General features: G+C 41.1%; 43 protein-coding genes and 1 pseudogene (1 of these 44 running past the window's edge). 4 read left to right on the top strand and 40 right to left on the bottom strand.

All coding sequences use genetic code 11. The annotated features are described in order from the left end of the window. From CVV21_09515 to CVV21_09475, 9 genes are all read right to left on the bottom strand, one after another. Nucleotides 1-526 carry the 5' portion of a hypothetical protein gene (locus CVV21_09515; GenBank protein PKL91029.1) on the bottom strand. 146 nt of this gene lie to the left of the window's left edge, so 526 of the gene's 672 nt are visible here — the first part of the coding sequence; it begins with the start codon at nt 524-526; its stop codon lies beyond the left edge, outside the window. After that, nucleotides 523-1,818, bottom strand: coding sequence for a 3-phosphoshikimate 1-carboxyvinyltransferase (gene aroA / locus CVV21_09510; protein PKL91028.1), 1,296 nt, complete (start codon nt 1,816-1,818; stop codon nt 523-525). Before aroA ends, CVV21_09515 begins: the two co-directional genes overlap by 4 nt. Then, nucleotides 1,815-2,660: a hypothetical protein gene (locus CVV21_09505; GenBank protein PKL91027.1), complete on the bottom strand. Its 846-nt coding sequence runs from the start codon at nt 2,658-2,660 to the stop codon at nt 1,815-1,817. Before CVV21_09505 ends, aroA begins: the two co-directional genes overlap by 4 nt. A 559-nt stretch (nt 2,661-3,219) precedes the next feature. Next, complete coding sequence (aroF, locus tag CVV21_09500; protein ID PKL91026.1) at nt 3,220-4,236, bottom strand: 3-deoxy-7-phosphoheptulonate synthase; 1,017 nt, start codon at nt 4,234-4,236, stop codon at nt 3,220-3,222. Nucleotides 4,237-4,262: 26 nt separating this feature from the next. Continuing rightward, nucleotides 4,263-5,327 (bottom strand): histidinol-phosphate transaminase, encoded by a 1,065-nt coding sequence (locus CVV21_09495; GenBank protein PKL91154.1) that lies wholly within the window; start codon nt 5,325-5,327, stop codon nt 4,263-4,265. A 362-nt stretch (nt 5,328-5,689) separates the two neighbouring features. Continuing rightward, a complete protein-coding gene (locus CVV21_09490; protein PKL91025.1) occupies nt 5,690-6,349 on the bottom strand; it encodes a hypothetical protein in 660 nt (219 codons plus the stop codon). Between the two features lie 55 nt (nt 6,350-6,404). Then, nucleotides 6,405-15,377, bottom strand: a complete 8,973-nt coding sequence (locus tag CVV21_09485; protein PKL91024.1) for a hypothetical protein — start codon at nt 15,375-15,377, stop codon at nt 6,405-6,407. Further along, the gene (locus tag CVV21_09480) at nt 15,316-16,215 is read right to left on the bottom strand and encodes a hypothetical protein (protein PKL91023.1); all 900 of its coding nucleotides are present in this window, start codon (nt 16,213-16,215) and stop codon (nt 15,316-15,318) included. Before CVV21_09480 ends, CVV21_09485 begins: the two co-directional genes overlap by 62 nt. Continuing rightward, on the bottom strand, nt 16,212-19,028 hold the full coding sequence (locus CVV21_09475; protein PKL91022.1) for a hypothetical protein: 2,817 nt from the start codon (nt 19,026-19,028) through the stop codon (nt 16,212-16,214). The genes CVV21_09480 and CVV21_09475 overlap by 4 nt, the downstream gene beginning before the upstream one ends. 59 nt (nt 19,029-19,087) lie before the next feature. On the opposite strand from CVV21_09475, the gene CVV21_09470 reads away from it, so the two are divergent. Beyond that, complete coding sequence (locus CVV21_09470; protein PKL91021.1) at nt 19,088-19,714, top strand: hypothetical protein; 627 nt, start codon at nt 19,088-19,090, stop codon at nt 19,712-19,714. A 252-nt stretch (nt 19,715-19,966) separates the two neighbouring features. Here CVV21_09470 and CVV21_09465 read toward each other — a convergent pair whose 3' ends face one another. The 7 genes from CVV21_09465 to CVV21_09435 all read right to left on the bottom strand — a co-directional run bounded on the left by CVV21_09465 (nt 19,967) and on the right by CVV21_09435 (nt 27,154). After that, nucleotides 19,967-21,367, bottom strand: coding sequence for an amidophosphoribosyltransferase (locus CVV21_09465; GenBank protein ID PKL91153.1), 1,401 nt, complete (start codon nt 21,365-21,367; stop codon nt 19,967-19,969). A gap of 4 nt (nt 21,368-21,371) precedes the next feature. Next, nucleotides 21,372-23,639 carry a phosphoribosylformylglycinamidine synthase subunit PurL gene (locus CVV21_09460; protein ID PKL91152.1) on the bottom strand — a complete coding sequence of 756 codons (2,268 nt, stop codon included), beginning with the start codon at nt 23,637-23,639 and terminating at the stop codon, nt 21,372-21,374. 55 nt (nt 23,640-23,694) lie between these two features. After that, nucleotides 23,695-24,396: a phosphoribosylformylglycinamidine synthase I gene (locus tag CVV21_09455; protein ID PKL91151.1), complete on the bottom strand. Its 702-nt coding sequence runs from the start codon at nt 24,394-24,396 to the stop codon at nt 23,695-23,697. Nucleotides 24,397-24,426: 30 nt separating this feature from the next. Then, nucleotides 24,427-24,669 (bottom strand): phosphoribosylformylglycinamidine synthase subunit PurS, encoded by a 243-nt coding sequence (locus CVV21_09450; GenBank protein PKL91020.1) that lies wholly within the window; start codon nt 24,667-24,669, stop codon nt 24,427-24,429. 142 nt (nt 24,670-24,811) lie between these two features. After that, entirely contained in the window at nt 24,812-25,072 is a 261-nt protein-coding gene (locus CVV21_09445; protein PKL91019.1) for a hypothetical protein, read from the bottom strand. 45 nt (nt 25,073-25,117) lie between these two features. Further along, a complete protein-coding gene (locus CVV21_09440) occupies nt 25,118-25,867 on the bottom strand; it encodes a hypothetical protein (GenBank protein ID PKL91018.1) in 750 nt (249 codons plus the stop codon). Further along, nucleotides 25,868-27,154, bottom strand: coding sequence for a putative DNA modification/repair radical SAM protein (locus CVV21_09435; GenBank protein ID PKL91017.1), 1,287 nt, complete (start codon nt 27,152-27,154; stop codon nt 25,868-25,870). Between the two features lie 341 nt (nt 27,155-27,495). Here CVV21_09435 and CVV21_09430 point away from each other — a divergent pair, with 341 nt between their 5' ends. Beyond that, nucleotides 27,496-27,999: a hypothetical protein gene (locus CVV21_09430; protein ID PKL91016.1), complete on the top strand. Its 504-nt coding sequence runs from the start codon at nt 27,496-27,498 to the stop codon at nt 27,997-27,999. Here the strand turns inward: CVV21_09430 and CVV21_09425 are convergent. Together CVV21_09425 and CVV21_09420 are read right to left on the bottom strand one after the other, a co-directional pair. Further along, a complete protein-coding gene (locus CVV21_09425) occupies nt 27,992-28,693 on the bottom strand; it encodes a hypothetical protein (protein PKL91015.1) in 702 nt (233 codons plus the stop codon). The genes CVV21_09430 and CVV21_09425 overlap by 8 nt on opposite strands. A 62-nt stretch (nt 28,694-28,755) precedes the next feature. After that, a complete protein-coding gene (locus CVV21_09420; GenBank protein PKL91014.1) occupies nt 28,756-30,339 on the bottom strand; it encodes a hypothetical protein in 1,584 nt (527 codons plus the stop codon). An 87-nt stretch (nt 30,340-30,426) separates the two neighbouring features. On the opposite strand from CVV21_09420, the pseudogene CVV21_09415 reads away from it, so the two are divergent. Beyond that, nucleotides 30,427-30,519, top strand: a pseudogene (locus CVV21_09415) (hypothetical protein). 131 nt (nt 30,520-30,650) lie between these two features. On the opposite strand, the gene CVV21_09410 reads toward CVV21_09415, so the two are convergent. The 18 genes from CVV21_09410 to CVV21_09325 form a co-directional block, all read right to left on the bottom strand. Continuing rightward, nucleotides 30,651-31,217 carry an anthranilate/aminodeoxychorismate synthase component II gene (locus CVV21_09410; protein ID PKL91013.1) on the bottom strand — a complete coding sequence of 189 codons (567 nt, stop codon included), beginning with the start codon at nt 31,215-31,217 and terminating at the stop codon, nt 30,651-30,653. Between the two features lies 1 nt (nt 31,218). Next, nucleotides 31,219-32,709 carry an anthranilate synthase component I gene (gene trpE, locus CVV21_09405; GenBank protein ID PKL91012.1) on the bottom strand — a complete coding sequence of 497 codons (1,491 nt, stop codon included), beginning with the start codon at nt 32,707-32,709 and terminating at the stop codon, nt 31,219-31,221. Nucleotides 32,710-32,712: 3 nt separating this feature from the next. After that, on the bottom strand, nt 32,713-33,111 hold the full coding sequence (locus CVV21_09400) for a phosphoribosyl-AMP cyclohydrolase (GenBank protein ID PKL91011.1): 399 nt from the start codon (nt 33,109-33,111) through the stop codon (nt 32,713-32,715). A 146-nt stretch (nt 33,112-33,257) separates the two neighbouring features. Beyond that, nucleotides 33,258-34,226 carry a mannan endo-1,4-beta-mannosidase gene (locus tag CVV21_09395; protein PKL91010.1) on the bottom strand — a complete coding sequence of 323 codons (969 nt, stop codon included), beginning with the start codon at nt 34,224-34,226 and terminating at the stop codon, nt 33,258-33,260. 172 nt (nt 34,227-34,398) lie between these two features. Further along, entirely contained in the window at nt 34,399-35,157 is a 759-nt protein-coding gene (locus tag CVV21_09390; protein PKL91009.1) for an imidazole glycerol phosphate synthase subunit HisF, read from the bottom strand. 3 nt (nt 35,158-35,160) lie between these two features. Next, nucleotides 35,161-35,892 carry a 1-(5-phosphoribosyl)-5-[(5-phosphoribosylamino)methylideneamino]imidazole-4-carboxamide isomerase gene (gene hisA / locus CVV21_09385; protein ID PKL91008.1) on the bottom strand — a complete coding sequence of 244 codons (732 nt, stop codon included), beginning with the start codon at nt 35,890-35,892 and terminating at the stop codon, nt 35,161-35,163. Between the two features lie 4 nt (nt 35,893-35,896). Next, nucleotides 35,897-36,526, bottom strand: a complete 630-nt coding sequence (locus CVV21_09380; GenBank protein ID PKL91007.1) for an imidazole glycerol phosphate synthase subunit HisH — start codon at nt 36,524-36,526, stop codon at nt 35,897-35,899. Nucleotides 36,527-36,532: 6 nt separating this feature from the next. Continuing rightward, a complete protein-coding gene (locus tag CVV21_09375; protein PKL91006.1) occupies nt 36,533-37,114 on the bottom strand; it encodes an imidazoleglycerol-phosphate dehydratase HisB in 582 nt (193 codons plus the stop codon). Beyond that, entirely contained in the window at nt 37,114-38,160 is a 1,047-nt protein-coding gene (hisC, locus tag CVV21_09370; protein PKL91005.1) for a histidinol-phosphate transaminase, read from the bottom strand. The genes CVV21_09375 and hisC overlap by 1 nt, the downstream gene beginning before the upstream one ends. 9 nt (nt 38,161-38,169) lie before the next feature. Then, entirely contained in the window at nt 38,170-39,423 is a 1,254-nt protein-coding gene (hisD, locus tag CVV21_09365) for a histidinol dehydrogenase (GenBank protein PKL91004.1), read from the bottom strand. Nucleotides 39,424-39,453: 30 nt separating this feature from the next. Next, a complete protein-coding gene (locus CVV21_09360) occupies nt 39,454-41,775 on the bottom strand; it encodes a hypothetical protein (protein PKL91003.1) in 2,322 nt (773 codons plus the stop codon). A gap of 9 nt (nt 41,776-41,784) precedes the next feature. After that, entirely contained in the window at nt 41,785-43,179 is a 1,395-nt protein-coding gene (locus tag CVV21_09355; protein PKL91002.1) for a hypothetical protein, read from the bottom strand. Continuing rightward, nucleotides 43,160-45,343 carry a hypothetical protein gene (locus CVV21_09350; protein ID PKL91001.1) on the bottom strand — a complete coding sequence of 728 codons (2,184 nt, stop codon included), beginning with the start codon at nt 45,341-45,343 and terminating at the stop codon, nt 43,160-43,162. Before CVV21_09350 ends, CVV21_09355 begins: the two co-directional genes overlap by 20 nt. Next, entirely contained in the window at nt 45,291-46,208 is a 918-nt protein-coding gene (locus CVV21_09345; protein PKL91000.1) for a hypothetical protein, read from the bottom strand. The genes CVV21_09350 and CVV21_09345 overlap by 53 nt, the downstream gene beginning before the upstream one ends. Further along, nucleotides 46,205-47,230: an endolytic transglycosylase MltG gene (locus CVV21_09340; protein PKL90999.1), complete on the bottom strand. Its 1,026-nt coding sequence runs from the start codon at nt 47,228-47,230 to the stop codon at nt 46,205-46,207. Before CVV21_09340 ends, CVV21_09345 begins: the two co-directional genes overlap by 4 nt. Beyond that, nucleotides 47,223-47,648, bottom strand: coding sequence for a Holliday junction resolvase RuvX (locus CVV21_09335; GenBank protein ID PKL90998.1), 426 nt, complete (start codon nt 47,646-47,648; stop codon nt 47,223-47,225). The genes CVV21_09340 and CVV21_09335 overlap by 8 nt, the downstream gene beginning before the upstream one ends. A 10-nt stretch (nt 47,649-47,658) precedes the next feature. Then, nucleotides 47,659-50,289, bottom strand: a complete 2,631-nt coding sequence (locus CVV21_09330; protein PKL90997.1) for an alanine--tRNA ligase — start codon at nt 50,287-50,289, stop codon at nt 47,659-47,661. Beyond that, nucleotides 50,290-50,751 carry a hypothetical protein gene (locus CVV21_09325; protein ID PKL90996.1) on the bottom strand — a complete coding sequence of 154 codons (462 nt, stop codon included), beginning with the start codon at nt 50,749-50,751 and terminating at the stop codon, nt 50,290-50,292. 151 nt (nt 50,752-50,902) lie between these two features. Here CVV21_09325 and CVV21_09320 point away from each other — a divergent pair, with 151 nt between their 5' ends. Next, entirely contained in the window at nt 50,903-51,322 is a 420-nt protein-coding gene (locus CVV21_09320; protein PKL90995.1) for a hypothetical protein, read from the top strand. 51 nt (nt 51,323-51,373) lie between these two features. Here CVV21_09320 and CVV21_09315 read toward each other — a convergent pair whose 3' ends face one another. The 4 genes from CVV21_09315 to CVV21_09300 form a co-directional block, all read right to left on the bottom strand. Further along, complete coding sequence (locus CVV21_09315; protein ID PKL90994.1) at nt 51,374-52,249, bottom strand: hypothetical protein; 876 nt, start codon at nt 52,247-52,249, stop codon at nt 51,374-51,376. Then, complete coding sequence (locus CVV21_09310; protein PKL90993.1) at nt 52,246-53,037, bottom strand: hypothetical protein; 792 nt, start codon at nt 53,035-53,037, stop codon at nt 52,246-52,248. The genes CVV21_09315 and CVV21_09310 overlap by 4 nt, the downstream gene beginning before the upstream one ends. A gap of 7 nt (nt 53,038-53,044) precedes the next feature. Further along, nucleotides 53,045-54,181, bottom strand: coding sequence for a hypothetical protein (locus CVV21_09305; GenBank protein ID PKL90992.1), 1,137 nt, complete (start codon nt 54,179-54,181; stop codon nt 53,045-53,047). Nucleotides 54,182-54,261: 80 nt separating this feature from the next. After that, nucleotides 54,262-57,671, bottom strand: a 3,410-nt coding sequence (locus CVV21_09300; GenBank protein PKL90991.1) for a hypothetical protein, incomplete at its 5' end; no start/stop codon positions are given.

Here is a 57,671-nt window from a genome sequence, read left to right as displayed (position 1 = left end):
CGATGGTGATAGGCGTAAATAATTTCGGTTTGCCGCCTTTTGGCCACGCTTCAAACGCCCCGTGAATATATACAGGAAGCACCTTTCCTTTGGTCTGATAAACCAGCATACCCGTACCCGGTTTGCCGTCCTGAATTTCCCCGGTTAGCGTCCTTGTGCCTTCCGGAAAAAACATTACAGCCCACCCTGCCTTTACAAGTTCTATAAATTTATCCCACGCTCCCCGGTCTACCCTTCCCCTTTTTACGGGAAAAGCCCCAAGGTTTCCTATTATACAGCCAAAAATCTTATTTTTAAAAAGCGTATCACGCGCCATAAACCTGCAATTCCTTTTAAAACCAAGCGCGCCGGCGGTCGGCGGGTCAAAATAACTTGAATGGTTTGGCATTACAATTAATCCGCCTTTTTTGGGAACCTTATTTGTATTAACAAATTTTATTTTATGAAAAATAACAAAATAAACCCACATCAGCCGCCTTAAAAAACGGAACACTATAAAGTATGTTATCTTCCATGGTTCTTTCATTTCTTTTTCCCCTTAAGGCTTTTTATCAGCGTAAAGAATTCCGGAAAAGAAGTATTGATGCAGTCAATGTCTTTTATAAGCAGCCCGTTTTCGCTTACAAGGGCTGCCACTGTAAACGCCATGGCTATCCTGTGGTCTCCGTATGAATCAATTGAAGCGTAAGTAAAAGGTTTGCCTTCGTTTCCGTAAACCGCAAAGCCGTCTTCGTATTCTTCTGTTTTTATGCCAAGCCTGTCCAGGTTGGTAAGGACAGTTTTTATCCTGTCTGTTTCTTTAACCCTAAGTTCCTTTGCCCCGCGGATTATTGTCTTTCCTTTGGCTGCCGCCGCAAGGACCGCAATTACGGGAATTTCATCGATAAGGCGCGGAATAATTGCGCCTTTTATAACAGTACCTTTTAAAGCCGACGTGGAAACGGTTATATCCCCGGTTTCTTCGCCGTTCTGATTTTTTAAATTGGTAAGTTTTATTTTCGCGCCCATTTTTTTCATAATATCAATAATGCCGGTCCTTGATTTATTAAGACCGACATTGACAATTGTAATTGAACTTTTTTTCATAAGGGCGCCCGCCGCCATAAAATACGCGGCCGAACTTATGTCTGCCGGAACAACAACTTTTTTTCCTTTAAGCCTTGCCCCGGATTTTAATACAACTGTATTTCCTTTAACCGATATGTCCGCGCCAAAATACTTAAGCATGCGTTCCGTATGGTCACGCGAACGTTCCGGTTCTGTTATTACCGTATCGCCCGACGCGTAAAGGCCGGCCAGTAAAACCGATGATTTTACCTGCGCGCTTGCCATGGGCATTTTATATTTTATCGCCCTTAAAGCGCCGCCCTGAACCGTAACCGGCGCAAAACCATGATTGCTTGAAAGCGAAGCACCCATAAGCTGAAGCGGTTCAATTACACGTTTCATGGGCCTTTTTACTATCTGCGCGTCGCCCGTTATTCTGCTTACAAAGGGCTGTGCCGCTAAAACGCCAAGTATAAGCCTCATTCCCGTTCCGGAATTTCCCACATAAAGCACGTCAGAAGTCTGACGCAGGGAAGCAAGCCCCCTGCCGTGAATATAGACAGTGCCGTTTTCTTTTTTTATCTGCACACCTAATTTCTTAAAAATTCTGACAGTGTTTATTGTGTCTTCAGCTTCAAGAAAACTTGTCACCGTTGTAAGGCCTTCAGCAAGAGCGCCTATTATTACAGCCCTGTGTGAAATTGATTTATCACCCTGCACTGAAAGTTTTTTCTTTACGCCGGATACCGGCACAATCTGTATTTTTTTCATTTGTCCAGAGACTCCCTTAAAAGCCTTGCGGTTTTTATATAGCCCGCCAGCTTGCCGGCTTTTAACATTTTTTCTGCCTGTTCCAGTTCTTTTCTGAATCTTTCCGTCTGTTTTAATACCTGCGCCTTATTCGCGTAAAGGATTCCCGCCCAGACGTCTTCATCAGACGCGCCTATCCTTGTCATGCTTTTAAAACCCGAACCTATTATATTGCTGCTGTTTTTTATGCAGCCCTTCTGTGATATCAACAGCGCGAACGCCGCAAGGTGCGGCATATGGCTTATTCCCGCCACTGCATCATCGTGCTGCTGCGGCGTCATAAAGACCGTGTGCATACCGACGGACTTCCACAGTGCTGTTACTTTTTTCACGCCCTTGCTGTCCTTATTGCCTGTTACGATACAATTGCCCGCGTTAAACAGGTTAAAGATACTGTTTTTTACCCCTGTTTTTTCGGAACCCACCATAGGATGTGAACCGATAAAGTTATCCCGGTACCCTTTTAACGCGCAGATATCATCCGTTATTTCTTTTTTAACGCTTCCCATATCAGTTACTATAGTTTCTTTTGTAAGCCCTGCTTCAAGCAGCTTCTTATACATCTGCGCTATTTTGTCCGCCACCACGCTTATAACAATTAAATCAGCGCCTTTAACGGCTTCTTCTAAATTATCAGTAACCATTGTAGCGGCGTTAAGTTTCTTGGCTTCATTAAGTTTGGTAATATTTCTGCCCGCCCCGCATACTTCTTTTGCAATACGGTTTTTAAGCAAAGCCATGCCCAGGCTTCCGCCCATCATTCCCATCCCGACTATGGTAACTTTTTTAAACATTGTTTTCATATTAACTCCTGTAAATTCAGATGCTTGGACGCTTGGAGGGTTAGATGCTTAGTAAAACCCGCCAAACATTAAACACATATCTTTACCGCTTCTGCTATATCCTCTTGTTGCTTAATTAATATCCAAGTCGTTATTCTTTTCGGTTTGGTAGCCGCACCCTTTAGGGTGCGTTGTTTATATTTTTCATTTCAACTACCGCGGGCTAAAGACCCGCGTCTACCAGAACCGTTCTTATAATTCGCTCTTGCTATCTCTTTATTAGATTTAGCCTTGGTAGCCGCACCCTTTAGGGTGCGTTGTTTATATTTTTTTAAAATCAAAATCAACACCAACTGTCCCGCCTACTTTCGCTCATACATTCGCTTCATTGCCGGGATTTCCGCTCACAGGCTCGCTACAACCGCACCTTAAAAGGTGCGCCTACCAGTACCAGACCTATCCGCCTATCCGCCTATCCGCCTATCCGCCTATCCGCCTATCCGCCTATCCGCCTATCCGCCTAGCTGCCTAGCTGCCTAGCTGCCTAGCTGCCTAGCTGCCTAGCTGCCTAGCTGCGCCTTTAAAGCGTCCTTCCAATCGCCTTTGCCACTTTTCTTGCGTCGTCAACAAGCTTCTTGTATTCTAAAGGCAATAATGACTGGTCGCCGTCTGATAGTGCTGTTTCCGGCTTGGGATGAACTTCAATTAAAACACCGTCCGCGCCTGCCGCAACTGATGCCAATGCCATCGGATAAATAAGCGGCTTTTTGCCTGTGCCGTGTGAAGGGTCAGATACCACGGGAAGATGGCTTAACGACTTAACAAGCGGTATTGCGGATAAGTCAAGGGTGTTTCTTGTTTCGGTTTCAAAAGTCCTTATCCCGCGTTCGCATAAAATTACGTTCATGTTGCCGTTGGCAAGGATGTATTCCGCGGACATAAGCCACTCTTTAACCGTGGACATAAGCCCTCTTTTTAAAAGCACCGGTTTGTTCATTTTGCCCACTTCTTTTAAAAGTTCAAAGTTCTGCATATTACGCGCGCCTATCTGAAAACAGTCCGCGTATTTATTTACAAGTTCCACATGCCTTGTATCAAGCACTTCTGTTACAACCGGCATTTTGTATAGTTCCCTTGCTTCCGCAAGTATCTTTAAACCCTCTTCAGCCATTCCCTGAAAAGCGTAAGGAGATGTCCTTGGTTTAAAAGCGCCGCCCCTTAACACGTTGGCGCCCGCTGCTTTCACGGCTTTGGCTGTGGCTAAAAGCTGCTCCCTGCTTTCAACGGAACACGGCCCTGCTATCATGGCAATATGATTTCCGCCTATTTTCACTCCCAATCCAAGGTCTATAATTGAAGGCTCTTTTCTGAAATCCTTGCTGGCAAGCTTATACGGTTTTAATACTGTCATTACTTTTTCCACGCCCGGGAAAGCTTCCACAGGAACAGTTGACAGCACCCTTTCATCGCCTATCACGGCAATTATTGTGCGTTCTTTTCCCTTTGATACCTGCGCGCGCAGTTTAAAACCCGCAATCTTTTTAACAATGTGGTTTATCTGCGCCTTAGTTGTTTTTGGTTTTAATACAATAATCATATTTCTGTTCCTCCTGGTTTTGTTTTTTACTTTATATCGTTTAAGGCTTTAATAAGCCTTTTATTCTCTTTCATTGTACCTATGGTAATCCTTCCAAAATTATCAAACACCGTCCTGATAATTACGCCTTTTTTCTGAAGTTCTTCAAAATATATCCTGGCATTTTTATCAAACATTACAAAAATAAAGTTTGCCTGCGTGGGGACAAATTTTATCCCCAGTTTTTTAAGCTCCGCGTAAAGATAAGCGCGCCCTTCTTTATTTGTTTTAAGCGTGGCGGACAGATGTGCTTTATCACCTAAGGCCGCAAGCGCGCCTGCCTGCGCAAGGGAGTTGATGTTAAAAGGCGGCCTTATCCTTTCTATTATAGAAACAATATCCGCATCCGCAATACCGTAACCGGCGCGGACTCCCGCAAGCCCGTAAATCTTTGAAAAAGTCCTTAACACGATAAGGTTGGGATACTTTGAAAGGTACTTAATGCCGTCCGGAAAATCTTTGGCGTCCACATATTCAAAATACGCCTCGTCAAGGACAACTATAACGTTCTTGGGGACTGCCTGCATTAACTTTTCAAATTCCGCTTTTGATATTATTGTCCCCGTAGGATTGTTAGGATTGCATATAAAAATAAGTTTTGTCTTAGGCGACAGCCTTGAAATAAAACCGTCTATATTGTGGCTGAAATTATCCTGCGGTATCTGTATTATAGTGCCGCCGGCTATGTTCGCGGCTATAGAATACACCACAAAAGAAACAGCCGAAAACATTACTTCATCGCCCGGCGAGACAAATGCTTCCGCAATAATCTGAAGCAGTTCATTGCTGCCATTGCCGAAAAACAAGGTTTCGGGCTTTACCCTAAGGCGTTTTGCCAGCGCTTTTCTTAATTCAAAGGCGCCGCTTTCCGGATATATATTAAGCGTGTTCAATGCCTTTGCCATTGCTTTAACCGCCGCTTTGGAAGGCCCAAGCGGATTTTCATTGGATGCAAGTTTAATTACATCCTTTAAGCCAAGCTCCCTTTGTACAACCGCCGCGGGTTTCCCCGGAACATACGGTTTAATCTGCATTACGCTTTTCTTTGCCACTTCATCAAATCTGCCCATAATAATCACCCTTTTAAGAATAATGTAATAACAGCCATCAAAAATAATATATATGCTTGTGAAATGATTTCACAAGCAAAACTGCTTGTATAATAAGGCAAAAAGCCTTGTGAAACGATTTCACAAGGCTCTTTATTATACAATTTGGGATTTTTTATTACAAGGATAAAAACTTGATTTTAAGCATGAAAAACCTTAACGAAAACTTGCCCTAACATGTATCAGTGGGCGGAATTTACAGTTAAACACACTCTATTAATCAAAACACAAACCCGTATTTTAAGTCCATTACTTTATCCTGAATGCTTTCAATAAGGTCTTTTGCGCTTCCAAGGTATGATAATTTAAAAATTTATATTTTCATATTTTAGCACATTAATCATTGTCCCGTTGTTGGTATAAAACTTTTCTGTCATTTCAACAGGAACATTTATGGCTTTTATTTTTTCTGTCTTATCCACAATAAGTTCATAATATTTCTTTCCGTCCATGGCAAAGAATTTCATCATTTCAACATCATTTCCATTTACTGTTATTCTTATCTGCGGATATTCCGTTTCCTGCCCTTTCTTTATCGCAATAACTTCTTCTTTGCCCTGTTTAATCCTTTCGTCTTTGTCAAAAAGCGCAAAATCAAAGTTTTCAAAGTATTCCTGCATCCCAAAAAGACATTTGGGATACAGATACTTTTGTTCCTGCGCGGCAGGTATTAAGTCTGCTCCGGCTGTATCCTGCCCGGGCAGTTCTGTTTTAGTCGTATAATCCAGTTTTTTTATTATCTTTTGGTATGGTTTTATTACAGTCACTTTTTTAGCTTCCAACGCTTCCACTTTCACACTGCCGTTTTTTTCATTCTTAATTTCAGTAACCGCTATGGCTTCAACATTCTGTATCTGCGTCATGCTTTCAAATGCTTTCGCCATGACGTTTTCTGCTTTCTTATCTGCATAAACAGAAACAGAAAAGATTATTACCCCAATAATTATCATGCTGATTTTTTTCATTTATTACCTCTGTTTTTATAGTATTCACAAACTTTTTTTATAACAAACATCTTCACTACAGCGGGCTGTCCTCTGGTTCCTGTCCCCAAACAAGCTGCCCATCATAATAAACAGTTAAATGGTAATTTGCCGTATATGCCGAGGAATTTAAGAAACTATAGTCATTAATTTGGTTATACGAGCTCCATGTATCTGTATGAAACTGCGCATTGATTTCAAGATAATCCTGTGCGCCATTTCCCAGACTGCCCGCCTGCGTCCCAAACGATACCAACAGATATCTGTCCTGCTGTAAAGGATAACTGCCGCTTATTATTGTACACGTTGTATCACCTTCAATGTGAGTTCCGCTTCTTAATACAGAATTGACATAAGACGTTTCTGTTCCCGTCCCTTCAAACCTATACCAGTACTTTACCTGTATCTTATTGATATCTATTGCATTAGGGCTGTTATTTATTATCATAAACTGCGGCAGCGGAGAATTTGTATTGTCATTAATATCCGCAGCCCTGTAAGTGACATTCAGGTTCAGGCATACCGTTGCCGTGACTGTCGGGCTTGCCGTGTGGGTCTGCGTTATTGAAGGTGTTGCCGTCTCTGTGGGAGTCTGTGTATAAGTAACTGTAATAGTGCACGTTCCTGTCATAGAAGGCGTTGCAGTCTCTGTAGCCGTACCGGTGGGCGTACCTGTCATTGTACACGTTCCTGTAGGCGTTCCGGTATTTGTGCCGGTAATGGTTATTGTAGGCGTTGCTGTCGGCACCGCAGAAGCATTCAACTTAAGATAATATTCATATATATCTTCATCATTGCCGTATTTTTCCACTTTTATGTAATATGTTCCGGGCTCAAGCACTGTGGCAATCATTGAATATCTTCCGGTCCCGTTATCATCATCAAAAGCTATCAGGTTTATTTCTTCCCCCGAAATTTCCTGATACAGCCACATTGCGGTATCTGAACTTAAATTGCCGCTTGTTTCAATTACAACATTGGAATCAGCTGTAAGCGTAAACTTTGCAATATCCGAATCGCCGGCAGGCGCGATACTTCTTACCTGCGTTTCCTGCGGCTGTATCGTTTTAGCGCTGCTATAGCTGTTATCCGGTTCATAACTGTCAAGCACCGCCGTTGAAGTCACAGTTGCCGTACCTGTTACTGTAGGCGTCTGTGTAATGCTTGGAGTTGCACTTTCAGTATTTGTGTTTGTTACAGTTGCTGTCGGCGTTTCAGTACAGAACGGAGTATCCACAGCGGTTTCTGTTATGGTAGCCGTGTTTGTTTCAGTAGAAGTCTCTGTTACGGTTTCCGTCATTGTCTGCGTGGCTGTCAATGTGGATGTCGGTGTTTCTGTGACTATTGGAGTTTCTGTACGCGTCTCTGTTATTGTATATGTTGCCGTCGGTGTTGTTTGTATTATTTGCACCCTGTCAACCCATCCGCAATCTTCTCCGTAATTTACGCTTCCGTCTTTTATGTATTCCCACTTAAGCGTGTGCGGGCCTGCGGAAATTTCGCAGACTTCCTCTTTCCAATTTACATTTCCGCTTATACTGTGAATTACCGTATCATCAACACTGAATACCAAATAATCATAAGCGGATTCAGAAGAAACTTTCCACATGAAGGTAACTTTAGCATAACCCGTAACTTCTGTCTGCATGACAGATCTCTGCTGATGAGTTATTATGCCGCTTTTCGCGCTGTCACCGTCATAATTATATTCCTGTGTATCTTTAAACCAGCCGGCATGGCCGCCTGTAAATATTTCCAGATTTGAATTATCAACCGCTTCTGACAGTCCTTCATACGGCGTTGCCGTCTCTGTTACAGTAGCAGTAGGGGTTGCAGTCACAAAAGGCGTATCAGTTACCGTTTCAGTTACTGTCTGCGTATTTGTTTCGGTCGCGGTTTCAGTTGTAGTTTCTGTAACCGTTGCCGTGGACGTTTCAGTATCTGTTTCTGTTACGCTTGGCGTAATAGTTTCTGTTGGGGTATCGGTACCTGTAGGTGAAACAGTAAATGTCGGAGTCTCTGTTAAAACAGGGGTATCGGTGGATGTCGGTGATATTGTATTTGTAAGCGTTGAGCTTGCGTAAATTGTTTCTGTCACTGTAGGCGTTGCGCTGAATGTTGCGGTTATTGTCGCCGTAGGCGGCAAGCACGGTTCTTTTCCCGTGTTGATGTCATATCCAGATGAGTTGGACCATTCTGTCACCAGAATATCATTTTCGTACAACGCAAAATGCGTGTCATCGGCATATATATTTGATGTACCAAGCCTGGAATAATCGTCACAACCGGAATCAAAAGGATCATGCCATGTATTTAAATATAGTTTACCGTCAAGGCTGTTGGCGTACCCGCCGTTTGCCGGAAGATTATAATCCGTGGTAAATATTAAAACGGCGGTTTTGGATGCATATCTGCCTGATTCTATTGAACATTCAGGCGACGGAGATGAGTTATTAACGCTTACATAACCGCTTACATTGGCTATCCAGTTGCCCGAAGCATCCTTTAATTCACCGCCATAAAAGCCATTTTGTTCGACATTTCTGGTATCTTTAAACCACATTTTCACCTTAAGCGTATTAATGTTAACAGCCACACTGTCATTATTGACTATCTTAAAATCAAAATGCGCTTCTTTGCTTGTGCTTCCATTCGCGCTGCAGTCATTATCAGCCTGCGCGTTTGCCACTTTTAAGTCCAGTTTATGTGTACCGGTTGTGGGATACGGCGTAGGCGTAATTGTGGGTGTCACTGTAGGAGTTATAGTCGCGGTACCGTATATAACTTGCATTTCATTTGAAATATTGCTTTCGCGTTCATATTCATCAACCGATGTGATAAGGAAGTAATACAATGCGCCGGATTCAAGATCTGAAACTTCGTAAGAAGTTGAGGTTACAGGTTCTGCGTTTATCTGCTGATATGGGCTGGCAGCCTTATAAATATTATAACTTACAGCGCCCGGCACTTCGTTCCATGTTAAAACCAGCTGACTTCCAACAATAGAAACCCACGCAGTTATAGGCGCGTTAACTGCCGTAGGAAGCGGAGAAATACCCGTTCCATTGCCTAATCCTATTATCTGCCGGTTATTGTCAAAATAAACTCTGCTGTTTCCCGTTATTATTGCGGCCTTTTTGTTGCCTACACAATCCATCTTCATTTTAACCGCACCCAAAGATGTAAACTTATACATGTTTGTTTCATTTCCGATATATATGTCATTGTTCTTATCAAGTATCATATCGGAATAATAAATATCATCAGTACCAAGGTATGTCCCTGTTGTTCCTATTGCCACAGGGTTTGACGTTCCCGCCGAATAGAACATAACGGTATTTTTTGCATTATACTTTGCAAGATAATACAATCCACGGGCGCTTGCTTTATTCCCTATAGCACCCAGCGGATATCTGCTGCTGCCCGAATATATTAAGCCCGTATCAATAAATTTGCTGATTGCGCTTAAAGCCGTATTTATAACCACATAATATATTTTATTGCTGTTATCAATTACACGCACATAAAGGGAATTGCCGGATAAATTCTGGTCATCAATAAGAATTTCTGAATTTTCATATTCAAAAGTTTTTCCCGTCTGCTCTATTGAAACTTCGCTAATTTTATCGCCCGCGGAATTATATTTCACAACCTTTATTCCGCTCTGACTTAAACATCCTGATACACTGACAGGTTCCGTAAAATATACATTTCCTTCGCCATCTATTGCCGCATTATTACCGGTCATCCGCTGGCACAATGCCCTTCCCGCGCTCCATATAGGCGTTGCCGATGTAACATTGTCACTTATTTTTCTTATTCCGTTGCTTCTTGAATACGCATACAGCACACCATCCCCCGGCTGCATATGGTCAGAGAACCAGTCATTGCTTATGTTCCATCTGTTTTCGCCGGAAATAGCATCCATTGCGTGTAAACCGGCATAGGATGTAAGCCCTGTTGTGGGTGACGGATACGGGTCAAAAACTGAATAATACAGGTTTCCATTCTCTGAAAGGCCTATTCCGGAATTCGTGCCGTTTCTTGTAATAACATAATCCATTTCCCCGGCTGCGCTTATTCTGAATATATAATTCTGCTGTTCATCCGTTGTATGAAAATATATATTTCCTGATTTATCCGCAACAATGTCGCCGATATTGTCAGGAGCATAGAAATTAAGCGCAACATTAACTCCGGTAACCGCAGTGGGCGCGGCCGGCGCATAACCCGCATAATTACTTTTAAACGTATGTTTTGTGTCATGCCCGTATTGAGCCCATGCAACATTTGCCGGTGTTGCTGTATATGTTGGTGTAAACGTCTGCGTGAATATGACAGAAGGCGTAGAAGTCGGGGTATATAAATAACCTATATTCACGGGTAGTGCCTGTGACGCTTCGCTTTCATTACCAAATCTGTCAAAAGCGGTAATTTTGTAAGTATAGTCGCCTTTTACCGTCATAAAACGATAATCTGAAAATTCTGTTGTGTTCTTATCAGTTGTGCCCACATAAATAAAATCTTCATTGTCATATTTTCTGTATATGTTGTATCCGTTTATTTCGCTGCCTGTATTTAACACAGCTTGCCAGACTAAATGAACATATCCGGTGGGCTGAGGAGTGCTATAAACAGTAACACCGGGCGTTAATGGCGGTGTAACAGTCACCATTACCCTGTCCCTTTCCAGTATCTGCCCGTATTCTGCAGCTATAAAATCTTTTGCGTTATTACCTTCTATATTTGTGCTGTATACATCAAGGTCTCCGGGAAGTTCTGACCTGCTCCAGCCTGTACCGTTATACTGCAAAACAGCCGATGATTCAGCCTCTGTAACACCTGAATTCATACGCCTTATCAGGGCATATCCATCCGTGGATGAACGGAACGCAAAATCAGCAATTCTGCTGTAGCCAGAACTTAAATTTTCATATGAACTAAGATGAGGCTCTATATACTGAAAATTCCATTTTTCCCCGTTCCATTTTGAAATACCATAACCTAATTTTTGTGGAGTTCCACTTCTTAAAAAATCAGTAGAACAGAATAAATTATAAACTGAACCGTTTTTTTCAGGATAAACCCTGCTGTATAAATCAAAATTCGAAGAATAAGAACCGGCATAAGGGGCAATATAATAAACTATATTAGTAGAAGGCCGGGCCGGAAACGCGTTAAAAGAACCATTATCAAGCACTCCCTTTGTTGTCCAGCCATATGTGTCACTTTTCATTTTTAAAATACCGCTTGCTGTCGCGGAATCAACACCGTCAAATATCGCAAAACCCAACGCCCCAAGATTTTTTGCGGCAGCTTTGCCATTCATGGAATTTAGCGATAACCACAAAGATTCACCCGGCGTACGGATATCTTTTATTATGTTTTTTGAAGTTCCGGGCATTATAATTCTGCTTGAAGGTGATATTAGCCTCCATACACTTCCATCATATTCCCAAACATTATCCCTTAAATTAATATCAGCAGCGTAAGCCTTACCATTTGACGCCACATCAAACATATACGGCATGCCGGTTGCGCTTGCAGATAAACTGTCAAATACGACATCTGTTATATCCGTGGTATATGGATGCGGGATATTGGCATTTTCCCACATTCCTGAATACTCGCTATACTTCATGAAATAAATATTACCCGCAAAAAATTTATCGTGTATGGATTTTGTTCCGTTAAAAGTTTCCGCTATTTGATTTGTTCCCCTGTAAGTAAAGTTCCACATCGGATATAAGTCCGTGCCCGCGCTTTTCCACGAAGAGCCCTTGGGAGTTCCAAAACCTTCATTGGAATAATACGTTTCACCTTTTATTACTCCATCATTACCATAGACTGCGCTTACCGCATAAAAATATTGTTTATTTGGGTCTAACGGTTTATCTGCGCCGGTATCTGTATAGTTTAACGAGTTGCCGGGTAAATATTTTAATTTTTCATAACCGGCATTTTTAAGCCCTGCATTATTGTCATATTCTCCCCTGTAAACATTGTAACCAATAATTTGATAATCTTCGCCATTTTCCCCCGGCTTCCATGAAAGCATTATGCTATTTGGTCTTGAAACAACTTCCAATCCAACCGGCCTTTTGACAGGTATATATTCTTTACCAATTGTGCTCTTTAACAGTATTGCCGGCTCAAAAATTTTACTAATTTCCATGTTAAATTCTGCCGCTACAGCGCCGCCAATCCAAAGGGTATTTTTGTCAGCAACAACAAAAGTATAATTTCCGGTAAAATCAGGCCACGGAATTGTTTCATCCCAGATTTTTGTATTATGATTCCACTGAAAAAGCCTTCCTCCCCCTGCGGCTATCCATCCTGTATCTTTATCCTTCATATAAATACAATTCATCGTAACATTGCTTGGCCATACCTTGGAATAAGAAAAATCCCAGACAGCACCGTCATAAAATCCAATAATACCGCTCTGACCCAGAACCCATCCCGAACCGTCAGAAAAAAAATGACAATCAGTAAGTATGGAATTATAGGCTGTATCCGGATTTATTTGCGTCCAATTAACCAAATCATTTACAGCGTTATTTCTATATATTTTTTTATCTGTTGATAAAACATAATACAATCCGTTTTCACCGATTTTAATTTTGGTTAACTGCGTACCAAACGAATGTAGCGGGGAACTTACATTATAGTTTTCATCAACGCCATATATGTTACCGTCAGTACCTACAATAAAAGCTTTATATGGATACACGGCGTCGTAAATATTAAGAGCCGCATCCATTGAGAATTGGTCATCATGAAGATGCCCATTATTAGTTTTCATTATTTCCGTATACTTAGAATAGTTTTTTACCGTCCCCCTTTTATCCCAATAACTCAAAGGACCAAAAACATACTTGTCCAAACCAACTACAAAACGGGATTTAGGAACACAAATATCATAATCAAAGAATCCATCATCGCCCGGATCAACGCCTGACCTGTAACCAATAATATTTTCGGGTAGAATCTTAGCCTCATCAAGTGCTATAAATTCAAATTCTTTTCCATTATATCTCATTACATCGTCATACAAATTATAGGGATAAACATCCTTTAATTTTACGTTTTTATTTTCCCTATTATCTTTAAATTTATTAATATTCCCGCCACGAAACCAAATTTCCGTATCACTTACCTTATAAACCCCATCCGCCCAGAAATTATTAATTTTTTCCCATCCGATATGAATCGGTTTTTCATATTGATATTCCACGCCAATATTGTCAACATTATCTATCGCACGACATTTCAAATACACTATATTATTTATCCCATAACTTCCATCCGTATCCCGCAAACTAAATTTAGCTTCTTTTTTCGAAACGTTTCTCCATTCACTCCAATTTGTACCACTTCCCACACAATACTGATACTGTTTAATTCCAGAACCATTATTCGTTATGTACCCTCTCGTATTAGAAAAATTGTCCTCGTCAATAGCTTGTATTCCAAATCTGGCGTCCGAACGAATAAAAATATAGCCGTTTCTTTCATCTACCGCTTCCCTATCAAATATATATATGTTTTTAACAACAGGCGGAATATCATCATAAATAATTTTAAAACTTAATATTTCATTATTAGACATGTTAGGAAAAATACTATCTTCTATATTCACACTGCAAGAATATAAACCCTCAGGATACTTTACCCCCTCTTGGTCAAAAGGTAAAACACTCATCGTATAATTATTAGAAGTTACGAAACCAAAACTTTCACTTTTCTTTATTTGAGGTGGTTGAATAAATAACGAAGAAAAAAAATTAACAACTCCTGACGTTAAATCTCCTAATCGATACGTTTTTATTGTTAAAACACCACCCGGAGTTGTAACATCAAAATTAATTTTCGAATCATTGCTATAATACTCACTACCGTTTGTTTTTGACCAAATAGTATTAAAAGAAAGAAATGCGTTTTTTATTGTAGCACCAATCTTATATATGTGCCCTTGCATTTCGCCCGCAATAATTATTCTATTTGTTTTTTTACAGACAGCTACCGATTTCGCAGTCGTATATTGAAACGATTCGGAAATACCAGTAAGATTATTTCCCAAAACATATACCATTCCCTTCGAAGACACTATCGCATATACGTTACCATAATTATCGACATCCAATTTGTTATATCCTTTATTTAAAACATTACCTGCCCCGTCAACACCTTGAGTTTCACCAAGATAGTTAAAATTAGCATCATACTTTACAATCCTGTTATTACCATTATCACAAACAAAAATATTACCATTCCTATCGACAGCAACATCGCTAATAAATTTAAATTTAAAATTTCCTTTTCCTTTTCCCTCACCAAAAGAATACCACGTAGAATTATCTTTATTATATTTCTGAATTCTAAAATTATTTACATCTGTTACATAAATATTTCCATCGTAATCATAACAAACACCCCACGGTCTATCAAAAGCACCTAAATTTATTCCAGTACTGCCATAAATTGCAGTTTGTTCCAATTTTATTCCAACTTTATTGTCACTCTCATCTCTCTTAATCGATATTGTAAATTCTAATAGTCTATCATTATACGTATCTGTAACAATAAGTTTATCCGTGGCATCACACGCCATACCTTGCGGAAATACCATTTTAACATTAGTTACATCAAATTTAAATTTATCATCTTTATCATTGAATGAACTCCAAATAACATAACCCGTTCTATCCAAAGCAAAAGCGGTGGGTATTGATGACGTTTCATTACCTGTAGCGTCATCCAAAGGATCTCCATTTACTTTAACCACAGCAACATCTTGTATACCATTAAAAAGAATATTTTTAAATTCTTTTATGCATTTTAAATTATCTATATATAATTCTTTACCGTCATATTTCATTCTTTGCATTTCCGCGAATGCAAATGAATTCATTAAAAAAATACCAATAATAAGTAAAAATACTATTTTAATAAACTTTTTCATACTTTTCCTCTGAAATTTCATTAATCTTTTTTTGAATTTTGTCATATTTAATTTTTTTCATCCTGTATTCAAGTCCTTTTTTAACACGCACCATGATTTCATCATTTGTATCATAACCCATAAAAGTACTTATAGGTTCTTCTGATTCTATTGTAAAATAGTCTACAATTGTATTTGTCTTTGACGACCAAATCTTAATTTTATTCATCCCAAATTTCTTTATAATAAGTTTAATCTCATCATCTTTTTTTATATAAACAAACGAATCTATTTCATCAGTGTTTTTTTGCAGTTTAATAGTTTTAATTAAACCACCTTCATCAAAAACATATGCATTTACATCACCTTGAACAAGTAGATACATTTTTTTTTGATCTACTAATACAAATTTAATTGAATCCTTTTCCGTTAACCCGCCTTTTGAACTCTTCTGTACCCTCTTCAGCTTGCTAACATCAATACTATAATCTACATTCGCTTCATATACACGACGAAAATCCGTTCCATTAAACTTGTAAATAGTCACAAAAAAACCAGCCAAATAATCACGTTCTTCGTGGACCCTGTACAAGTTACCACAATAAATAACACTTTTTTTATCACTTGGTCCTATCACATTTATATATTCAACAACACCATCAGTTTCTTGTCCATTTAGTTCAGCAATATCCCTTTCAATAATCTTTTCTACATTGTTTTTATCTAAATATTTTATTTGAGCTTTATCATGAACAGAAACAGGTTGAACTATTGATTCTATTACACTATCTTGATTTAAATCTTCCCTGATGATTACCTGATTATCTTGACTCGAAATAGTTTTATTTGCAATCAGATTACAAGTTAACACAAACATAAATAACAACATATATATTTTCTTCAATTTGCAATCCTCCCAAAATATGTATTTTTAAAAGTCGTATCATCAGAATTTGAAAGATAATAACCATAATAACCATTATAACTTATGCTTGTATCGCCCAAATATCTGGTCTCATTAATAAAAATCGCATTTAAGTAACTCCTCAACTCTTGCAATTTACTTAGCTTTATCGTATATGTCCTTGTACCTACCACTTTTGAAACAGTCGTTTTATTGGCATTTGTCATTTTAGTAATTGCCGCTTCAACCACCTTTTCCACATCGTTACTATATTTCGATGACGCGAATTCCGCAGGAGTATCAATACCTAAATACTTGAAAATACTGAATCCATTCGTTACAACATAACCCATTCCAGTATTATAAAAAGCTGCTGCTAATTTAATTCTTTTAAAACTATCTAGATTATATGTACTACTTGGAAAAGAATAATACGTGTCATCAATCATCTGTGCTAAAAACCTTGCCGTAAAACCAAGATTAATTTGTGATTGATATACTTTCTCTCCAACTGGTTCTTCTAAATAATCTTTCGTTTTCCCTCTGTCATCCGTAATAGCCACATCAGTAAGCTGCCCATACCCTCTTGCTTTAGTAGCCGAAAATGTGATTTCCCCACAACTTCTCATATGAATAAAATACGATTCTTTTTGAATAATCGCTTTTAAAAAAGCAGCAAACATATTAACTTCAATACTTTCAGGCCTAATCGAAAAATCTGCACTTAATGAATCAATTAAATCAAATAAACTATCTCGAAAAGCCATTCCATCATATTCGGGATCAAACGGAGTTATGTTATCATAAATCTTAGCTTCTTCCATTAACACTTCCAGAAATGCAGAATTAACAACATACTTTCTATAATAATCAGTAACCAATTGAGGAGAAAGCGGACCTAAATTATGATACATATGTAAAATATCATCCGTTACATTTGAATATTCCCCAAACGCAAGATCACGCTTAATAATTCTACGATACTGTATGTACTTTTCAACAGCAGAATTCAAATCATTTCCCCATAATCCATCTTGTTTAATTCTAGTATAATCAAAAACACCTTCACCAATATAATTTCTATAACTAGTCAAAACAATATTAAGCATTCTTTGCAGCTGTTGAACCGCAATTGAATATGATGTCGTAGTATATCCCAAATACATAAATGAATTAACCGTCACTTCCTCAGCATTTTCCGAATTAAATAGCACTAGAGAATTATCATCTTTGTAATATATTTTTTTTATTCTTGAAGGATAGTAAAGATCAGTTCCTAGAAAATTACTTTTAAAACCACCCATATATTTCGACTGATGTTGTGGACCCGGATAAGGATTTCTAAATACGTCCGAATTATCTACAGGAGTACACTCAACCGCAAAAGAACTTTTCTCCGTTTTGAATTCAACATTAAACTCATTATTATTGAAAACACCTATGCGGCAGGGGGTATCTTCAATACTTTGAATCGGCAAACCATTAACAAATACTACTAATTCATATTCCCATGGTTTTACTATAACGCCTTCATTATTTTTAAAATCCCATGTCCAAATATTTTCACCAATGGCTTTGCTTAAATCAGTTTTTTCAAGAACTACCGTTTCCCCGCTCTTTATTTGTACCTTCACCTCGCTTGCAGCATTGTACAACATATAATGAACTTTAACAAAATCATTCGCGTTTTCTGGAAAATATTCAACATAAAAATAATCACTATCTGTAATAGTTACTGTCATTGTAGCATTCGCTAATGCAGTTTCTGTCGCCTGTACAACCTCTGTTTGAGTTGCTCTCATAGATTCAAAAACTTCTTGAATCATCGTTTCTGTTGCATTTAAATATGTTTGCTCCGATTGCTCTGCAATTGCAGTTTTTGTGGCATTTATTTCACCTTGTATATATTCATCAGAATCAAAAGTCGGGGTAGGTGTATAAGATAATCGGGCGGTCGCAGTTTGGGTATCACGAACTGAAACCATTGTGTTATATGCAGATACGGTCATAACATAAACAGCTGTAAGTGTAGGATTTGGTGTTGAATATATCAAAGGAGAACAATAAGGTAATTTCGCCGGTTCAATACAATCACTTACATTCTTCTTTAAAGTAATCATTTGCTCAATGTATTTATAATCTCTTTTATGCGCTTTCCAAGATATGCATTGCCAATTTAACAGACCCAAATATTGACACTTATAGATTTGAGACAATCTATCTTGTCGTTCTATAGCAAATCGAATATAAACTGTCAGCTCATCTTTATCATCAAATTTCCAGGCTGGATCAATTGGTATTTTTAACGCACGACTCCAAGCGAAATTATTCGATTCCGGTGGATCGCTCATTTTAAACGGCATTGCAATATCAAAATCTTTATAAACAGTAGTTGTGGGATTCCAACCACCAGGTTCGTTGACTGGTTTAATAAATATCCTTAATTTACCAATCCTATCAGGAAACGTTGAATTCATGTTTTCTTCTCTATAAGAATCCGAAAAATAATTTGTCTCTCTATTGCATTCAATACAACTCTGATTTTCCGTATTCCCTGGTAGATCAACCTGAATACCACAATCTAATTTAATATCAGTATCATTCTCCAATAATAATTTTTCACCACAAAAGCCTGATCCAGTGAAGATATTATAAGAAACAGAAATATACCCATCAGACCTACATATACCATTATCTTCAAAGTTCCATAATTCTTGACCAAAAGGATAATCTGGAGGCACACCCTGAGTATCAAAACACCCACCTAAAATCAAAGGAATAAAAATAATATATAGAAATAATTTTAGTTTCATCACCCTAAACCCTTCATTTTTTAGTTTCAAAAAACATTAAATTATGATAACATATTTAAATGAAAAATATAATCTTTATTTTATTATTATTTACAGCATTTACACGGGTATATGCTAATAACAGTTTTTCAATAGAATCCGGCTTAATACTGCCGGATAGTAATGAGATATCAACAAACATATTGGGTGTTTTTAATGGCATTTCTTACAGACACTACTTCCAAGAAAATAAAAATTTGTTTATAGATTTTTCATTAAGTTATAATTTTATCAAAAAACACAAGTCCTGGAACGCATCACTACCAAGGCCTTACCTGGAATATTCACCCCCGAATTTTACAATAAAAACCGAAACACAAAACAGTTTTTTCAGTATTATTCCTTCTGTGGGATATACTTTTGTGTTTTTTGACTTTCTTAAAGTAAGCCCGTCTTATGGACCAAATTATATCTTCTTCGAAAGTAAAACAGATATAGATAAATACTATGATGACGCAGACAATACAATGTTCTATTCTGATACTATTAAGTATGACAAACCTTATATAGCTATAAGACTTTTTGTACTGGGTTTATATACAAGCATGGATTTTGATTGGGGAGGAATATTTATTAACTACCGCATTTCTTATCTCCCTGACAACACCGTTAATATACTTACACTGGGATATAGTCACAGTTTTTAACAACTTAACTTTAAATCTAAAACTCTTAACCAACTTTTTTCAAAAAATACGATTATTATTTTAATCTTTATATAAAACTCGCAATTTTTGGGCATGTCCCGTTCCGATACGTAATATATTATGCCTCTACAATAAAGGACAAGATTAGATAAAAGTTATATGTGCTGGCATTATTATTTATTTTAAAAACACGGACAGCGCGGGAGCGCTGTCCCTACAAAATCTATAAAACACTACAAATACTGATACTATTTAACACTTTTCAAATCTAATCTTATTCACATCCCCTGATACGTCCAAGCTTACGGGATAGTCGCCGTCGAAGCATGCCATGCAGAACTTGTCTTTTCTTCCGGATACTGATTTTATAAGCCCGTCAATTGTAAGATACGCAAAAGAGTCAACGCGCAGATATTTTTTTATTTCTTCAGATGTGTGGCTGTTGGCTATAAGTTCTGTCTTAGTGGGGAAATCCATTCCGTAAAAACACGGGTTATAAATGGGCGGCGAAGATATTCTGTAATGAATCTCTTTCGCGCCGGCGTTCCTTATCATCTTTATTATCTTTCTGCTTGTCGTGCCGCGGACTATGGAATCATCCACAACCACAACCCTTTTATCTTTTAACAGCGGTTTAACCGCGTTTAATTTTATCCTTACGCCAAAATCCCTGATATTCTGAGAAGGTTCAATGAACGTCCTGCCCACATAATGGTTTCTTATAAGCCCCATGTCAAACTTAACACCCGTGCCTTCAGAATAACCTATTGCGGCTGATACGCCTGAATCCGGAACCGGTATTACAATATCCGCGTCCACATGAGATTCGCGCCCAAGCTGCCTTCCAAGTTCCCTACGGATATCAGAAACGTTTCTGCCGAAAATATATGAATCCGGCCTTGCAAAGTATATGAATTCAAAGATGCACATTGCGCTTCTTCCGCGCTCCGCGAACTTTTCCGACCTCATTCCATTTTTATCAAAAATTACAACTTCTCCCGGTTCCACTGTGCCTATATGTTCCGCGTTCATAAGGTCAAACGCGCAGGTCTCTGACGCCACTATGTACGCGCCGTCAAGTTTTCCTATTTCAAGCGGGCGAAACCCGTTTGGGTCGCGGGCGGCTATCAGGCAGTCTTTGTTTAAGACCACAAAAGAAAAAGCGCCTTTTAATTCCGCAAGTGATTTTTTTACAGATTCCACGAATTCCAGTTTATTATTTTTTGCAATTAAATGGACAAGGGTTTCGCTGTCCGCGGTGGATTCAAATATGGACCCGTCTTCTTCCAGCTTGCTTTTTATTACATCCGCGTTAACAAGGTTGCCGTTGTGCGCAACAGCCAGAGGCCCTTTTACATAGTCAACCTTTATAGGCTGCGCATTTTCAATAACGGATGAACCGGTTGTTGAATAACGGACGTGGCCTATGGACATGCTTCCGGTTAAAAACGACAGTTTTTTCTCGTCAAATATATCAGCAACAATGCCCATGCTTTTTATTTCGCGCGCCCTGCTGTTTTCATCAACAGTCACTATGCCGGCGCTTTCCTGCCCCCTGTGCTGCAGCGCGTAAAGCCCAAGATAAGTTAAAGTAGATGCTTCCGGGTGGCCGTATACACCCACGATGCCACAGGCTTCTTTAGGATGATCCATGCAATCACACATATTGGTTTACTCCGTTTGACCATATTTTTTCAAGCTCCTGCACTGACACGGAAATTTTCTTTGAATTTGATTTGGCCGCCCAGTCAATATTTATTATCAATTTTTCACCGCCGGTTTTGCCAATCTCGCTTATTATCACGTTATTTTTGGCGCCAAGTTTTTTTAATTTATGAACGTCCGCTTTCGCGCACGTTACAATTATTCTGGACTGTGTCTCGCCGAATAATAACGAATCCGGCCTCATGTCGCTCTGCAGGTCCACATACGCGCCTATCATCGGGTCGCCGTGTATTTTTCCGGTTATGCAGCATTCAGCAATGGTTACCGCAAGTCCGCCCTTGGAAATATCGTGGGCCGATTTTACAAGGCCGGCTTTTATGCCGTCGCGCACTGTTTTCTGCACCTTTACTTCAAGGGCAAGGTCAATATCAGGCACAGGCCCTTTTATAAGGCCGTGCACCACTTTTAAATATTCAGAAGCGCCTATTTCGTCTTTGGTGTGGCCTATCATAAGTATGGCGTCGTCATTACTTTTAAAATACTGTTTCACATACTTTTTTTCTTTTCCTTTTATATATCCCACCATACCCACTGTAGGTGTGGGGTAAATAGCCCCGCTTGGGCTTTCGTTATAGAAGCTTACATTGCCCGAAATAACAGGCGTCTTTAATGCTGTTGCGGCATCAGACATGCCTTCCACCGCTTTTTCAAACTGCCAGAAAATTTCCGGATTCTCGGGATTGCCAAAATTAAGGCAGTTGGTAAATGCAGCTGGCTCCGCGCCGGAACAACTTACGTTTCTTGCGGATTCCGCAATTGCAATTGCGCCGCCTTTGTACGGGTCAAGATATGTATATCTGCCGTTGCAGTCAACTGACGTGGCTATCATAAAATCCCTGTCCTTTACATCTATGACCGCGGCATCGGAACCCGGCAGTGTCACCGTGTTTGTCTGCACCATGTGGTCATATTCTTCCCAGATTGCCGCTTTTGAAGCTATGTTGGGCGACCCGATAAGTTTTTTAAGCGTGCCTGTAAGGTCTTCCGGCGAATGTATTTTATCAGGGTTAATATTGCTGGTTTCAAGGTATTTTGGTTTTACGCCTTTCTGATGTTTAAGCGGAAAAAGCGGGTGCTTGCTGTCTGTAAGCGGAAAATTAGGCATGTCCGCAACCATTTTGCCTTTTTCAATAATTACAAGATGAGGCTTTTTTATTACCTTTCCAATTACCACCGCGTGAAGACCCCATTTATTTAAAACCTTTTCAACCGCTTTTTCTTTGCCTTTCTTGGCAACCAAAAGCATGCGCTCCTGCGATTCAGAAAGCATTATTTCATAAGCGTTCATGTTTTTCTCGCGCTGGGGTATTTTATCCATCCACAGCTCTATTCCCACGCCGCCCCTGTAAGCCATCTCTGTTCCGCTGGAAGTTAAGCCCGCCGCGCCCATATCCTGGATGCCTTCCATTATATTGAGGTCAATCAATTCTAAGGTCGCTTCAAGCAGAAGTTTTTCCATGAACGGGTCCGCTACCTGAACATTGCTGCGTTTTTCCGCGGTTTCTGCCGTAAGTTCAGCTGACGCAAAAGTGGCGCCGTGTATGCCGTCGCGGCCGGTGGCCGCCCCTATGTACATTACGGAATTGCCTATTCCCCTGGCAGTTGCTTTTATTATTTTTTTCTTTTCCACCACGCCGATTGTCATGGCGTTTACAAGGCAGTTGTCTTCATAGCAGTCTTCAAATACTGTTTCACCGGCGACAGTGGGCACGCCCACGCAGTTGCCGTAAAACGCGATGCCTTTAACCACACCCGGCAGAAGGCGCTGGGTGTTTTTTGACTGCGGGCTGCCGAACCTTAACGAATTTAAATTCGCCACAGGCCTTGCGCCCATCGTGAATACATCCCTTAATATTCCGCCCACGCCGGTAGCCGCGCCCTGAAAAGGTTCTACAGCAGACGGATGGTTGTGCGATTCTATTTTAAATGCCACTGCAAGGTCAGTGCCGCTGTCTATGATGCCGGCGTTTTCTCCGGGCCCCTGAATTACGTATTTTCCCTTATGCGGAAATTTTCTTAAAGTGGTCTTGCTGTGCTTGTAGCTGCAGTGTTCTGACCACATCGCGGAAAAGATTCCAAGTTCAACATAAGTGGGGGTGCGCCCCATTATCTTAAGAATATTTTCGTATTCGCCTTCTTTGAACCCGTGTTCTTTTATTATTGCCGGCGTGATTTCAAAGCCGTTATATTCTATCTGCATGGCTTTTTCTTTCACTGTTTTTTTCTTTGCTTTTTTCCGCGCCATCTTGGTCTCCTTAGGCTTTCTTGATGTAATTTACGATGGATTCAAAAACCAGCCTGCCGTCCGTGGAACCAAGCTGAACCGTCATTGCCCGTTCCGGATGAGGCATCATTCCAAGCACGTTTCCGCGCTTATTGGTTATTCCCGCAATCCCGTAAACCGAACCATTGGGATTTGTATTATCGTTAATATTACCTTTTGCGTCACAATAACGGAAAGCAATCTGGTCATTTTTAATAAGCCCGTTTAAATCTTTATCATCAGTAAAATAATTGCCTTCCTGATGCGCTATCGGAACCTTTATTACCTGCCCTTTGGCAAACTTACTTGTAAAAGGGGTGTCGGTATTTTCAACCGAAAGGTTGATGTATTTGCATATGAATTTAAGGTTTTTGTTTACAAGCATGGCGCCGGGCAAAATTCCCGCTTCCAGCAGTATCTGAAAGCCGTTGCAGATGCCAATTACATACTTGCCTTTTTTTTCCGAAAAATCCTTCATACCGTCCATAACGCGCGCGAACCTTGCAATGGCGCCGGACCTTAAATAATCGCCGTAAGAAAAACCGCCCGGCACTATTATTACATCATACTTATTTAACGCGGATTTATTTGAATCATGCCAGATGTATTCAACGCTCTGGTTAAGTTCTTCTGCCGCCCATTTACAGTCGGCATCGCAGTTAGAACCCGGAAATACTATTACACCAAACTTCACTTTTGCCGGCATCATAGGCTCCTTAGGGTATTATTCTACCTTGAATGTGTATTTTTCAATGTTGGGATTGGCAAGCAGTTTGTCGCAGATTTCATCCACTTCTTTTTCAAGCTTTGCCGACTTGGCGTCCTTTGTCTCTATTTCAATAAACTTTCCCACTTTTACTTCTTCGATGTTTTTGTACCCCATTTTTTCAAGGGCATTGCCGATCGTTTTTCCCTGTGGGTCCAGGATTCCTTCTTTAAGAGTGACATAAATTTTAACTTTTGCCATGTTCCGGATTCTCCTTGCAGTAAAATGTGGAAAAAAATGACAGGATTATTATATAGCAACGGGCGGAATTTTCAAGCGGATTTTATTTGCGGCAGGGTAACGTTTTTCAGGATAAACAAAAACCTATGTAAATATGTCCGTTTCAGGAACGGAGTTTTTCCGAACCGGCCGCCCTTACCTTACGCACAGCCTTATTTATTTTTCCCAAAGTATCAATACCCGCCTTTTTGCCGGCAGCGGAAAAGTCCAGACGGTAAAAATCCATCCGTTTTTTTATATAGTACATCCTTACCGCCTCGCTTACTATGGCACTGCAGGATTTCACTTCCTGCTTTTGCATCTCATTAATTGCCCCAACCAATTTTACGGGCAGCGTTACGCTTATTTTTATTGCATCTCTCATTTGCCTTACCCCCTGTTACTTTATGATACTGTTATATAGGAACATTTATTGTTTGTCAAACTCCGTAATGTTTTTTCTGTATTTCATCGGGATAAGCTGACGCTGAAGCTTTGAATTATGCCTGGACTTTATTTCCATTGCCTGAAAATACGCCTTCCACATATCCGCGTACTTTACCTCGTCATCGGCGGCGCCGTTTAATTCCAGAGATTCCACCGGCTTTATGGCGCATCTTTTCCCGTCATAAAACGCAGCCAGATTTCTTACCACGTCGTGTATTATCCACTTCTGCGAACCAAAACGCGCCTTAAAATGCGGGATAATCACGGGCAATACATTACAATCAGGGTTTATCTTCGCGTAATAGATTCCCCCCGCGTCGGCAAACCGAACAAAACCCAGCATTCTGTGGCCTTCGCGCGTGACCCGCTGCGCCGCGCGCAGGACAGGTATAACGTTATCATCCGCAAGCAGTTTATTTACCTCGCTGCCTTTTTCCCTGCCGGTATTTACATACCTGTAAATGTGCATTTCAATGTCCGGCATTTCAGAGAGAAAAGCGTGGACCGTATTTTCAAAAGTCTCGCTGCTTATTTTTTCAATAATTGCTTTTTTCATAAGCAGGTACTTTTTCTCTTCGGCAGCAGTGTGTTTTTCATCAAAGAAAAGGTTTAATGTGGCGTTTCCTGTGTTTGCCCTGCAGATACAGGCGGGTTCATCGCCTGATTTGAAAATATCATACAACACCGTTAAATAGCCTTCAAAGGTACCGTCATATACATAACTTTTCTGCATCTAAAGCTCCCCTGTTATACTTTTTAGGTTATCTTCCGGGGCGGGCAGCAAAATTGTTTCCGGCTTAAAAAGCGACAGCTGTTCATATGACTGCTTTGGAGCGTCAAGCAGGCGCATGGAAATTACCCTGCCTGAAAACTTTCCTTCAAACGCGCTTTTGCCTTTTGCCGTTACAAAAAACCTTGCCCGTTTCATCACTATCCCAAGTTTTTTCAGGTCATCCACGCCTATCGCGCATGCCCTTCTTGCTTTAACAATCCGCTGTGCGGAACGCACGCCGATGCCCGGCACCCGTAAAAGCGTTTCGTATGGCGCTGTGTTTACTTCCACCGGGAACTGTTCCATATGCCTTAAAGCCCACGCCGCCTTCGGGTCAAAACGGGTGTCAAAATTGGGGTGTTCTTCATCAAGCAGTTCATCTGCTTTGAATTTATAAAACCTTAACAGCCAGTCTGCCTGATAAAGCCGGTGTTCCCGCAGAAGCGGCGAATTGACGGAAACAGGAAGCCTGCTGTCAGCATTGACGTGGATGTAAGAGGAGTAATACACCCTTTTTAAATTCATGCCGTTGTACATGTTTTCGCTTAAAGAAATTATCTGCTTATCCGTGTCGCCCGTGGCGCCCACAATAAGCTGGGTGCTTTGCCCCGCCGGGGCAAAACTTTTTCTGCTGAATTTGTCCGCTTTTGATTCCAGAATTTTCTCTTTTATATGGCCCATCGGCACTGTTATATCCGCCATTTTTTTGTCCGGCGCCAGCAGTTTAAGCCCGTTATCGCTTGGCAGCTCCATATTTATGCTTAACCTGTCTGCCAGCAATCCCGCTTCATCCAGCACCGCGGATGACGCGCCCGGAATGGCTTTTATATGAATGTAACCGTTAAAAAGATATTCCTGCCTTAATATCCTGACCGCGCGCACCATAAGTTCCATTGTATAGTCCGCATTTTTCACAACGCCGGAGCTTAAAAACAGCCCTTCTATATAATTGCGCCTGTAAAAATTAATGGTAATATCCGCCAGTTCCTGCGGCGTAAACGCCGCGCGCTTAATGTCATTGCTTCTTCTGTTGATGCAGTACGCGCAGTCGTAAATACAGTTATTGGTAAGCAATACTTTCAGGAGAGAAATGCACCTGCCGTCAGCGGTAAAAGTGTGGCATATCCCCGCTTTCGCCGCGCTGCCAATACCCCCTTTAATTCCCGCCCTGTCAGTACCGCTGGAAGAACACGATACATCATACTTAGCGCTTTCTCCCAGCACCAATAACTTCTCTGCCGCTTCCATTTTTCCGCCTTTTGACTTAAGTTTTTTGTATACATATAGTATACACTTTGTATACTTATAGTCAATATACAATAACAAAAATCTCGGACAGCGTGAATGCCATGGCAGCGCCCGCATTCATGCGCTGTCCCTACAAAACCTTTTGTTCTTCTGAGTGAATTGCGTGAATGCGGGAGTTGCCATAACATTCACGCGCGTCACCCAAAGAATCTTTTAATACCGTCAGCTGATTACAAAACATATATAGCAACACTTTAAAACATCTCTAATTATCGCCATCGTTGACGTATAAACCCATTTATGATAATATCCTTTTATCAAATAAATAAAGGGAGCAAGGCGTGAACTACATAGACATAATACTTTGTATCGTAATATTCTTTGGTTTTCTTATAGGCTGGAAAACCCGCGGTATGATTGTAATGATGGTACCCTTCGCGCTTTTAGCGGGAATAATTACCGCAAATCTGGGATATAAACCTTTCGCGGAAATATTAAAATTTGTCAGCGATCCGGAAAAAAGGCTTCTGCTTGCATACACCCTTTTATTTCTTACCGCAAGCACCGCGGTGGTTTTCTTTTTTATGGCAATGGTTAAAGCCTTTGATTTCTTCGCGCTGTCTTTTGTGGACAGGGCATTTGGCGCGGCGCTTATAATTTCCTTTGCCCTTTTAATTTCAATGTATTCCTTTTCCCTTCTGGAAGAGAAAATGGAAAAACAGTCCGGTTTTCACCAGGCATTGGAAGATTCAAAAGTTTATACCCTTTCAAATAAGTACCTTGGATTTGCAAAAAAGGTTAACGTGGAAAAACAGTTTACAGTTTTAAAATCGCTTATTAACTGATGTCTTTTTCGTTCTTTTTTCCGTACTCTTTAAGCATAAGGTTTAATTCTTCGTCCGCCCTGTTTTTTCCCGGTTTCTTTTTCATCCTTGTAAAAATAACAGTTCCCAGACCCGCTGTAAAAAACGCCCCCGCAAAAAGCATTATAAAAGTTGTGTCCATCTTAAAAATAAAAAGCCCTGCCAGCGCGGCCGCGCCAAGCCCTGCCACTATAAGAAGCACCATATTAGACATGGAATAGGATTTCATACTGTAAGCAAGGTCGTTTACAAACTCCCCGCCTTTTTGTCCCTTAATTTTAATCGCATCATTACCTTTAAAGCGCTCTATCCCCGCTATTATCTTAAGGTACCTGTCAATAATTTCAGAATTTGCCGCTGTCCTGTTTTTTTCATACCAGTTTTTAATATCCTGCAGTTTACCATAATGGTCATAAAGGGAGATAATGTGATTGTGCGCCAGATCGTTTTTAAAATCCAACCCTATGGCTTTTAAAAACATATTGGCGGCATTGCGGTCGCCTTTCTTTTCTAAAGCAATTCCGTATTTAATGTAGCCTTCGGGTTTATCGGCTATAAATTCCAGCGCTTTTCTGTAATTAACCACAGAGGCTTCCAAAGAATGGTCAAGCGCGTCATCGCCTTTATTCATAAACTGCCGGTACAGCTGCTCTCTGTCTATACAGTTTCCGCACATACCGCAGTTATTGGCGTAATCGCTTATCTGCACTCCGCAATGAGGACATAGCATAATATTACCTACTGAACCTTATAAGGATTAGGGAAAATTGTAAACCTGAAATTAATGTAACCCAACCAGGCATATCCGCCCGGGTATTTCAGGTACGCCACATCAAAATTTATAAACCTGTCTATATGGGTATTTATAAGATATGTATCCGGCAGAAAGGGGTTCTTGTTAATATTTGCCGGTACCACATATTCCACTTCCACTCCCATTTTTGAAAAAAGCGGCCGCCCAAAACCCACGAAATAAGAATTAAAATTTCTTCTGTCCGTATCGGCATAGCGCGTAAGATAAGGTATAAAAGAAGCGTAATCACCCAATATATATCCCGTATGAAAAGTAAAATCCCAGAATAATTCCTTGCTTACCACCGCGTATGTGCCCATCATGGACTTTAAGGAATCCCTGTCATTGCTGCCGATTGTAACCCCCACGCCGGTTGTGTCGGAACTGCCTATGCTGTCCTGAAGCATTATGGAATACGTGTAACCCACACCCACCGAAGGGATATTTGCGGTTTCGTTAAGGGCGGTAAGACGTATGTCCGCGGATAAAAGCCACACGCCTATCTTGGTAAACGAATCATTGCCTTTACGCAGGTTTATGTCGTGTTCTCCGTAGATAGAACCTATATAATAAGAAAACGCCATATCCGCGTTTACCCCAAAGTTATCAAAAATGTCATTTCTGAAAGCCGTCGGCATAAGTATAAGCCCGGTCCTTGGCCCGGGAAAAGCAATACAAGGCTCAGTAGCTGTCTGTTCTGATTCATTTTCCTTTACATCCTTTGCTTTAACAAAGTAATAATATTTTATTCCGCCTTTTACATCTTCATCATTAAAAGAATTTTTTTTCGCCTCAACAAATTTATACATCTGCGGCCCTGTGGGGCTTGTGCTTCTGTAAATATTATATCCGGCTATTTCAAAAGAACCTTTTATGGGCGTTTCCCATTTAAGAATAATACGCTCCACATCCTGATACGCCCTGAAGTTTAAAGGTTTTCCCGCAGGGGTTACTTCCGCGGCTTTAAAAATATTTTCCGCCGACAAACTTTTAAATCCGCTTTCATCCAGCGCTTCAAGTTTGTATGCATATTCGGCGCCGGGCCTTATTGTTTCATCGGTAAATTCGCTCTGCGTAAAAGGCGCCTCGTTAAGCATCACAAAAGCACCTTCTTTTTCTTTTCTGTAAATATTATATGTAAGGCCGTCTTTTAACGGCGTCCATCTGACAACAGCCTTTGAAACATCGTGATTTTCAAACAAAAGCACATCAGGGACAATTTTTTCCATTTCCTTAAGAGTTACATTTAATTCCGCTGATTCCTTTTTTTCTTTTTCATCCTTAACAGCCTGAACCTTATACGTATAATTACCGCCCGGCTGTACCGTTATATCCGTATACGCGGTTCCGGAAAAAGGCGTTGGATTTATTTTTTCATAATTATCACCGTTATTTTTTCTGTAAACGTTGTAATTTACCCCGTCTTTTATCTGCGCGTCCCAGGATAGTTTAAGTTTATACGGCTGTGTGTCATCAAAAATAAGATTAACCGGCTTAATACCCTGTGTTTGAACCTCCGGCGTTTTCACAACAACCGGCGTTGTGGCCGGCGGTGTGGCCGGCGGTGTAGCCGGCGTTGTGGCCGGCGTTGTGGCCGGCGGTGTAGCCGGCGTTGTGGCCGGCGTTGTGGCCGGCGTTGTGGCCGGCGTTGTGGCCGGCGGTGTAGCCGGCGTTGTGGCCGGCGTTGTGGCCGGCGGTGTAGCCGGCGGAGTCTGCACAACTTCTGCCGTAACTTCCGGAGTAACATCAGTTTTCGATGTAAGTACCTCTTCCGCAAAAATAATTACAGGTAATAACATAACTGCAAGACATAATATTGTTTTTTTCATATTCACCTTTTTTACTTCCATGTCAGAAAGTTTTTAAGTAATATCTTTCCGCCTTCGGTAAGTATGGATTCCGGATGGTACTGCACGCCTTCCATCTTAAACTCCCTGTGCCTTACCCCCATAATTTCCCCTTCTTTTGTCCACGCGCTTACAAGCAGTTCTTTTGGCAGTGATTTCTTTACACCGACAAGCGAGTGATAACGTGTCGCATTAAAAGGGCTGGGCATTGATTTGTAAATACCCTTTTTGTCATGAAACACCGGCGATACCTTGCCGTGCATAATTCTGTGGTTTCTTACTATCTTCCCGCCAAGCGCTTCTATCATACACTGATGCCCAAGGCAGATGCCAAGTATGGGTTTTTGACCCATAAAACTTGTTATAACCTCTTTGGATATTCCCGCGTTTTCCGGCCATGAAGGGCCCGGCGATATTACTATGTGCGTAGGATTAAGTTTCTTTATCTCTTCTATCGTTGTCTCATCATTCCTTAATACCTTAATATTTTTTTCAAACTCACCCATGTACTGAACTATATTATACGTAAAACTGTCATAATTATCTATCATAAGCACCATTTTACATTTCCTCCGCTTTCGCTGCCATTTCAACTGCTTTTAATACAGCCGCCGCTTTTGTCATACTTTCCCTGTATTCAAATTCCGGATCGCTGTCCACCACAATTCCGGCGCCCGCCTGAAAGTATGCCCTGTTGCCTTCGTGATAAATGGTCCTGATAGAAATACATGTTTCCATATCCCCGTTAAAACCTATCACGCCGACGCTTCCCGCATAGGGGCCGCGCTTTACATTTTCCATGTCATCTATTATCTGCATCGCCCTTACTTTGGGCGCGCCCGATACCGTACCCGCGGGAAAAGTGCTTTTAAATACATCAAACGCATCCAGCCCTTTTTTAACTGTGCCCGTGACATCAGACACTATGTGCATAACGTGAGAATAACGCTCTATTGCCATAAAATCATTTACCTTTACCGTTCCTGTTTCACACACGCGCCCAAGGTCATTTCTGCCAAGGTCTACAAGCATAACGTGTTCCGCGCGTTCCTTGATATCAGACAACAATTCTGCTTCAAGCATTTTGTCTTCTGCTTCTGTTTTGCCCCTTCTTCTGGTGCCGGCAATAGGTTTTACTTCCGCTGTCCTGCCTGACAGATTTGCCATCACTTCCGGCGATGCGCCTATTATGTACCTTTTTCCAAAACGGATAAAAAACATATAAGGCGAAGGATTAATTGTCCTTAACGCCCTGTATAGAAGAATAGGGTCGCCGTTGAAAGGCGCGGAAAACCGCTGGGACAGCACAACCTGAATTGCCTCGCCGTTATTTAACAGTGCCACAGTATCTGCCACGGCTTTTTTAAACAACTCTTTTTTTGTATGGTTCTTTATGGCAATTGCGCCTTTGTGCTTTTTAAACGATAACTTTTTTAACGGCCTTTTAAGATCCGCTATTATTAAGTCTATCCGTTTAACCGCGGCCGCGTGTTTTTTACGGATATCGCTTTCAGTGTCGTGTTCATCCGTAAGTATGTTATGCACCACTTTTATCTTGTGATAAACATTATCAAAGATAATAAGAATATCCGTAAACATAAGATAAATATCAGGCCATTTCAGATTGTCTGTCTTGGGTTTGTCAGGGACTTTTTCGTATAACTTTATTGTGTCATACCCCACGTATCCCACAGCGCCGCCGCAAAAAGGCGGAAGGCCCGGTATCTTTGCCGCTTTGTATGATTTAAATATGGTTTTTAATATGGAAAAAGGGTCCTTTGTATCAATCGTGCTTTTATTGCCTTTATATTCAAGTATTACCCTGCCGTTCTGATAGGTAAAGGTCTGGTAAGGCCTGCGGCCAAGAAAAGAATACCTTGCTGTCTTTTCCCCGCCTTCTATACTTTCAAGCAGAAAGGAATTTTCCGGATTGTCTATTCTTAGGTACACAGAAAGCGGCGTTTCAAGGTCAGCAAGCATTTCTTTATAAACGGGTATTACATTGAATTTCTTTGAAAGTTTTAAAACCTCTTTTATGTTGGTAAATTCCATTTTTTATCCCTTTTTTTTGTAAACCATTTCCGGGTCAAAAACTTTTTCGCCCTGTATTTCCATGTCGTTGTTTTCTTTAATTTCCCTGAAAAAACATGATTCATATCCGACATGGCAGGCTGCCCCGCCTATCTGGTTTACTTTAATTAGAACCGCGTCCATGTCGCAGTCTATGTATATATTTTTAACTTCCTGAACGTTTCCTGACTCTTCACCTTTAAACCACAGTTTGTTCCGCGAGCGTGACCAATAATGCACCTTGCGGGTGGAAAGGGTTAATTCAAGAGCCTCTTTATTCATCCAGGCTATCATCAGGATATGCCCTGTTTTATAGTCCTGTGCAATCGCTGCGCACAGCCCTTTTTCGTCAAATTTCACTTTACCAATGTCAAATTTTTCCATATAAAACCTCCATTAATTTAAAGAACGGGGATAATCCCGCTTTTTAGTATAATAAACGAAAAATACCAAAAGTCAAAGAGAAATAAGAAGATTCCCCAAATTATACCCTGTTTTTCTTATATATTTTTGAGCTGTATCTGCAGGTATTATTCCGCCATGAATTTAGGGATTTTAGAGGTTTTTTTAATGCTGTATTCGCCGTCAACTGCAGCTTCTTTTCCCCAGCCATATAACCCGGTGAACTTACTGTCCTTGGTCATGTCCATTTCCGCACAGTCGCTGTTTCCCGGCCCCCACGACCAGGCAAGCCAGCCGATATTATTCTTGGCGCAGTGTTCCATTATCGCCTTGTAAGCAATTGTCTTAACACACCCTATCCCGTAAGCTGCAAACTCTCCAACTATCAGCGGCGCGTTTGTGTATGATACCGATTCCAGCGCGTCTTTAACGCGGTTTTCATCATTATCCGTCCACCACATGTGTATTGAGAATATTATGTTTTTATCAGGATCAGCATTTAGAATTTCTTCCGCGCCGGCATAATAGTTATTCATGTCCTGCCCGCATTTGCCCGCGTCTATTATTATAGGCACATGAATTCCCGCTTTTCTCATGGCTTTCACGGCTGCAGTGTATTTTTTATTATAGCCGGCAACCGTTGTCTTCCAGTCGCCTATTTCATTGCCATAGTTTATCATAAGGTATTTCTGATGCTTTTTTGCAATTGCTATCATTTCAGGCGCTGTCCACCAAGCGGTAAGCTGTTTGAATAATTCTTCATCCCATTTACAGGTGGCATCATGCAGCTCTACTATAGGTATCATTTTATTCGCGGCGCATTTCTCTATAAGTTTATCAAGCCCTTCATAATTGCCGTCTTTCATGGTCCAGACGATACGAACACTGTTAGCGCCGGTCTTGGCGATTTCAGGAATTGAATTCCCTTCCCTGTCCGTCCAGACAAACATCTTATTCACACCGCGCAGTATTATCTCTTCCCCATCCGGCGCGTATATTTTATTTCCTTTAACATAAATGCCTTCAGAATTTTTCTCCTGAGCATAAGCAATAAACGCAAATAGTATTAAGAGTGCCACGATGATTGTTTTTTTCATAAACCTCTCCACGGTTATACTATTGATTACGTTTCACATTTTTCGTTTTAATTATTCCGGTGCTGTCACCTGTCACTTGTCACCTGTCACCTGTCACTTGTCACTTGTCACTTGTCACTTGTCACTTGTCACCTGTAACCTGTAACCTGTAACCTGCAACCTGTCACTTGTCTTACAACCTTACCGCTATCCCATTTTCCCTTAAATATTGTTTTACCGACTTTACCGTATATTCTTTATAATGGAATATGGAAGCGGCAAGCACCGCGTCTGCTTTTCCTTTTTTCAAAACTTCAAGCATATGTTCCGGGCCGCCCGCGCCGCCGGAGGCTATTACAGGAACCTCAACCGCTTCTGATACGGCAAGGTTAAGCGGAATGTCATAGCCGGCTTTTGTACCGTCGGCATCCATGCTGGTTAATAATATCTCGCCCGCGCCAAGCTTTACCGCCTGCTTTATCCACTTTAACGCGTCAATACCCGTGGCTGTCCTTCCGCCGTGCGTGTATACTTCCCACTTTCCTTTGGATTTCCTTTTGGCATCCACCGCAAGCACAATGCACTGCCTTCCAAACTTTCTTGCGCCTTTTTCTATAAGAGAAGGGTTCATAACAGCGGCTGTGTTAACAGAGACTTTATCCGCGCCGTTTTTTAAAATAAGCTCCATGTCTGAAACTTCCCTTATTCCGCCGCCAACGGTAAAAGGAATATAAATTTTTTCCGCGGTTTTTCTTACAACATCAATTATGGTTTTTCTTACTTCGTGCGATGCGGTAATATCAAGAAATACCAGTTCGTCCGCCCCCGCTTTATTGTACCTGACCGCCGCTTCAACGGGGTCTCCCGCGTCTTTTAAGTTTAAAAATTTAACGCCTTTTACCACTCTGCCTTTGTTGACATCCAGGCACGGTATTATTCTTTTAGTCAGCATCAGTTAGTCCTTTACCAGTTTTACCGCTTCTTTAAGGTCAATGTTGCCCGTGTAAAGCGCCTTTCCTATTATAACGCCTTCAACATTGTCATATTTCTTGGAAAGTTCAATACAGCGTTCAATATTTTTCATCCTTGTAATGCCGCCGGAAATTATCACTTTCATCTTTGTATTTTTAAGGACATTTACCACACCCTTAAAATTAGGGCCTTTTAAAACTCCGTCGCGGTTTATGTCGGTATAAACAATCATTTTTGCGCCGGCTGCTTCCAGCTGTTTTATAAAATCAATCGCGTCTATTTTGGTTATGTCTTTCCACCCTTTTGCAGCCACTTTTCCGTCTTTCGCGTCAACGCCGATTACAATCTTATCGCCGTATTTTTCCACCATTTTTTTAAGAAATTTATCGCTGCCTATCACCGAAGTGGAAAGGATTACCCTTCTTGCGCCGGCCCTGATATATTTTTTTATGGTTTTTTCCGTCCTGATTCCGCCGCCCACTTCCACCTTTGCCCTTAAAGCTTTAATCATCTTAATGATAAGCTCCATATTCTTGGGCCTGCCGGAAAACGCGCCGTCCAGGTCAACCACGTGTATCATACGTGCGCCTTTGACCTGCCAAAGTTTAGCCATAGCCACGGGCTCTTTGCTGTATACGGTTTCGTCCCTTACATCTCCCATTATTAACCTTACGCATTTGCCTTTTCTTAAATCAATTGCCGGTATAATCTGCATGAATTCACCTTTCCTGATTTTCAACAAGTTTATTGAAATTTTTATAGATTCTAAGCATTTTTTCGCCGCTTTTTTCCGGATGGAACTGGAAACCGAAAATATTTCCGCGGCTGACAGCAGACGCGAATTTAACACCCGCGTAGTCTGTCACGCACAGGGTGTCTTTTTTATCTTCCGGCAGCGTGTAGTAAGAGTGCACAAAATATACTTCCGAGTTATCCTTAACGCCTTTAATCACCGGATTCTTTTTATCCTGAATCATTATGTTGTTCCAGCCCATATGCGGTATTTTCATTTTTCCGGTAAACCTTACCACTTTGCCTTTTATAAAACCAAAACCTTTATGGCTGCCAAACTCTTCGCTTTGCGCCATTAAAAGCTGCATACCAAGGCATATCCCAAGTATAGGTTTTCCCGCTCTAGCCGCTTCTTTAACCGGTATGTAAAGCTTTCTTTCTTTAAGCTGTCTCATGGCATCGCCAAAAGCACCCACGCCGGGCAAAACCAGGCCTGAGGCTTTTTTTATATCTTCCGGTTTATCAGAAACTTTCACGGACGCTTTTATGTGCGCAAAAGCCTTACTGACGCTGTGAATATTTCCCATTCCATAGTCAACAATTACAATTTTACCCATTTTATCCTATAAACTTCCTTTTGTGCTTTTTACGGTAATGCCGTCTTTTTTTAAAGCGGCTTTTAATGCCAGCGCCAGCCCTTTAAACGCGGCTTCAGCGATATGATGCGTGTTCTTCCCTTTTATCTGGTCAACGTGCAGGGTAAGGTTTCCGCCGCGAGCGAATCCGTGAAAAAATTCTTCAATTAATTCCGTATCAAAATTTCCTGTTTTCTTTTCTTTAAGGTCAAGGTTAACCTCACAATATGTCCTGCCAGACAGGTCTAAAACCACCCTTACAAGCGCTTCATCCAGAACGCCGCAGGCTGAACCGAATCTGGCAATGCCTTTTTTATCGCCCAGCGCTTTTGCAAGCGCCTTGCCTATTACAATTCCCGTGTCTTCAGTAATATGGTGCGCGTCTATCTGAATATCGCCTTTTACCTTAAGGGCAATGTCTACATTGCTGTGCCTTGATAACTGTTCTATCATATGTGTCAGAAACGGCACCTGCGTGTCTATCTTATACGCCCCGCTTTTATTGACACCAAGTGAAAGGTCTATATCCGTCTCTTTTGTCTTTCTTTTTATGGCCGCTTTTTTTGCCATTAAACACCTCTTTTAAGAATTTTAAGAACTGCCGTATTTTCCGCCGGTTTTCCGACTGTTATCCTTGCCCAGCCGGCTGCGGGGCCTTTGCTGAACATTCTAATAGAAATACCGCTTTTTTCAAAGGCAAATTTCGCTTTTTTAGCATTATTTAATTTTAGAAATATAAAATTAGCATCACTTTTGACGGCTGTATATTCTGATTTAATTACTTTAAACATTTTTTCACGCTCTTTCTTAATTATATCAAGCGAGTTTTTCATCTGTCTTTCATTTTTCATTGCTTCCATGGCAATAAACATGGAAAGTGAATTTATATTGTATGGAAGGCGCACTTTATTGACATTATTACAAATCTCTTCGGATGCCGCCATATACCCAAGCCTTAATCCCGCCATTGAAAATGCCTTTGAAAACGTCCTGGTTATTATCAGATTGGGGTATTTTTTCAACAGAGGCAGAAAAGTTTTTCCCGAGAATTCAAAATACGCTTCATCAATAACTATAAGCGCCGAAGTGTTATCAAGGATGTTTATTATCCGCTCCCGCGAGAAGCAATTGCCCGTGGGGTTGTTAGGATAAGTGATAAATATAAACTTTGTTTTATTTTTACAGCTTAATTCTATTATATCCGCATCATCAAGGTCAAAATCTTTATCCAGCGGCACGGGTATAAATTTTCCGCCTAACGCTTTTCCTATCAGGCCGTACATTTCAAAAGACGGTACCGGAGCAATAACACCGTCACCGGCCTCCAGATACGCCATCATAAGATACAGCAGCAGTTCGTCCGAACCATTGCCCACAACTATGTTATCTGAATTTACTTTTAATTTTTTGCCCAGCGTTTTTCGCAGTTCCGGGGCTCCCGGCTGCGGGTACCTGTTTAAATCAAGCGACGCCGCTTTGGCAAGAATCTTTTTTATTAAAGCCGCGGGCATACCATAAGGATTCTCATTAGCGTCAAGTTTATACCTGCCTTTAAAAAGGCAAGGGTCATAAGCTTTTAATTCAGCGATGCTGCTTTTAGGTGGTATTTTCATCATGCTTCCTTGTTATTTTTTTCGCCTTATTTCAATACTTCTTTTGTGATTTAAAAGAGTTTCTGTTTCCGCCATTTGTTCTGCCAGAGGCCCGAATTTTTCAATCGCCTTTTTAGTACACCTTACAATATGCGTGTGTTTCATAAAATCCAGCACAGACAGTCCGGAAAAGAATTTAGAAGTGCCGTTGGTGGGCAGTATATGATTAGCACCTGCCATATAGTCGCCAAAAGCCACCGGCGAATAGTTGCCGGCAAAAATAGCCGGAGCATTTGTAATTCCGTCAATTACGGCATTATCTTTTTTTGTAATTACCGTCAGGTGTTCAGGCCCTTTTTCATTGGCAATACCCGCCGCTTGTGCCAGCGATTTCACGGTGATTATAACCGCGGTAATATTCAGTTTGCTTTCCTTTTTCAGGCCGGTTTCAATAAAATCTGCCAGTTTCCTGGAAGTTGTAATTAAGACTGAATGCCCGTTTACGTGTTCTGCCTGCGCCAGAAGGTCAAATAATATAAATTGCGGGTCTGCTGTTTCATCCGCAATTACGGTAACTTCTGACGGGCCGTTTATGGAATCAATACCAATAGTGCCAAAAAGCTCTTTTTTTGCGCCGGTGGAGTAAATATTTCCCGGGCCAACCACTTTATTAACCTTAGTAATACTTTTTGTACCATAGGCAAGTGCTGCAACCGCCTGCGCGCCGCCTGCGCGGTATATTTCTTTTATTCCTATAATGTCTGCCGCGACAAGCACGTAAGGATTTACTTCTGAATTATACCGCGGCGGTGATACAATACATATTCTTTTAACCCCTGCTGTAATTGCCGGTATTCCCGCCATCAAAACCGTTGAAAACAGCGGCGCCTGGCCTCCCGGGATATATATTCCCGCGGAATCCAAGGGCAGATACTTTTGTTCTATAGTATACCCTTCATTTTTATATGTATAACCTTTAATGTTTTCTTTCTGCAGCCTGTGAAAATCAGATATGTTTTTTGCCGCAACCCTGATGGCTTTTATAAGGCTTTTGTCTATAAGGGTATATGCTTTTTTAATGTCTGAACCCTTAACCTTTAAGGATTTAATTTTCGCTTTATCAAACTTTTGTGCATAATCAAAAAGCGCGGCGTCGCCGTTTTTTCTGACATCATCAATTATTTCAAGGACCGAATCCGGCACCTTTGCAGAAAACGCGTCAATTTTTTTAAGATACTCTTTTATTTCATTACTGTTCCTTTTTGTATAGGCAAAACGCTTTATCATTATGTTCTCCTGTAATTTCGGGAAATTTTATTATTTCCTATCCTGTGAATATACCTTTCTGGCTTCCACAGTTGCCAGATACGTCCTTTTAAGCTCGTTTTTTATAAGTTTTGAATCTATAGCTATACCATATTTCTTGCTTAATTGTGCTGTATAATACTTTACGCCTTCTTCCGGTTTTTCCAGTATATATTTCATAAGGTCTTTTTTCTGCTCAAAGGTCAGGAATTTCATGCCTTCTTTTGCCCTGCCTTTTTCTTTGCGCAGCCTGTTTAACCTTTCAAATACCCCTATGTTTATGCCAAGTTTCTTTTCTATTTCTTTTCCTGTCATGCCCTTCTTTTTAAGTTTTTCAATATCCTTGCCCGCTTTGTTCATAACCATATTTTCGCTCTTCTTTTCTTTTATAGCCACCAGTGTTATATCATCATTCTGCGGATAACCCTGTGTAAAGTTTTTAAGTTCCTCTTCAAGGTTGGATATAAATTCCCTTGCTGTCAGTTTTCCGTATTTTTTTACCGTTTCTACAAACCTCTGTTCGCCAAACTGCTCCCTTTTTCCATTCATGGCTTCTGTCACGCCGTCTGTATATATCAGCAGCAAATCATCTTTCTGCAGTTTTATGTTTTCTTCCGCCATAACCGTGCGGAAAAGGTCGTCATCCGGAAGGCTTATGCCAAGAGGAAAACCTTTTGGTTTTACCCAGTACACTTTATCTTCTTTTGCCCTGTATATCAGAAGCGGATCATGCCCCGCGCATGCAAAATTTATTTTTCTGCTTAACGAATCAAGTACAAGATAGAAAGCGGTCACAAACATTCCTTTTTTCATGTCTTCTTTTACAAAATTATTCACTTTAACAAGCACATTTTTTGCCGAACGGTTCTGATTTGCCACAAGCCTGACTACCGTCCTTGTAATGGTCATAACCAGCGACCCGGGAACACCCTTGCCGGATACATCCGCAACAATAACACCTATTAATCCCGGCCCCACTTTCATTACATCATAATAGTCGCCGCCCACATCGCGCGCCGCCCTATAAAAGGATGCAATATCAAACCCTTCAGTTTCAGGTATGTCTTTAGGAAGAAGTGTCATCTGTATTTCTTTTGCCACCTGTATTTCTTTCTGCACCTTTTCCTGTTCAACAAGTTCGGCCTGTACTCCCTTAAACTTTTTGGCCATATCATTAAAAGCATTGGCAATATCGGTAAATTCGTCCTTCCCGTCCAGTTCTATCTTGTGGTCAAGCCGCCCTTCGCCTATTGCTATAACACCGTCTTTTAACTGCATTAACGGTTTCATTATGACACCTAAGAGCATATATATACCAAGCACGGAAAGTGCAAAAACCACAATTGTTACAAATATTATATTTGCTTTCTTGCCTTCCATAACCCGCCTTGCATCTTCCGCGCCTATTACTATATGGGCTTCGCCGATGTCAATGTTCTGATAAGTAATTGCTTCTACAAGCCTGTACCCTTCACCGCGTGTGTCTTTAAACGTCACAAGCTGTACATCCGCAACCGTACCGGAACCTGTTACCGAGTCTTTCATTTCAAACTTGGTGTACAGTTTCTGAACATCGCTGTGGGCAATAATTTTTCCCGTATTATCTATAACCATTACTTCCCTGACGTTTTCGGTGTTTTTCTTTATCTGCTGCACAAGTTTTATAATAGGAAGGGCGTTTCCTTTTATCATTCTATCCTTTGCGTACTGCCCCAGGCTTCGCACCGTCTCCGCGGAATTAAGGATATACTTTTCTTTCAGCACCTCTCTTTCATGCTGGAGAAAATACCAATAAATACTGCCCATTAAAACTATAATAAACATGGTGGTGGCAAGGGCAAATTTCTCTTTTATGCCTCTCCCGGTGGAAAAAATAGACAAAATTCTATTTAGAATAGAGGGTTTGGAATGGTATTTCACAAGCATAAGTTCATTGCCGCGCTGGGTTATTTTATAATCGCTTCTGTCCGTAAGTTTTCTTATTATCCATACACCAAGTCCGCCTTTTTTGCCTATATCCACATAATGATTCAAATTAGGGGTACGGAACGATTTCCAGTTAAAGCTTTTCCCGTGGTCAATTATGGTTATATAAATACCTTTTTCTTTTACCTGAATTTCAAAATCAATATCACCTTCCGCGCCTTTATAAGCGTGCTTTATTATATTGGAACAGGCCTCATCAAGTACAACCATCATGTTATTCATATCTTTATATGAAAAGTTGTACTCTTTAAAGATGGTGCCAAGTTTCAGTTTTATATCGGCAACATTCGGCGCCTTGGCCGGAAAAGAAAACTTTTGTTCTGACAGCACTTTATTACTGAAAAGCATTTTCCCCGCCTATTGTTCTATTTTTTCAATGCCAAGAAGCATGGAATTTACTTCTTTAAGGTTATCAAGCGCCAGTTTATTATACGGGTCAATGGCAAGTATCTTTTCCCATTCTTTTTTTGCGCCTAAAAAATCTTCATTCATGTATTTATCAACACCGGACTTGTACAATTTAAGCACAGCCTCGCTGTACATGTCTTCTTTTGACTTCCTTAAAATTGTCTTTACCATGGATAAATAATACGCGGTATTAAGGTAATTTGAATCCATTCTGTAAACCATTTCAAATTCAAGAACGGACCTTTTATAATCATTTTCATAATACGCTTCAAGCCCCCTGGTATAATGTGAGGCCTTAAAATATTCCTGCTTGGCCGAATCCTTTTTTATTGTATCAAGTGATTTTTTCATGGCTTCAAGCTCTTTTGCCGCCATAACTTTAGCCTTTGCTTCCACTTTTTTCATCTCAATTTCTTCTTTTTTAGCCCTTAAGTCCTGAATGTTATCACCAAGCCTTACTTTAACGGAGACCCTGTGCTGCCCTTCTATATCATTCATAAAAAATCCGTAATCGACCATGTAATTTTCCATAACCGCGAATCCTGCCCCAAAAGAAATTATGCCAAAAGAATTGTACCCTCCCCTGATAAAAAAGGTTTCTAATATTCCCATTTCTGCCCCTGTCATGAATTCAAACTCAGTACCTACAGGTACTGACCCGTCAGCAAAAAGAGAAAATGATATGTTTTTAAATTTACGGGAATAACCGGCTCCCAGCAGAACCTGGCGCGGATAAATGTCCGCATTGCCGTCAAGATTAATGGAAGGTTCCACCAAATTTCTAAAAAGCAGCCCTGCCGTCAATGTACTTTTCTCATCCGGTTTAATTGAATACTGCAGCCCGGCATCCAGCCCAAATGAAGTATCTGAATATTCTGCAATTCCATGGTGATCAACTTTAAAAGATATGCCTCCAAGAAGCCCTTCAAAATATAGTTTATTGGAATATGCCGCCGTGAATTCCGCAAGCAGCTGCGAAGTCTTACCGGCTTCTGCCCCGTCATTATCGCGTAGAATCACATCATCTGTAGACATCATTGCCGCAGAAACACCAAAAGCCCCAAAATCAGTTGTGGGTAATGCAGCTGAAATATAGTTATACGCTGTATCAAAATACATCGGCGTGTAAGCTGCCTGTATCTCCAGCCGTTCCAGTGTAAAAAGCGCCGCCGGATTTGCCTTTATGCTGCTGCTGTCACTTTCGCCGCCGATGAACGCGCATCCCATTGACTGTGTCCTTACCCCCAAACCTATATCAAATAAGGAAGTAACACCGGCACTTGTGGCAAAAGACGACACCGGAAGTATAAATAACATAATTACCTTAAGCGTGGTCTTCTTCATCTATTTCAAGCTCCATTTTAAGGGTTTCAAGAGTTATTTTTACTATTATAGCAGATATTTTATCGCCAAGTTTGAATATTTTCTTTGTCCTTCTGCCAACCGCCATCTGCCTGGATTCATCATACAGATAATAATCATCACGCATCGCGTCAAAATTCATGAACCCTTCCACCGGATACTGCGCAAGTTCCACCACAAAACCGTTCTTGGTTATTCTGGTGATAATAACTTCAAGCGTATCACCAAGCTTTTCCTTTAAAAAATTAAGAGCGTACAATCTAAAAATATCATTTTCGGCTTTTTCCGAATTTTCTTCGTGCGTGGAAATATCATACGCCGAACCTTTCAAATATGCCTTATCCGTATCCTTCATGGACTGTGTCCCAAGTTTATTTTTTATAAGCCTATGGACGACAACATCGGCATAACGGCGGATAGGAGACGTAAAATGAGTGTATTTTTTAAGCGCCAGCCCGAAATGGCCCTGATTAACCTCTGAATACCTTGCCAGCTGCATAGCGCGCAGAAGTTTTCTCTCCAAAAATATGCTTTTATCCGTTCCTTTTATCTTTGCCGCTGCCGCCTGAAACTCTTTGCTTTCCGGTTTTTTAATCCTGACTATATACCCCATGGCAGCGGCAAAATCATTAAATTCCATAATATCTTTTTCCACCGGCTGGGGGTGTATCCTGAACATACCCGCGGAATAATTCTTGGTGATAAAATCAGCGGCGCATACGTTGGCGTAAATCATGCAGTACTCTATAAGTTTATGTGAATCCAGCCCCATCTTCCTTCTGATATCCCTGACCTGAAAACCGTCGCCCATTAGAAGAATGGGCTCTCCAAGGTCAAAATCCACCATGCCGCCTTCAAGCATTTTTTTACGCAGCACGTCTTTTAATTCGGCCATTAAAAAAACCATTTCTTTAATGTTCCTGTCTTTAATTTCCAGCCTTCCTTTTATTATATCTTCCACCTGTTCATACGCGAATCTTTTGCTGTTTCTTATAACACTTTCCTTAATATCATATTTTATCACTTCGCCTTCAGGGTTTATTTCCATGAAAACAGAAAAAGTTAGCCTGTCTTTGCCTTCCACAAGCGAACACATATCATTGGACAGCCGCTCCGGAAGCATTGGGATTACCTCGCCCGGAAGGTAAGTGCTTACAGACCTTTCATAGGCCTCTTCATCCATGGCTGTGCCTTCCTGTAAAAAGTGCGTGACATCCGCTATGTGCACACCCAGCATATAATTCCCGTTTTCCGTATACAACGATATGGCATCATCAAAGTCTTTGGCGTCAAACGGGTCAATTGTGATAATGGTATCTTTTCTTAAATCCACTCTTCCCTTAATTACATCTTTGGGAATTTCAAGTTTGTCCGCTTCTGCCAGCACATTATCGTGGAACTTCTGCCTTATGTCTCGTTTGTTCAGAATGAACAGTTTGTGCATTTCCACATTATCAGTGTCATCAAGATGGGAAATTACTTCGCCGGCTAAGCCGTCCGGCGTCTCTGAAATTTCAATAAGTACAATATCATTAATTTTTAGTTCAAAATCGCTTTTTTTAAGTTTGATAAAGGGCGTTTCTTTAAATACAAGAGAGGCATAAAGGCGCGTTCCTACCATTTTTACCCTGCACATAAAAGGCCCGTCCCCGCGTTTAATTATCCGTTTCAACGTCCCTTCCCGCGCGCCCACCCTGCTTTTTTTTACATAGATCTCCACTTCATCGCCGGGCAATAATTCCGCCACAGTACGCCTTCCAAGAAAAATATCCTCGCCGCCTTCCACAAGAAGAAAACCAAAATCCGCTTTAAGGTCAACTTTGCCCTGGATTGTATTAGAACGTTCAAAAGCGCCGGATACAGCAAACCTGTTTCTTGATTTTTCTATGCTGCCTTCCCTGGCAAGCTGTTTCAATATTTTTTTTATTTTGGAACGTTCCGTCTTTGGCGCCCCAAGAGCAATTAAGACACTTTTCACGTTAACAGAAATGCCTTTTTCTTTGATAACCGACAGAACTGATTCAACGGTTACTTCCTTGCGCCTGTCATTTTTCCTTTTCACTATTCCCCCATATGGTATTAAACCCTGACTTTTACTCTTTTTCCGGCTCCGGGTAATAAATTGTGGTGCCTCCCGAATTGTCATCGCCGCCTTCCTGCCCTTCTTTGGGATGAGGCAGCGGGTCAAAAGAATAATTGGCTTTTACGGAAAATAAAATATCATCCGGTTCATTTGCATACACCCTGTAAGCATCCAGTAAAAAATCCACGGAAAATACAAGGTCAAATCCCCCGTTAAAAGAAAGTACAGCCTGCGGCACAGCTTTCCATATATATGAAAAATATTCTCCGTATATCCAGTAATCCGCCCCTGCTTCACATAAAAGCGTAATTTTTTGTTTTTCCGGGTCATTAAAAACTTCAATTCCGGCGCCGGCTATTGCGGACAGTTCATTTTTATACATAACATTTTTAAGATTCTGCTCCAACCTTACATCCGCGTAAAAGCGGAATAACCATAACGGCACCTGAGCCTGCGCCCTTAATATAAGATTGAACTTATCGCTATAATCCAAAAGCCTTGGGTCATCCGGCAGGTTTTCAATTAAGGGCACCCTTATTCCCGCCCCTATGGAAAACATGTCCCCTATCTTTTTATCCGCTGCCACTGTAAGCGACTGAAAATTATTTAAATTATAATCACCCATTTTCTGCAGAATGTGCAGAAGGTTTACCCCCGCCGAATAACCTTCGGGAAGATTTATTGAAATCCTGAAGTTCTGTGCCATACCTGTAAGCAGCTGTGTAGTAAGCCCGGCAAGCAGTGAGTTATAATAGCCGTCTTCACCCTGCACTATATAAAAATTTCTATATTCAAAATATTTTTCGCCGTATTCAACCTGCAGGTAATAGGGTTCTGTATATACCGGCGCGCCTGAATTCGCGGTAAAGGCAAAAAGAGACGCCGCTTGTGTTAATACCAGGGCTGCTGCAATTAACAGCCTTTTCATTTGTTATCCTTGTACTGCTGTTTTGCGGCATTGTGCTGCCCTAATGTTTCTGAAAAAGTATGCCCGCCGTCAGCCTTTACCACAAAGTACCTGTATTTGGTATCTGCCGGCGCCATTGCCGCTTCTATGCTTTCAATTCCGGGATTGCATATAGGGCCGGGGGGTAATCCAATGGCAATATAGGTATTATAAGGTGAATTAAATTTCAGGTCCTTGTATAAGAGGGCGCCTTTTTTCTTATTCTTTGCATATCTTACGGTTGCGCAGGATTCAAGCCTTTGCAGGTATGCTTCTTCTGATTTTAACCTGTTATAAAATACAGAAGCCACTTTCGGCCTTTCAGAATCCAACTGCGCTTCTTTTTCTATTATGGATGCAAGTTTTAAAATGCCGTATCCGGATATTTTATAACCGTTGATTACATAATTTTCATCTATATTAAGGTTAACCTTCTGTTTAAACCGCGCGTACATCGCCGCTATTATGCGCTCTTCTGTCTCCCCTTTTACAAATCCGTAAGTATCCGGAAAAAGGAAACCTTCCGCGTTATTTTTTGGAAATCCGTTTCTTTTAAGGAACTCCGCATCCCTGCACAAAGCCATAAAACGCACCGGGTCAGCCATATTTTTTGATGCCAGCGCCGCGGCTATTTCGGATACATCCATCCCTTCGGTAACGGTGACAGGGTGCTTGATAACATCCCCTTTTGCCATTCTGTCCATAATGCCCGCTATATTTTCGCCGAAACCAAATTCATATTCTCCGGCTTTTAACTTTGTTGTATTTCCCGTGATGATGGAATAAATTCTGAAAACCGTCCTGTTTCTTATAATCCCGGCGTTTTTCAGTTCCCTGGAAATTGCCCTTATTCCGGAGCCGTAATTTATATATACATTTACTTTTTCACCGGACAGCGGCTGCACGGGTATAAAAAAACAGAAAATCACGGCAGATAACAGCGCCATAAAAAACGCGGTTACAAATTTAACAGCTGCCGTTAAAGTTTTTTTCTTTTCAGACATTGCGCTCCCTCATTTTAAGAAAATCAAGATAATTCTGCAAAATAAGCGCCGCAGCCACTTTGTCCACGGTTTCTTTTCTTTTGTCGCGCCTCATCCCCCCGGCAATAAGCATCTTATTAGCCTGCATGGAAGTCAGCCTTTCATCCCACATCACTATTTCCATTCCCGGAAAAAGTATCTTTAATTTTTCAGCAAGTTCATTGGCAAACGTGGTCTTGGGATTATCCGTGCCGTTCATGTTTAAAGGCCTGCCGACTACAAGCCTGCCAGGTTTTCTTTCTTCCACCACTTTTTTCAGTTCATCATCTGTTTTTTCATTTACTTCTATGTAGCCTATGCCGGCCGCTATCAAAGCGGTTTCATCGCTTGATGCAACTCCTATCCTTTTTGTCCCTGAATCAAATGCCATTATTCTCAATTTATTTCTCCTATGCTGTCAAAGTTTTTATTAATTCTGTTACTTTTTTTATGGCTTCATCCACTTTTGACGGATCTTTGCCTCCGGCTTCGGCCATGTCTTTTCTTCCGCCGCCGCCTCCGCCGCATACAGCAGCCGCTTCTTTTACTATCTTTCCGGCATCAAGTTTTCCGGCTGCGTCATCCGAAACCACACATAAGAACGATATTTTTCCCTCTGCGGAATTGGCAATTAAAGCCGCGCCTTTTTTTACCCTTGCCTTTAAAATATCACCAAGGTCCCTTATCGCTTTTTTATCGGCATCCGCAAACTTAACAGTTATAAACATATATCCGTTTATCTCCGCGGCGGAATCAAGGTAACTTTCCACATTTTTTAACACGTCAGCTTTTTTATATTCAGAAATGCTTTTTTCCATCTCTTTATTTTCTGCCGCAAGCTTTTTCAGCCTTTCCTTTATGTCATCTATCGACGATACCTTAAACTGTTCTTTTAAGCCGTTTATAAAATCATCGTATTCCCCAAACAGCGCTTCCGCGCCCCTTCCGGTCACGGCTTCTATCCTGCGCACTCCCGCTGCCGTGGAACCGTACGAGATTATCTTGACCATTCCAATTTCACCGGAATTGCTGATATGCGTACCGGCGCACAATTCAAGCGAGACATCGCCGACTGTTACCATTCTGACTTTATCCTTATATTTATCGTCAAAAAGCGCCATAGCCCCTTTTGCCTTGGCCTGATGAAAATCAAGCAGTTCAACTGTTACATCGTAGCTTTCCTGTATCCACCCGTTCATTATAAACTGCACTTTCTTTATTTCATCTTCAGTCAGCGGTGCAAAATGCGTAAAGTCGAACCTTAACCTGTCGGGGCCCACATATGAACCAGCCTGCTCCACATGAAGTCCCAGCACAAGCCTTAAAGCCGCCTGAAGAAGGTGTGTGCATGTGTGATTTTTCATCGTCGCGTTTCTTTCGTTTTTATCAACCTGCGCCTTAACCGTCATTCCCTCTTTAATTTCGCCTTTTATTACCTTTATGATATGAATAAATTTTTCATCCATTTTCTGCGTGTCTTTTACCTTTGCTTCGCCGCTGTCAAAATAAATCATTCCGCTGTCGCCTACCTGGCCTCCGCTTTCGGCATAGAAAGGAGTTTTATCCAGTATCAGATATGCCTCCTGCCCGGCAGACACTGATGATACTTTTTCTTTTTTCGCGGCAAGCAGTAAAACTTTACACCCGTCTTCATTAATGGTTTCATACCCGGTAAATTTTGTTACATTAAGTTTTTCAATGGTTCCCTTTGGCATCTTTTCGCCAAGTTCGGAATTTATCCCTTTCCACGCTTTCTTTGCCATTGCCCTCTGCGCTTCCATTGAAGATTTAAACCCGTCTTTATCCACGTTCATTCCGTTTTCCGCCAGAATTTCTTCGGTTATTTCTATGGGGAATCCAAAAGTATCATAAAGCTTAAACGCGGCTTCGCCTGATAAATGCTTTTCACCTTTATCTTTAAGCCCTTTTATTTCGTGATTAAGCAGTTCAATTCCCTTGTCCATTGTCTCTGCAAACTTGTCTTCTTCCATTTTTATTATCTGCATTATGTAATCTTTTCTCTGTGAAATTTCCGGATACGCATCATTCATTATTTCCGCCACTGTCGGTACAAGTGTATGAAGAAAAGCCTCTTTAATGCCAAGAAGCCTGCCGTGCCTGACGGCGCGCCTGATTATCCTTCTTAATACATAACCGCGCCCTTCATTTGACGGAAGCACCCCGTCACCGATAAGGAAAGAAACACCCCTGGCATGATCCGCGATTACGCGCAGTGATATATTTATCTTTTCATCCTTGCCGTACTTGGTCCCGGCAATTTCCTCTGCCTGCGCTATTATCGGCATAAAAAGGTCGGTTTCAAAATTGGATAACACGCCCTGGGAGACCACCGCAAGCCTTTCAAGCCCCATTCCAAAATCAATATTCTTCTGTGCCAGCGGCAGAAGTTTTCCGTCCGGCTGCTTGTCAAATTCCGTAAAAACGCTGTTACATATTTCAAGAAAGCGGTTATCGTTGGTCTCTATATCCTGCGCTGTTACCTTGGATTTATTATCCGGTTCAAAATCAAAATATATCTCGCTGCAATAGCCGCACGGCCCCACAGGCCCCATTTCCCAGAAATTAGTGTCTTTCCCTAGCCTGAAAATACGGTCTTCGGGAATTTTCATCTTTTTCAACCATATATCATAAGCGTCGTTATCATCAAGATATATGGTTATGTAAAGCCTGTCTTTAGGTAATTTTACCGTTTCGGTTAAAAATTCCCATATCCATTTTATGGCGTCTTCTTTAAAATAATCGCCAAATGAAAAATGGCCAAGCATTTCAAAAAAGGTGTGATGCCTTCTGGTACGCCCCACATTGTCTATGTCATTCGTCCTTATGCATTTTTGGGACGTGGTAGCCCTTGTAAACGTCAGCGGAACCTTTCCAAGAAAGTAATTCTTAAAAGGCACCATTCCTGCCACCGTGAATAACAGTGACGGGTCTTCAGGTATTAAGGACCAGCTTGGCTTTATCAGGTGGCCTTTGGACTCAAAAAACTCCAGATATAATTTTCTTAATTCAGCGCTTTTCAATTAAAATTCCTCCTTCATTCCATCTGTGATTTTTTCAATTATATCATACTCAAAGCCCCTTAAAACAAGATATTTGCCCCAATATTGGGCATTATTAAACTTATCTTTATCCTTCGGTTTGCTCTTTTTTCTGTATGCCATTGCCGCTTTCGCAAGTTTTGTTTCATCAAGCCCGCTTAAGATTTCGCTATAATCTTTCTCCGTGAAACCCCTGCCTTCCAGTTTCGCGGCTATAAACAGCTTCCCCGCGGGCTCTATTTTTGTATATTTTTCCACAAGCCGAGCCATAAAAGCCCTGTCATTTAAATAGTTTTTTCCTTTAAGGTAATTAATTATCTTTTCAATTGTATCGTTATCATTGCCTTTTTTTTCAAGTTTTTTCCTTATTTCCAGCTCCGGATAATCCTGTTTTGACAGCAGGTTCAGGCAGTATTTCAGGGCTTTTTCATAACTTTTATCCATATCATACCTCTTATTATATTTTGATTTTTAATTATATAATACCCCGGTGCCGGGCGCAACAGGATAACTGTGTTTTCACAAGTTTATCATGTTGACAAACAGCCTGTTTAACCTTAAAATTAGGCAATAAATCAGCAAAGGAGCATTTAAAATGACCGAAAACACAAAGAAAATTCTTATAAATACAGGGCTTGCGCTTTCAGTTTTTATAATTGCCTTTTTTATCATGGCACCGCTTGAAGTTGTACGCAGGGCAAAACGCGAATTCCTTGAAGGCGAAAGGCACCTTTCTTTTTATAAGAACGCGGAAGCAAAAAAACAGTATTACGATGACCAGCTTTCAAAAAAGAAAATATCCGAACCACAGTACAGAATGCTGATGGAGGATAACTCCTTAAAAAACGCTTATGTACAGTATCAGACTGTTACAGACCTTTTCACGCCGCCTGAAAGTAAATGGGTAAAAAAATCCCGCGAAAGGCTTAAAGAAATAGAACCCGAATATAACGCCTGGGTTCAACAGCTTCAAAAAGAGATAGATGCCGCCGGCTATAAAAAGAAACCCAATTAAATAAAAAAACGCACCCAAAAGGGTGCGTTTTAATTTAACCGCTTTTTTATACTAATCCCTGAAAACCTGCAGTATCCTTTCAAAGTCTTCCTTATTATAATACTCTATCTCTATTTTGCCCCTTTTATAACTGCCTTTAATACTGACTTTTGTTCCAAGCTTAAACTTCATTTCCTTTTCAATATCCTTCATTTCCGCGGAACTATCTGACGGCCTTGAAGTATTTCTTGTTCTTTTTCCGGGCATATCCGCAACCAGTTCTTCCAGCTCCCTTACAGAAAGGTCTTTTTTTACCGCCTGTTCCGCAAGTGCTTTCTGCCTGCTTTTATCATCAATACCCAGAAGTACTTTGCCGTGGCCTTCATTTAAACGTCCGGTTTTTACATACTGCTGGACAGATTCCGGGAGCATAAGAAGCCTTAACGTGTTGGCCACAGTCGCCCTTACGCGCCCAAGTTTTGCGGCAAGCTGCTCCTGCGTCATCCTGTAACCTTCCATAAGCTGCTTATACGCCATTGCTTCTTCTATGGGATTTAAATCTTCTCTTATTATATTTTCCACAACCGCCCATTCAAGTTTTTTCATTGCGGTGACATTTTTTATAACCGCGGGTACCTTTCTTAAACCCGCCCTCTGTGCGGCTATAAAACGCCTTTCGCCGGCAATAATTTCATATTTTCCCGAACCCGTTTCATTGAGAATAATGGGTTCTATAATGCCGTTTTCTTTTATAGACTGTATTAATTCTTCCATTTTATCAGCCGTAAAAGTTTTTCTGGGCTGCAGTGTATTCGGTTTAATATCAGAAACATTTATTTCTGACAATCCCGAGGACAGAACTACAGGCGCCTGCCCGCTTAATTTAGCTCTTGAACCCGGGATTAACGCGTCAAGGCCTTTTCCAAGCCTGCTTTTTCCTGAACTCATTTTACCAACCTCTCTTTTGATGCGTGTTTTTCACCTTTAATTATTTCTTCGGCAAGATTTTCGTATGCTTTTGCGCCGCGGGAACCTTTATCATATTGCAGTATTGTCTGGCCAAAACCCGGCGCTTCAGACAGCCTTACATTTCTTGGAATTATGGTGTCATAGGCTCGGTTTTTGAATTTTTTCTTTATTTCTTCCAGCACCTGTACCGAAAGGCTTGTGCGGGAATCAAACATTGTGATAAGCGCCCCTTCTATCATAAGATCCGGATTAAGGCTGTCCTTAACCAGTTCCACAGTTTCAAGCAGCCTGGCAAGGCCTTCTAACGCGTAAAACTCGCACTGTATCGGAATAAGGACAGAATCCGCGGCAACAAGGGAATTCAAGGTTAAAAGCCCAAGCGCCGGCGGACAGTCTATAAAAATGTAGTCGTAATCTTTTTTAATTTCAGCAAGCGCCTGTTTAAGCCTGTATTCACGCTCTGCCATTTCTACCAGCTGTATTTCCGCACCGGCAAGATTCACATTTGAAGCGGCAAGAAACAAGCCGTCAACCGATGTTTTTTTTATAACCGCGGCGATATTTTCATCACCCATAAGCACGTCATTTATGTTTGATTCTTCAGCGTGTTTATTGATACCAAGCCCTATCGTGGCATTGCCCTGCGGGTCAATATCAACAAGAAGAACTTTTCTGCCTTTTACCGCCAGATAAGCGGATAAATTGACTGTGGTGGTGGTTTTACCCACGCCGCCTTTCTGGTTAACAACTGCTATAGTCTTTCCCATTAAACTTTCACCTTATTCTTGCGGTTGTCTTTAATATCTGAAAATCCCCTTCAGCCGCAACCGCGTCTGATTTTTTTTCAATTTTCATCCCGATTATATCATTTTCAAGCGTTTTTTCAATTATTATTATATCAGGGTTTTCAGGCCTGTCAGAATTATTTTTTACTACAAGGCCATATTTTTCACACGCAAGATGTACAATATCGCCGGGCATATACTTGGGGACAGTACGTAAAAAAACACTTACTGTTTCAGGGTCAAAAATAACGCCTGAATTTATTTTTATATAATCCCACGCCTCTTCCGGATTATATGCCGGCCTGTGCTGCCTTTGCGATACCATTGAATCATAAACGTCGCATACTGCAGCTATTCTGCTTAAAAGCAGTATCCCGCCGCCTTTCAGCTGCCCGGGATAACCGCTTCCATCATGCCTTTCGTGGTGCTGAAGGGCTATCGCGGAAGACCTTGAAGGAATTCCGTAAACAGACCTTAAATACCGGTGAGCATTCACTGTATGTTCCTTAATTTTTTCCATTTCATCCGTCTTTAATATTTCATTTTTCATGGAAAAATCCATCTTTTGCATCTGGTAATCATACAGCATTGTACCTATTCCGATATCAATTACAGAAGCCCCGTCAAGCCCCATATTTTGAGCCGTCGCCATGCACATACAGCACACATTGACCATGTGAAAAATAAAGTAATTCTCCGCGCCCCTGTAATCAACAAAATCGTAAACAATGCCTGTCCTGCCGCGAAGCGCATCATACATTTTACCGGCAAAATATTTCATTATATGCCCGTAGGCAATTGACTTTCCCGTTTCATTGTTGACAGACAGAAAACTTTTTATTTCGGTGTCATTATACTTTCTTAATATTTCCGCGTCATTGCCGCCGCTTTCAACAAAACAGGCAATAACCTTATGCAGCCCGGAAATGATGTTCCTGTCAAAAACTGCGGACACTGTCACCGGGCCGTCCGCGTAGACAAAACCTATCTTCTGCTCTCTTAATTTTTCCGCCATACGCGGTGTTATTTCAACGCCCTGCCTTATCAGTTCCCTGCCGTCATATGTATATGCCATCAGAACATTTATTTCACCGCCGGTTAATTCGCTTACCCTTGTGCGCAGCATTAACCGTTTACCAATAAATATAATAAACAAAACAGTTTTTTTGACATTATGAATTCCTTGGATTTTATAGCCGGAAAGTATTACCTTATCATGGTAAATTTTTCTACGGCATTCTTTGTCATTCCATTATTAGACCTTGCCTCTATAACCACAACATACACACCGGCAGGCAGCGGCTTGTCAAATTCCATTATATTCCACCTAATCTCAAGCGCGCCGGCTGCAGGTTCAAGCGTCTTTATCAGTTCACCCGCAATGTTATACAGCTTCGCTTTGATGCGGGTGCCTGCCATAGCGTCATACCTTATGGTAAGTATCCTGTATTGTGCAAGGTCAATAGGATTGGGTATAATCCTGATATTTGACAGAATCTCATAACCATTATGAAGAACTGTCAGGTTAGACGCAGCCACAATCTTATACCCTTTGGTGTTAACATTTACTATCTGCACGGTATAAACGCCGTTGCCCACAATTGTACCAAAGTCATTAGTACCATCCCAGAGAATCGTCTGCCCGTTATAAATAATCTGCACATAGTTTACCTGATTGTTATCGCCCGGCACAAACGCCTGCGGAGGTTCAGGTACTATCTTTATAATATCATCAGTTGCAGTATATGTCATATCCACAGGTATAATTTTTACAATTTCACCCGCGCTGCTGTAAATTCTGACCTGCATTTTCACGCTGTTGGTAAGCACAGTGACATCTTTTGTGACCGAGTGAACAAAACCATATTCATCCTTGCATTCCACATGTATGTAATATACGCCGTTTTCAACACTCTTTTCCTGCTCGTTCTTGCCATCCCATTCCACTATCATACCTTCTATATTGAGCCTTACCGTACCGCCGTCATCCGGGCTGAATACCGGATTTTCCACCGTGAAGTCTTTAAACATATTGTATGTCCCGTATTCAACGTCTCTGGAAAGCTCTTTTACCACTTCACCCGCGGAATTATATATTTTTATCGTTATCTGGTAATTCGGCAGCGGCGTGACCGTAGGCGTGACCGTAATAGTCGGCGAAGCGGTCCAGGTGGCAGTAATAGTGGATGTCTCTGACTCTGTCGGCGTTGATGTCTGCGTATTAGTCGCGGTAACTGTGGCTGTAACAGTAAGCGTTACCGTCGGTGTGGCAGTGGAAGTTGCCGATAACGCAGGGGTAAGCGTAACAGTAGGCGAAGCCGTGGCTGTAAAGGTCATAGTCCTTGATGCTGTGGCAGTACCGGTAGCGGTTGCCGTGGCTGTAAGCGTAGGCGTATTTGACATTGTATTTGTTGATGTTGAAGTAGGCGTTGATGTCGGCGACAGCAGTATAGTCGGCGTATTCGTTGCCGTTACAGTCTCTGTAACCGTTTCTGTAACTGTCTGCGTATTAGTTTCTGTGGAAGTCGCAGTTACAGTTTCTGTATTTGTTTGCGTTACAGACGGCGTATCCGTTTCTGTCGCTGTAGGCGTTGAAGTTTCAGTAAATGTAGGAGACAGAGTATTTGTCGGTGTCGGCGTTGCAGTCTCTGTAAGCGTTTCTGTTATTGTCTCCGTAACAGTTTCTGTCATCGTCTCTGTAACTGTCTCCGTTGCAGTTTCGGTTATCGTTTCAGTTGCAGTCTCCGTTACAGTTTCTGTTATTGTTTCGGTCATAGTTTCAGTAGCAGTTTCCGTAACAGTCTCCGTTGCCGTTTCTGTCATTGTCTCTGTAACAGTTTCTGTAATGGTCTCTGTTGCCGTTTCCGTCATTGTCTCCGTAATTGTCTCGGTTGCTGTCTCTGTCATTGTTTCTGTAACAGTCTCTGTTATTGTTTCAGTGGCTGTCTCCGTGATTGTTTCGGTTACGGTCTCTGTCGCAGTTTCCGTCATCGTCTCTGTAATTGTCTCGGTTACAGTCTCTGTAGCCGTCTCTGTAATTGTCTCAGTTACGGTTTCAGTTGCAGTCTCCGTTATAGTTTCTGTCATTGTTTCCGTGACAGTCTCTGTAGCCGTCTCTGTCATTGTTTCAGTTACTGTTTCTGTTGCAGTTTCTGTAATAGTTTCTGTCATAGTTTCGGTTACCGTCTCTGTGGCTGTTTCTGTTATTGTTTCCGTTACAGTTTCAGTAACAGTTTCTGTTGCCGTCTCCGTTATTGTCTCTGTTACAGTCTCTGTTGCCGTTTCAGTCATAGTTTCAGTCATAGTTTCTGTAACAGTTTCCGTTGCCGTTTCAGTTATAGTTGCAGTTATAGTTTCCGTAACGGTCTCTGTGGCTGTTTCGGTTATTGTTTCCGTGACAGTCTCTGTAGATGTCTCTGTAATTGTTTCCGTTACTGTTTCGGTTGCCGTCTCTGTAATTGTCTCCGTGACAGTTTCTGTTGCAGTTTCCGTAATAGTTTCCGTTGCAGTTTCTGTGCTCGTTTCAGTTACTGTTTCGGTGGCCGTTTCTGTCATAGTTTCTGTTACTGTTTCTGTGATTGTCTCCGTGGCCGTCTCAGTTATCGTCTCTGTGACAGTTTCTGTAGCCGTTTCGGTTACAGTCTCAGTTATCGTCTCTGTGACAGTTTCTGTAGCCGTTTCGGTTACAGTCTCTGTTATCGTCTCTGTTGCTGTTTCCGTAATAGTCTCTGTCACAGTCTCAGTAGCCGTTTCTGTTATTGTTTCCGTTACAGTTTCAGTAACTGTTTCCGTTATAGTCTCAGTAGCCGTTTCTGTAATGGTTTCGGTCACTGTCTCTGTTGCTGTTTCCGTAATAGTCTCCGTCACAGTTTCAGTAGCCGTTTCTGTTATTGTTTCCGTTACAGTTTCAGTAACTGTTTCCGTTATAGTCTCAGTAGCCGTTTCTGTAACGGTTTCCGTCACTGTCTCTGTGGCTGTTTCTGTTATAGTCTCTGTCACTGTCTCTGTGGCTGTTTCTGTTATAGTCTCTGTAACCGTCTCTGTTGCCGTTTCAGTGATAGTCTCCGTAACCGTCTCTGTTGCCGTTTCAGTGATAGTCTCTGTTACAGTTTCAGTCGCGGTTTCTGTTATAGTCTCTGTCACAGTCTCTGTTGCCGTTTCAGTGATAGTCTCTGTCACAGTCTCGGTCGCTGTTTCTGTTATCGTTTCTGTCACCGTCTCAGTTACCGTTTCTGTTATTGTCTCAGTTACAGTCTCAGTGGCTGTTTCAGTTACAGTCTCAGTGGCAGTTTCTGTAACCGTCTCCGTTACAGTTTCTGTAGCAGTTTCTGTTATAGTCTCCGTGACAGTCTCGGTCGCTGTTTCCGTTATAGTTTCTGTCACGGTCTCTGTAGCTGTTTCTGTTATAGTCTCCGTTACAGTCTCGGTCGCTGTTTCTGTTATTGTCTCTGTTACAGTCTCGGTCGCTGTTTCTGTTATTGTCTCTGTTACGGTCTCTGTCGCTGTTTCTGTTATTGTCTCTGTTACAGTCTCTGTCGCTGTTTCCGTTATAGTCTCTGTCACTGTCTCTGTGGCTGTTTCCGTTATAGTCTCCGTTACAGTCTCGGTCGCTGTTT

The organism is Candidatus Goldiibacteriota bacterium HGW-Goldbacteria-1 (genome assembly GCA_002839855.1).
Lineage (GTDB): Bacteria > Oederibacteriota > PGYV01 > PGYV01 > PGYV01 > PGYV01.
The sequence above is the reverse complement of the archived record's forward strand: the minus strand, read 5'-3'. Positions and strand labels throughout refer to the sequence as shown.

Excerpts from the sequence above, each read along its gene's own strand:
- CVV21_09325 (PKL90996.1), bottom strand. The coding sequence starts at position 50,751 with ATGGATAAAAGTTATGAAAAAGCCCTGAAATACTGCCTGAACCTGCTG.
- CVV21_09435 (PKL91017.1), bottom strand. The coding sequence starts at position 27,154 with ATGGAAGCGGCAGAGAAGTTATTGGTGCTGGGAGAAAGCGCTAAGTAT.
- hisC (PKL91005.1), bottom strand. The coding sequence starts at position 38,160 with ATGATGAAAATACCACCTAAAAGCAGCATCGCTGAATTAAAAGCTTAT.
- CVV21_09470 (PKL91021.1), top strand. The coding sequence starts at position 19,088 with ATGAAAAATATAATCTTTATTTTATTATTATTTACAGCATTTACACGG.
- CVV21_09380 (PKL91007.1), bottom strand. The coding sequence starts at position 36,526 with ATGGGTAAAATTGTAATTGTTGACTATGGAATGGGAAATATTCACAGC.
- CVV21_09440 (PKL91018.1), bottom strand. The coding sequence starts at position 25,867 with ATGCAGAAAAGTTATGTATATGACGGTACCTTTGAAGGCTATTTAACG.
- CVV21_09425 (PKL91015.1), bottom strand. The coding sequence starts at position 28,693 with ATGTGCGGAAACTGTATAGACAGAGAGCAGCTGTACCGGCAGTTTATG.
- CVV21_09345 (PKL91000.1), bottom strand. The coding sequence starts at position 46,208 with ATGAAAAGGCTGTTAATTGCAGCAGCCCTGGTATTAACACAAGCGGCG.
- CVV21_09475 (PKL91022.1), bottom strand. The coding sequence starts at position 19,028 with ATGAAACTAAAATTATTTCTATATATTATTTTTATTCCTTTGATTTTA.
- CVV21_09450 (PKL91020.1), bottom strand. The coding sequence starts at position 24,669 with ATGGCAAAAGTTAAAATTTATGTCACTCTTAAAGAAGGAATCCTGGAC.
- aroF (PKL91026.1), bottom strand. The coding sequence starts at position 4,236 with ATGATTATTGTATTAAAACCAAAAACAACTAAGGCGCAGATAAACCAC.
- CVV21_09490 (PKL91025.1), bottom strand. The coding sequence starts at position 6,349 with ATGAAAAAAATCAGCATGATAATTATTGGGGTAATAATCTTTTCTGTT.
- CVV21_09360 (PKL91003.1), bottom strand. The coding sequence starts at position 41,775 with ATGCTTTTCAGTAATAAAGTGCTGTCAGAACAAAAGTTTTCTTTTCCG.
- CVV21_09340 (PKL90999.1), bottom strand. The coding sequence starts at position 47,230 with ATGTCTGAAAAGAAAAAAACTTTAACGGCAGCTGTTAAATTTGTAACC.
- CVV21_09400 (PKL91011.1), bottom strand. The coding sequence starts at position 33,111 with ATGGAAAAATTTGACATTGGTAAAGTGAAATTTGACGAAAAAGGGCTG.
- CVV21_09460 (PKL91152.1), bottom strand. The coding sequence starts at position 23,639 with ATGCAGATAGAATATAACGGCTTTGAAATCACGCCGGCAATAATAAAA.
- CVV21_09395 (PKL91010.1), bottom strand. The coding sequence starts at position 34,226 with ATGAAAAAAACAATCATCGTGGCACTCTTAATACTATTTGCGTTTATT.
- CVV21_09445 (PKL91019.1), bottom strand. The coding sequence starts at position 25,072 with ATGAGAGATGCAATAAAAATAAGCGTAACGCTGCCCGTAAAATTGGTT.
- CVV21_09375 (PKL91006.1), bottom strand. The coding sequence starts at position 37,114 with ATGGCAAAAAAAGCGGCCATAAAAAGAAAGACAAAAGAGACGGATATA.
- CVV21_09315 (PKL90994.1), bottom strand. The coding sequence starts at position 52,249 with ATGAGTTCAGGAAAAAGCAGGCTTGGAAAAGGCCTTGACGCGTTAATC.
- CVV21_09310 (PKL90993.1), bottom strand. The coding sequence starts at position 53,037 with ATGGGAAAGACTATAGCAGTTGTTAACCAGAAAGGCGGCGTGGGTAAA.
- hisD (PKL91004.1), bottom strand. The coding sequence starts at position 39,423 with ATGATAAAGCGTTTTGCCTATACAAAAAGGAACAGTAATGAAATAAAA.
- CVV21_09410 (PKL91013.1), bottom strand. The coding sequence starts at position 31,217 with ATGGTGCTTATGATAGATAATTATGACAGTTTTACGTATAATATAGTT.
- CVV21_09485 (PKL91024.1), bottom strand. The coding sequence starts at position 15,377 with ATGACAAAATTCAAAAAAAGATTAATGAAATTTCAGAGGAAAAGTATG.
- CVV21_09465 (PKL91153.1), bottom strand. The coding sequence starts at position 21,367 with ATGGATCATCCTAAAGAAGCCTGTGGCATCGTGGGTGTATACGGCCAC.
- CVV21_09505 (PKL91027.1), bottom strand. The coding sequence starts at position 2,660 with ATGAAAACAATGTTTAAAAAAGTTACCATAGTCGGGATGGGAATGATG.
- CVV21_09305 (PKL90992.1), bottom strand. The coding sequence starts at position 54,181 with ATGCTGCGCACAAGGGTAAGCGAATTAACCGGCGGTGAAATAAATGTT.
- CVV21_09355 (PKL91002.1), bottom strand. The coding sequence starts at position 43,179 with ATGAAGAAGACCACGCTTAAGGTAATTATGTTATTTATACTTCCGGTG.
- aroA (PKL91028.1), bottom strand. The coding sequence starts at position 1,818 with ATGAAAAAAATACAGATTGTGCCGGTATCCGGCGTAAAGAAAAAACTT.
- trpE (PKL91012.1), bottom strand. The coding sequence starts at position 32,709 with ATGGAATTTACCAACATAAAAGAGGTTTTAAAACTTTCAAAGAAATTC.
- CVV21_09390 (PKL91009.1), bottom strand. The coding sequence starts at position 35,157 with ATGCTGACTAAAAGAATAATACCGTGCCTGGATGTCAACAAAGGCAGA.
- CVV21_09350 (PKL91001.1), bottom strand. The coding sequence starts at position 45,343 with ATGACAATTCGGGAGGCACCACAATTTATTACCCGGAGCCGGAAAAAG.
- hisA (PKL91008.1), bottom strand. The coding sequence starts at position 35,892 with ATGCAGATTATACCGGCAATTGATTTAAGAAAAGGCAAATGCGTAAGG.
- CVV21_09320 (PKL90995.1), top strand. The coding sequence starts at position 50,903 with ATGACCGAAAACACAAAGAAAATTCTTATAAATACAGGGCTTGCGCTT.